Annotated in this window: 44 protein-coding genes (1 of these 44 running past the window's edge); 17 read left to right on the top strand and 27 right to left on the bottom strand. The window is 66.8% G+C overall.

Annotation, left to right across the window (positions count from 1 at the left end):
- Window positions 1-1,251, bottom strand: the 5' portion of a protein-coding gene (locus HAV18_RS38080) for a PLP-dependent aminotransferase family protein (RefSeq protein WP_166965956.1). Its footprint begins 243 nt before the window's first position; only the first 1,251 of its 1,494 coding nucleotides appear in the window; it begins with the start codon at window positions 1,249-1,251; its stop codon lies beyond the left edge, outside the window.
- A gap of 122 nt (window positions 1,252-1,373) precedes the next feature.
- On the opposite strand from HAV18_RS38080, the gene HAV18_RS38075 reads away from it, so the two are divergent.
- Window positions 1,374-2,012 (top strand): FMN-binding negative transcriptional regulator, encoded by a 639-nt coding sequence (locus tag HAV18_RS38075; protein ID WP_166965954.1) that lies wholly within the window; start codon window positions 1,374-1,376, stop codon window positions 2,010-2,012.
- Window positions 2,013-2,086: 74 nt separating this feature from the next.
- Here the strand turns inward: HAV18_RS38075 and HAV18_RS38070 are convergent, their stop codons facing one another.
- Window positions 2,087-2,668: a thioredoxin family protein gene (locus HAV18_RS38070; protein ID WP_166965953.1), complete on the bottom strand. Its 582-nt coding sequence runs from the start codon at window positions 2,666-2,668 to the stop codon at window positions 2,087-2,089.
- Between the two features lie 234 nt (window positions 2,669-2,902).
- Between HAV18_RS38070 and HAV18_RS38065 the strand changes: the two genes are divergently transcribed.
- Entirely contained in the window at window positions 2,903-3,643 is a 741-nt protein-coding gene (locus tag HAV18_RS38065; RefSeq protein ID WP_166965951.1) for a response regulator, read from the top strand.
- The gene (locus HAV18_RS38060) at window positions 3,640-4,962 is read left to right on the top strand and encodes an ATP-binding protein (protein ID WP_166965949.1); all 1,323 of its coding nucleotides are present in this window, start codon (window positions 3,640-3,642) and stop codon (window positions 4,960-4,962) included. Before HAV18_RS38065 ends, HAV18_RS38060 begins: the two co-directional genes overlap by 4 nt.
- 318 nt (window positions 4,963-5,280) lie before the next feature.
- Here HAV18_RS38060 and HAV18_RS38055 read toward each other — a convergent pair whose 3' ends face one another.
- The 4 genes from HAV18_RS38055 to HAV18_RS38040 form a co-directional block, all read right to left on the bottom strand.
- Window positions 5,281-5,892: an alpha/beta fold hydrolase gene (locus tag HAV18_RS38055; protein WP_166965948.1), complete on the bottom strand. Its 612-nt coding sequence runs from the start codon at window positions 5,890-5,892 to the stop codon at window positions 5,281-5,283.
- 55 nt (window positions 5,893-5,947) lie between these two features.
- Window positions 5,948-6,682: a metallophosphoesterase gene (locus tag HAV18_RS38050; RefSeq protein WP_166965946.1), complete on the bottom strand. Its 735-nt coding sequence runs from the start codon at window positions 6,680-6,682 to the stop codon at window positions 5,948-5,950.
- A 118-nt stretch (window positions 6,683-6,800) separates the two neighbouring features.
- Entirely contained in the window at window positions 6,801-7,337 is a 537-nt protein-coding gene (locus HAV18_RS38045) for a GNAT family N-acetyltransferase (RefSeq protein ID WP_166965944.1), read from the bottom strand.
- Between the two features lie 12 nt (window positions 7,338-7,349).
- Complete coding sequence (locus tag HAV18_RS38040; RefSeq protein ID WP_166965942.1) at window positions 7,350-7,982, bottom strand: LysE family translocator; 633 nt, start codon at window positions 7,980-7,982, stop codon at window positions 7,350-7,352.
- A 309-nt stretch (window positions 7,983-8,291) separates the two neighbouring features.
- Here HAV18_RS38040 and HAV18_RS38035 point away from each other — a divergent pair, with 309 nt between their 5' ends.
- The 3 genes from HAV18_RS38035 to HAV18_RS38025 all read left to right on the top strand — a co-directional run bounded on the left by HAV18_RS38035 (window position 8,292) and on the right by HAV18_RS38025 (window position 12,397).
- The gene (locus HAV18_RS38035) at window positions 8,292-9,485 is read left to right on the top strand and encodes a porin (RefSeq protein ID WP_166965940.1); all 1,194 of its coding nucleotides are present in this window, start codon (window positions 8,292-8,294) and stop codon (window positions 9,483-9,485) included.
- Between the two features lie 100 nt (window positions 9,486-9,585).
- Window positions 9,586-10,017 (top strand): GFA family protein, encoded by a 432-nt coding sequence (locus HAV18_RS38030; protein ID WP_166965938.1) that lies wholly within the window; start codon window positions 9,586-9,588, stop codon window positions 10,015-10,017.
- 457 nt (window positions 10,018-10,474) lie between these two features.
- The gene (locus tag HAV18_RS38025) at window positions 10,475-12,397 is read left to right on the top strand and encodes an SMP-30/gluconolactonase/LRE family protein (protein WP_166965936.1); all 1,923 of its coding nucleotides are present in this window, start codon (window positions 10,475-10,477) and stop codon (window positions 12,395-12,397) included.
- Between the two features lie 52 nt (window positions 12,398-12,449).
- Here HAV18_RS38025 and HAV18_RS38020 read toward each other — a convergent pair whose 3' ends face one another.
- Genes HAV18_RS38020 through HAV18_RS38005 form a run of 4 tightly spaced genes read right to left on the bottom strand, consistent with a single transcriptional unit; the run spans window position 12,450 to window position 15,993 of the window.
- Window positions 12,450-13,385: a c-type cytochrome gene (locus HAV18_RS38020; protein ID WP_166965935.1), complete on the bottom strand. Its 936-nt coding sequence runs from the start codon at window positions 13,383-13,385 to the stop codon at window positions 12,450-12,452.
- The gene (locus HAV18_RS38015; protein WP_166965933.1) at window positions 13,382-14,068 is read right to left on the bottom strand and encodes a c-type cytochrome; all 687 of its coding nucleotides are present in this window, start codon (window positions 14,066-14,068) and stop codon (window positions 13,382-13,384) included. The genes HAV18_RS38020 and HAV18_RS38015 overlap by 4 nt, the downstream gene beginning before the upstream one ends.
- Window positions 14,069-14,128: 60 nt before the next feature.
- Window positions 14,129-15,193 (bottom strand): substrate-binding domain-containing protein, encoded by a 1,065-nt coding sequence (locus HAV18_RS38010; RefSeq protein ID WP_166965931.1) that lies wholly within the window; start codon window positions 15,191-15,193, stop codon window positions 14,129-14,131.
- Window positions 15,194-15,201: 8 nt separating this feature from the next.
- Window positions 15,202-15,993 carry a transcriptional initiation protein Tat gene (locus tag HAV18_RS38005; RefSeq protein WP_166965929.1) on the bottom strand — a complete coding sequence of 264 codons (792 nt, stop codon included), beginning with the start codon at window positions 15,991-15,993 and terminating at the stop codon, window positions 15,202-15,204.
- Between the two features lie 443 nt (window positions 15,994-16,436).
- On the opposite strand from HAV18_RS38005, the gene HAV18_RS38000 reads away from it, so the two are divergent.
- Window positions 16,437-17,312 (top strand): LysR family transcriptional regulator, encoded by an 876-nt coding sequence (locus tag HAV18_RS38000; protein ID WP_166965927.1) that lies wholly within the window; start codon window positions 16,437-16,439, stop codon window positions 17,310-17,312.
- Window positions 17,313-17,356: 44 nt separating this feature from the next.
- Here HAV18_RS38000 and HAV18_RS37995 read toward each other — a convergent pair whose 3' ends face one another.
- On the bottom strand, window positions 17,357-18,559 hold the full coding sequence (locus tag HAV18_RS37995) for a multidrug effflux MFS transporter (RefSeq protein ID WP_166965925.1): 1,203 nt from the start codon (window positions 18,557-18,559) through the stop codon (window positions 17,357-17,359).
- 531 nt (window positions 18,560-19,090) lie between these two features.
- Window positions 19,091-21,259 carry a TonB-dependent siderophore receptor gene (locus HAV18_RS37990; protein ID WP_166965923.1) on the bottom strand — a complete coding sequence of 723 codons (2,169 nt, stop codon included), beginning with the start codon at window positions 21,257-21,259 and terminating at the stop codon, window positions 19,091-19,093.
- 399 nt (window positions 21,260-21,658) lie between these two features.
- Here HAV18_RS37990 and HAV18_RS37985 point away from each other — a divergent pair, with 399 nt between their 5' ends.
- On the top strand, window positions 21,659-22,105 hold the full coding sequence (locus HAV18_RS37985) for a hypothetical protein (RefSeq protein ID WP_166965921.1): 447 nt from the start codon (window positions 21,659-21,661) through the stop codon (window positions 22,103-22,105).
- Between the two features lie 22 nt (window positions 22,106-22,127).
- Here HAV18_RS37985 and HAV18_RS37980 read toward each other — a convergent pair whose 3' ends face one another.
- The 5 genes from HAV18_RS37980 to HAV18_RS37960 all read right to left on the bottom strand — a co-directional run bounded on the left by HAV18_RS37980 (window position 22,128) and on the right by HAV18_RS37960 (window position 27,977).
- Window positions 22,128-23,225, bottom strand: coding sequence for a porin (locus HAV18_RS37980; protein WP_166965919.1), 1,098 nt, complete (start codon window positions 23,223-23,225; stop codon window positions 22,128-22,130).
- A gap of 102 nt (window positions 23,226-23,327) precedes the next feature.
- Complete coding sequence (locus HAV18_RS37975; RefSeq protein ID WP_166965918.1) at window positions 23,328-24,671, bottom strand: MFS transporter; 1,344 nt, start codon at window positions 24,669-24,671, stop codon at window positions 23,328-23,330.
- A 152-nt stretch (window positions 24,672-24,823) separates the two neighbouring features.
- A complete protein-coding gene (locus HAV18_RS37970) occupies window positions 24,824-25,879 on the bottom strand; it encodes an aromatic ring-hydroxylating dioxygenase subunit alpha (protein ID WP_166965916.1) in 1,056 nt (351 codons plus the stop codon).
- A gap of 56 nt (window positions 25,880-25,935) precedes the next feature.
- Window positions 25,936-26,901, bottom strand: a complete 966-nt coding sequence (locus HAV18_RS37965; protein WP_166965914.1) for a PDR/VanB family oxidoreductase — start codon at window positions 26,899-26,901, stop codon at window positions 25,936-25,938.
- Window positions 26,898-27,977 carry an aromatic ring-hydroxylating dioxygenase subunit alpha gene (locus HAV18_RS37960; RefSeq protein WP_166966021.1) on the bottom strand — a complete coding sequence of 360 codons (1,080 nt, stop codon included), beginning with the start codon at window positions 27,975-27,977 and terminating at the stop codon, window positions 26,898-26,900. Before HAV18_RS37960 ends, HAV18_RS37965 begins: the two co-directional genes overlap by 4 nt.
- Window positions 27,978-28,176: 199 nt before the next feature.
- On the opposite strand from HAV18_RS37960, the gene HAV18_RS37955 reads away from it, so the two are divergent.
- The gene (locus HAV18_RS37955) at window positions 28,177-28,665 is read left to right on the top strand and encodes a MarR family winged helix-turn-helix transcriptional regulator (protein ID WP_166965912.1); all 489 of its coding nucleotides are present in this window, start codon (window positions 28,177-28,179) and stop codon (window positions 28,663-28,665) included.
- 179 nt (window positions 28,666-28,844) lie between these two features.
- Here HAV18_RS37955 and HAV18_RS37950 read toward each other — a convergent pair whose 3' ends face one another.
- The gene (locus HAV18_RS37950; protein WP_166965910.1) at window positions 28,845-29,591 is read right to left on the bottom strand and encodes a TetR/AcrR family transcriptional regulator; all 747 of its coding nucleotides are present in this window, start codon (window positions 29,589-29,591) and stop codon (window positions 28,845-28,847) included.
- Between the two features lie 170 nt (window positions 29,592-29,761).
- On the opposite strand from HAV18_RS37950, the gene HAV18_RS37945 reads away from it, so the two are divergent.
- The 5 genes from HAV18_RS37945 (at window position 29,762) to HAV18_RS37920 (ending at window position 38,108) form a co-directional block, all read left to right on the top strand.
- Window positions 29,762-30,943 (top strand): isovaleryl-CoA dehydrogenase, encoded by a 1,182-nt coding sequence (locus HAV18_RS37945; protein WP_041493178.1) that lies wholly within the window; start codon window positions 29,762-29,764, stop codon window positions 30,941-30,943.
- Between the two features lie 31 nt (window positions 30,944-30,974).
- Window positions 30,975-32,582, top strand: coding sequence for a carboxyl transferase domain-containing protein (locus HAV18_RS37940; protein ID WP_166965908.1), 1,608 nt, complete (start codon window positions 30,975-30,977; stop codon window positions 32,580-32,582).
- 19 nt (window positions 32,583-32,601) lie between these two features.
- Entirely contained in the window at window positions 32,602-33,387 is a 786-nt protein-coding gene (locus HAV18_RS37935; RefSeq protein WP_166965906.1) for an enoyl-CoA hydratase/isomerase family protein, read from the top strand.
- A gap of 45 nt (window positions 33,388-33,432) precedes the next feature.
- Entirely contained in the window at window positions 33,433-35,430 is a 1,998-nt protein-coding gene (locus HAV18_RS37930; RefSeq protein ID WP_166965904.1) for an acetyl/propionyl/methylcrotonyl-CoA carboxylase subunit alpha, read from the top strand.
- Between the two features lie 563 nt (window positions 35,431-35,993).
- Window positions 35,994-38,108, top strand: coding sequence for a phosphocholine-specific phospholipase C (locus tag HAV18_RS37920; RefSeq protein ID WP_166965900.1), 2,115 nt, complete (start codon window positions 35,994-35,996; stop codon window positions 38,106-38,108).
- A 100-nt stretch (window positions 38,109-38,208) separates the two neighbouring features.
- On the opposite strand, the gene HAV18_RS37915 is transcribed toward HAV18_RS37920, so the two are convergent.
- Both HAV18_RS37915 and HAV18_RS37910 read right to left on the bottom strand, forming a co-directional pair.
- The gene (locus HAV18_RS37915) at window positions 38,209-38,907 is read right to left on the bottom strand and encodes a class I SAM-dependent methyltransferase (protein ID WP_166965898.1); all 699 of its coding nucleotides are present in this window, start codon (window positions 38,905-38,907) and stop codon (window positions 38,209-38,211) included.
- A 203-nt stretch (window positions 38,908-39,110) separates the two neighbouring features.
- Window positions 39,111-40,433, bottom strand: a complete 1,323-nt coding sequence (locus HAV18_RS37910; RefSeq protein ID WP_166965896.1) for a galactosyl transferase GMA12/MNN10 domain protein — start codon at window positions 40,431-40,433, stop codon at window positions 39,111-39,113.
- A 432-nt stretch (window positions 40,434-40,865) separates the two neighbouring features.
- Between HAV18_RS37910 and HAV18_RS37905 the strand changes: the two genes are divergently transcribed.
- The 3 genes from HAV18_RS37905 to HAV18_RS37895 all read left to right on the top strand — a co-directional run bounded on the left by HAV18_RS37905 (window position 40,866) and on the right by HAV18_RS37895 (window position 44,119).
- Window positions 40,866-42,008, top strand: a complete 1,143-nt coding sequence (locus tag HAV18_RS37905; protein WP_166965894.1) for a DUF2827 domain-containing protein — start codon at window positions 40,866-40,868, stop codon at window positions 42,006-42,008.
- Between the two features lie 785 nt (window positions 42,009-42,793).
- Complete coding sequence (locus HAV18_RS37900; protein WP_166965892.1) at window positions 42,794-43,609, top strand: EAL domain-containing protein; 816 nt, start codon at window positions 42,794-42,796, stop codon at window positions 43,607-43,609.
- A gap of 87 nt (window positions 43,610-43,696) precedes the next feature.
- Window positions 43,697-44,119, top strand: coding sequence for a hypothetical protein (locus HAV18_RS37895; protein ID WP_407062455.1), 423 nt, complete (start codon window positions 43,697-43,699; stop codon window positions 44,117-44,119).
- 120 nt (window positions 44,120-44,239) lie between these two features.
- Here HAV18_RS37895 and HAV18_RS37890 read toward each other — a convergent pair whose 3' ends face one another.
- The 7 genes from HAV18_RS37890 to HAV18_RS37860 form a co-directional block, all read right to left on the bottom strand.
- Window positions 44,240-46,207, bottom strand: a complete 1,968-nt coding sequence (locus HAV18_RS37890) for an FkbM family methyltransferase (RefSeq protein WP_166965889.1) — start codon at window positions 46,205-46,207, stop codon at window positions 44,240-44,242.
- A gap of 24 nt (window positions 46,208-46,231) precedes the next feature.
- Window positions 46,232-47,368, bottom strand: coding sequence for a DUF2827 family protein (locus tag HAV18_RS37885; protein WP_166965887.1), 1,137 nt, complete (start codon window positions 47,366-47,368; stop codon window positions 46,232-46,234).
- A 30-nt stretch (window positions 47,369-47,398) separates the two neighbouring features.
- Window positions 47,399-47,866, bottom strand: coding sequence for a DUF4019 domain-containing protein (locus HAV18_RS37880; RefSeq protein WP_166965885.1), 468 nt, complete (start codon window positions 47,864-47,866; stop codon window positions 47,399-47,401).
- A 26-nt stretch (window positions 47,867-47,892) separates the two neighbouring features.
- Entirely contained in the window at window positions 47,893-49,047 is a 1,155-nt protein-coding gene (locus tag HAV18_RS37875; protein WP_166965883.1) for a DUF2827 domain-containing protein, read from the bottom strand.
- 14 nt (window positions 49,048-49,061) lie between these two features.
- Window positions 49,062-50,207, bottom strand: coding sequence for a DUF2827 domain-containing protein (locus HAV18_RS37870; RefSeq protein ID WP_166965881.1), 1,146 nt, complete (start codon window positions 50,205-50,207; stop codon window positions 49,062-49,064).
- A gap of 403 nt (window positions 50,208-50,610) precedes the next feature.
- On the bottom strand, window positions 50,611-51,273 hold the full coding sequence (locus tag HAV18_RS37865) for an OmpA family protein (RefSeq protein ID WP_166965879.1): 663 nt from the start codon (window positions 51,271-51,273) through the stop codon (window positions 50,611-50,613).
- A 124-nt stretch (window positions 51,274-51,397) separates the two neighbouring features.
- Window positions 51,398-57,671 (bottom strand): YadA-like family protein (locus tag HAV18_RS37860; protein WP_208102287.1); only part of this gene is annotated, 6,274 nt, incomplete at its 5' end.

Genomic DNA, 57,671 nt, shown 5'->3' with positions numbered 1-57,671 from the left:
GCGTTCGCGCGGCAGCCGCGCACCGAGCGTGTCGATCAGCAGCGCGCGCTGCTCCGCATACACGCCGCGCACGCGGCGGATGTGGCGGTCGAGATGGCCTTCCGCGATGAACGCGGCCAGCACGTGCTGGTCGGCGGTCGGCACGTGGCGATCCATCAGTACGCGCGCGCCGCAGAACGCGGGCACGAGATCGTCGGGTGCGATCACGTAGCCGAGCCGCAGCGACGGAAACAGGATCTTGCTGAACGTGCCGAGGTAGATCACACGATCGGGGGCAAGACCCTGCAGCGACGGGAACGGATAGCCTTCATAGCGCAGCTCGCTGTCGTAATCGTCCTCGACCACCCACGCGTGGCGAGCACGCGCCCAAGCGAGCAGCGCATTGCGCCGCGCCATGCTGAGCGGCATGCCGAGCGGATACTGGTGCGACGGCGTGACGAATGCGGCGCGCGCATCGGGCGCGAGGCGGATACCGGCGTCGACGTCGAGACCGTCGGCGTCGACCGGCACGCGCACCATTGCATCGTGTCGCCCGGTGCTCTCGAGCAGCGCGGTGATGCCGCGATAGGCCGGGTTCTCGACCCAGGCCCGGTCGCCCGTGCCGAGCAGCAGTTGGCTCGCGAGATGCAGCCCCTGCTGCGTGCCGCTCGTGATCACGACCTGGCCGGCATCGCAGCGCACCGAGCGCGAGCGACGCACGTAGTCGGCGATCGCTTCGCGCAGCGGCAGCGCACCTTGCGGATCGGCATAGCCGGACGGTGCGCCGGCGCCGCGCGCGCGCAGGCGGTTGCCGAGCCGGCGCCAGATGTCGTCGGGCGCGGTAAGGCCGATCGGCACCGAGATCGCGAACGGCATCGCCGGCAGCGGACGGAATTCGCGGGCGATTCGCGCGAAGGCGGCGGCCGGCTCGGGCAGGCCCGCGTGTGCCGGGCGCTGGCGTGGCGCCGGCGGGGCGGGTTCGTTGCCGGGCGGCGGTTCGGCGAGCGCGTTTGCGACCCGCGTGCCCGCGCCGCCGCGCGATTCGAGAAAGCCTTCGGCGATGAGCTGCGCATACGCATCGACGACGGTGCCGCGTGCAACCTGCAGCGATGTTGCGAGCAGCCGCGTGGACGGCAGCGTGTCGCCCGGCAGCACGTCGCCGCGGCGCACGGCTTCGCGCAGCGCCTGCGCGAGCTGGCGGCTCAGGTCGCCGGCCGCGCGGTCGAGCGCGCCGAGCGACGGGATTTCGACGATCCGGGCCGTTCTTGCCATGATTCTGGTCTGCTGAAATTGTTCCAAACCGGCTCTACAGCATAAACCAGTTTGGGATCACAATCGCCGCATGACGGGCTCGCGCCTGCGCCATTTCCAACCCGTACGACCGTGGAGCCGACATGTACGTCCCCGCCGATTTCAACGAACCCGATCCCGACGCGCTGCGTGAGCTGATCGTGCAGCATCCGTTCGGCAGCCTGATCACGCACGGCAGGAACGGGCTCGACGCAAACCACATTCCGTTCGAACTGCTGCCCGCCGACGGCGGGCTCGGCGAACTGCACGCGCACGTCTCGCGCGCGAATCCGGTCTGGCAGGAGGTCGCGAACGGCGACGAGGTGCTCGCGATCTTCCGCGCGGGCGACGCGTACATCTCGCCGACCTGGTATCCGAGCAAGCATGCGGCGCACCGGCAGGTGCCGACCTGGAACTACGTGGTCGTACATGCGCACGGCCGCATCACGGTGCGCGACGACGAGAAGTTCGTGCGCGGTGTGGTCGCGCGGTTGACGCGCACGCACGAGGCGTCGCAGCCGGTGCCGTGGAAGATGGGCGACGCGCCGAAGGACTACATCGACATGATGCTGGAGTCGATCGTCGGGCTGCAGATCGAGATCACGCGGTTCGTCGGCAAGCGCAAGCTCGGGCAGAACAAGGCCGAGGCCGATATCCGCGGCGCCGGCGAAGCGTTGGTCGCGGACGGCAACCTCGCGATCGGCGAAGCGATGCTCGCGGCGGCTGACGCGAAACGCGAGTGACGCGCAAGCGACGTGCATGACGTGCATGACGCGCGGGGCGAGCGCGGGTGGGTGCCACCCCCGCTCGCCGCCCGTTATTGCGCACGCGTCGCGCCCTTCATGCCTTCTCCCGCCTGCGCGAGCGCCCCGCGAATCGCGGCCTCGGTCTTGTCGTACCCGCCCTCGCCATAGCGCGTATAAACGACCTTCCCGTTCGCGTCGATCAGGTACAGCGCGGGCCAGTACTGGTTGCCGTACGCACGCCACGTGTCGTAGCGGTTGTCCTGCGCGACCGGGTACCGGATGCCGAAGCGCCGGATCGCATCGGCGACATTGCCCGCGTCGCGCTCGAACGGATACTCGGGCGTATGCACGCCGACCACCACGAGCCCCTGGTCGCGATACTTGCGGTCCCACTCCTTCACGTACGGAATCGTATGAATGCAGTTGATGCACGAATACGTCCAGAAATCGACGAGCACGACCTTGCCGCGCAACTGGCCGAGTGTCAGCGGCGCGCTGTTGTGCCAGCGGTCGATGCCCGTGAAATCGGGTGCCGCCGTTCCGGCCTGCGAGGCCGGCATGCTCGCGTCGTCGCGGGCGTCGGCGAACGCGGCGAGCCCGGCCGTGGCAGCGAGGGCGATGACGAGGGCGGCGGTCTTGAGTCGGGGCAGCATGGCGTTCTCCTGAGCGGGAGGCCGTCGCTCGGAGGCGGCGGCCGGACGGGTTTCGACAGGCCCCATTAGGCGGCGCCGACGTATCTGCGATGTGTCCGGCAAGCCGCGCGTGTGCAATGTTGTGTGTCGTCACGGCGGCGCGATACATTGGGATACAAACGCGTGCCCGCCGTGCGGTATAAAAGGGGACATCGCCTGCCTCGACACACCGACATCTCGATACCGAAACGACCCATGGACAAGATCGACCACGTGCTGATCGTCGACGACGATCGCGCGATCCGCGAACTGATCGCGGATTACCTGGAGAAGAACGGCATGCGCGTGTCGCTGGCCGCGAACGGCCGCGAGATGCGCAACGTGCTGGACGACGGCGCGCCCGACCTGATCGTGCTCGACCTGATGATGCCGGGCGAGGACGGCCTCACGCTGTGCCGCGACCTGCGGGCGGGCAAGTTCCGCACGGTGCCCGTGCTGATGCTGACCGCACGCGGCGAGGAAACCGACCGCATCATCGGCCTCGAGATGGGCGCCGACGACTACCTGGCCAAGCCGTTCGCGGTGCGCGAGTTGCTCGCACGGATCCGCTCGGTGCTGCGCCGCGCGCGCATGCTGCCGCCCGGCATGCAGGTGACGGAAACGGCCGCGATGCTCGCGTTCGGCGAATGGCGTCTCGACACGACCGGGCGCCACCTGCTCGATACCGAAGGCACGCTGGTCGCGCTGAGCGGCGCCGAATACCGGCTGCTGCGCGTGTTCCTCGACAACCCGCAGCGCGTGCTGACGCGCGACCAGTTGCTCAACCTCACGCAGGGGCGGCAGTCCGACCCGTTCGACCGGTCGATCGACCTGCTCGTGAGCCGGCTGCGCCAGCGCCTGCGCGACGGCGCGCGCGAACCGCGCTACATCAAGACGCTGCGCAACGAGGGTTATGTGTTCTCGTCGGCCGTGACCGCCGTCGACGGTACGCCATGAGCGCGCGCACGTCGTGGCACTGGCCGCGCTCGCTGTTCGCGCGGCTCGCACTGATCCTGTGCGTGGGCCTCGCGCTCGCGCAGACGCTGTCGTTCTGGCTCACCGTCACCGAGCGCGACCAGGCGACCACCAACCTGATGATGGGCTACATCGAGCGCGAGGTCGCGAGCTCGGTCGCGCTGCTCGACCACCTGCCGCCGGCTGAGCGGGCCGCGTGGCTGCCGCGCCTCGCGCGGCGCAGCTATGCGTTCATCCTCGGGCCCGGCGAGACCGGCACGCCGCCGGAAGCGCGGCTGTCGGCGCGCGTCGAGCGGTCGATTTCCGACGGCATCGGCGGCGACTACCCGCTGACCGCGAACGCGATCCCCGGCGACCGCGAACATCTGCAGGTGCATCTGCGCCTGACCGACGGGTCGCCGCTGACGATCGACATCCATCCGATGTCGACGGTGCCGCTGTCGGGCTGGCTGCCGGTCGTGCTCGTGCTGCAGCTCGCGGTGCTGGCCGCGTGCTGCTGGCTCGCGGTGCGGCTCGCGACGCGACCGCTCAAGCAGCTCGCGCAGGCCGCCGATGCGCTCGGCCCCGACCTGAAGGGCGAGCGGCTGAACGAGGGCGGGCCGTCGGAAGTCGCGCGCGCCGCCCGGGCGTTCAACGCGATGCAGGATCGCATCGCGCAGTACATGGCCGAGCGCATGCAGATCCTCGCGTCGATCTCGCACGACCTGCAGACGCCGATCACGCGGATGCGCTTGCGCGTTGACGTGATGGACGACGATACGCAGGGTGCGAAGCTGCGCCAGGACCTGATCGAGATGGAGCATCTGGTGAAGGAGGGCGTCGCGTACGCGCGTACGCTGCACGGCACCGAGGAGGCCGCGCGCCGCATCGATCTCGATGCGCTGCTCGACAGCATCGTGTGCGACTACACGGATGCGGGGCAGGACGTCGCGCTGCACGCCCGCGCGCCGCTCGCGCTCGTCACGCGGCCGAAGGCGCTGCGCCGCATCGTCGGCAACCTCGTCGACAACGCGCTGAAGTTCGCGGGCGCGGCCGAGATCGACGTGCACGTCGCGCCGGACGGCGGCGCGGTGATCGCCGTGCTCGACCGCGGGCCTGGCATTCCGGACGATCAGCTCGACGCGGTGTTCGAGCCGTTCCGGCGCGTGGAGACGTCGCGCAACCGGGAGACGGGCGGCACGGGGCTCGGCCTCGCGATAGCGCGGCAACTCGCGCTCGCAATGGGCGGCACGCTCACGCTGAACAACCGGACGGACGGTGGCGGGCTGGAGGCGCGGCTCACGCTGCGCAATGCGGGGTGACGGGGAGCGGTGCGCGAGCCGCGTAGTGTCAGGTTCGTGCCGGAGCCGGAGCCGGAGCCGAAGCCGGAGCCGGAGCCGGAGCCGGAGTCGAAGCCGAAGCCGAAGCCGAAGCCGAAGCCGAAGCCGAAGCCGAAGCCGAAGCCGAAGCCGAAGCCGAAGCCGAAGCCGAAGCCGAAGCCGAAGCCGGAGCCGGAGCCGGAGCCGGAGCCGGAGCCGGAGCCGGAGCCGGAGTCGAAGTCGAAGTCGGAGCCGAAGTCGAAGCCTAAGCCTAAGCCTAAGCCGACGTCGAAACCGAAGCTGACGTTGACGCGCGCGAGATCACACGCGCTGCAGATGCGCATCGACGAGCGGCGCGAGCGCCGGCGCATGCACGGCCGCGAGATCGTGCCGGCCGCCCGCCACGACATGCAGCTGAGCGTCGGGCAACCGTTCGAGCAGGCGCCGGCCGGCCGCGACGGGGCTGATCGGATCGTCGTCGCCCCACAGCAGCAGCGTCGGCTGCGCGATGCGGCCGATATCCCGCGACAGGTCGGCACGGAACGTCAGGAACCAGTCGGGAAGCTGCGGGTTGGCTTGCGCGAAACCGGTGCGCCAGTCCTGCGCGCCGAGCCCTTCCATGTCGAGTCCGCCGGACGTGACCGTCAGCACGAGGTGCGTGATCAGGCCGGGCTTGTCGAGCGCCGCGCGCATCGCGATCACGCCGCCCATCGATTGCGCGATCACGGCGGTCGGCCGGTCGATCGTTTCCAGGACATGACGCACGAGGCTGTCGAAATCGTCGACGGCCGGATCGCGCGGCGTGTCGCCGAAACCCGGATAGCCGATGATCCGGCGCTCGGCCGGATGTGTCAGGCGCCCGGCGAGCGGTTGCCAGAAGGCGGTGCTGCCCGATGCGCCGGGCAGGAACAGCAGTTGCGACGGAACGGGCATGGCGCTCGGTTTCCTTTCGAAAGAAGCGAAGCGGGGTGATCGGGCAGCGCGGGCATCAGCACCGGCCGGTGTGCAGTGCGACGGTCCAGTCGTCGCGTCCGCGCGTTGCCGCGGTGGCCGCGGCCGTGTGCCAGTCGTATTCGACCGCATGGAATTCGACGTTCCAGCCGGACGCCGTGCGCGACACCATCGCGTAGCGCGCATGCGGCGAACCCGTCTCGATGCGGTGCGGATGCGGCAGGTCGTCCGCGTATGCCTGCAGCCCGACGCTGCCCGGGTTGACGATCAGCCGGCCGTCGTCGAGCTTCGCCGTACGCGGGATGTGCGTGTGGCCGCACAGGATCAGCGACGCCGGTTCGTCGCCCGCGCGCTGCGCGATTTCGTCGGGCGTGGCCGCGCGGCAGCCGTCGGGCGTGACCGTTTCGAGGAAATAGACGAGGTCGCTGTCTGGCGTGCCGTGCACCATCAGCACGTCGTCGCCGAGCGTCATGCGTTCCGGCAGTGCGGTGATCCAGTCGAGATGATCGGCGCGCAGCGTGTCGTGCGCCCAGCGATCCGACAGCCGCATCGATTCGCGATCGCCGGTGAGTAGTTGCCGTTCGTGATTGCCCTTGATGGTCGGCAGGTCGAGCGCGATCAGGCGGTCGGCCGTTTCGGGCGGATGGAGCGCGCCCGACAGGATGTCGCCGAGATTGACGATTACGTCGGCACCGAGGCGGCGGATGTCGTCGAGCACCGCGTCGAGCGCGGCGAGGTTGCCGTGGATGTCGGACAGCGCGGCGATTTTCATGGCGGATCGTCGGGGAAGGGAACGGCGATTGTCGCCAATTCGGCGCAGGCCGTCCAATGGCGCGCGCATGCGACGCCGTGAGCCGTGAGCGGTTTGGCGTGAAGCCGCGGGTGGCGCGTCAGTCGGTGGCGAGGCGCGCGTACATCGCGAAATCGCCCGGCGTGCCGCGCACCATCTTGTATGCGCGCAACAGCCCTTCGTAGCGGTAGCCGCACTTCTGCAGCACGCGCGCGGAGCCCGCGTTGCCGGTCAGCACGACGCCCTGCATCCGCATGAAGCCGCCGTCGGCGAATGCCCACTCGGTGACGGCCGTGCACAGCGCGCTCGCGATTCCACGCCCCCAGTGCGACGGCGCGAGATCGTACGCGATCTCCGCCGAGCGGTTCACGGTGGATACGGTATGCAGGCCGATCGTCCCGGCGAGCGCGCCCGATGCGTCGTCGATCACGGCGAGTCGCCGGACCGAATCCGGGTCCGTCGATTCGATGGTGTCGAACAGCGGCAGCAGATCGTCGGGCGAGCGCAGGTTCCAGCTCGTGTGGCGGAACACGTCGGGGTTCGTCAGGTACGCGTACCACGCGTCAAGGTCGGCACGTTCGAGCTGGCGGAGCGACAGGCCAGGAAAGCCGGAGCGGGGCGGCGCAGCGATTTTCATCGGCATCCGCCCCTACGACGCATGACGTCGGTACAGCGCCAGCGATCCGGCGAGCGCAAGCAGCATCGCGCCGCACGTGCGTTCGAGCCACAGCGCGCCCGCGCGCTTCAGCAGCCGTACCGCGCGTGCGCCGAGCAGCGCGTAGCCGAACATCACCGCGCCGTCGAGCAGTGCGAACGTGACCGCGAGCGCGACGTATTGCGGCGCGAGCGGCGCGGACGGATCGAGGAACTGCGGCAGGAAGGCGGAGAAGAACAGATAGCCCTTCGGGTTCGTCACCGCTGTGAGGAAACTCTTCGCGAAGATCGACGCGTTGCGCCCGGATGCCGCGCCACCGTGCGCGGCGGAGACGTCGAGCGAGCCCTTCGACATCAGCAGCCGGATGCCGACGTACGCGAGGTACGCGGCGCCGAGCCACTTCACCACCGAGAACCAGAACGCCGACGCCATCAGCAGCGCGCCGAGGCCGAGCGCGACCGCGACGATCAGCACGAAGTCGGACAGCATCGCGCCCGCGAAGCCGTAGGCCGCGCGGCGCACGCCGTAGCGCGAGCCGTTGGTCAGCGCGAGCAGCACGGTCGGGCCGGGTGTCGCGATGCCGACGAAGGCGACGGCGGCGAAGATCAGCAGGGTCGTTTCATGCATGCAGGCACTCCCGATGGATGGACGGCGCGGGTTCGATTATCGGCTGCGCCCTCACGGGCTGTACAGGGACGGCGGGTTGCGCACACGGCCGCCCGTTCGACTATCTCGATTTTGGCAAGAAACTGTTTTCATTATTCCGCTATCGATTGAAACCGGTTCCATTTAGCATGGAGGCCGCAGCGGGCATGCCCGCCGCGTCGTCGCGCGCGGACGCCGCCGGCCTCGCACCGCCGGCGGATCTCGCCGCCCGCGCGCTACTCGCAACTGACAGCCAGAACAACGGGTTCACCGCCCGGAGACACGACAATCATGAACAAGCAACTGATCGCAGCCCCGCTGCTGCTCTCGTTCGCGGGCATCGCCGCCGCGCAAAGCTCCGTCACGCTGTACGGCATCGTCGATGCGGGCGTGACCTATCGCAGCAACGAACGGGTCGGCTCCGCGGGCGCGTACACCGGCCATTCGAGCGTCGGGCTCACGACCGGCAACCTGTCCGGCAGCCGCTGGGGCATCAAGGGTTCCGAGGATCTCGGCGGCGGGATGCGCGCGCTGTTCGTCCTCGAGAACGGCTTCGACATCACGAACGGCACGTCGGGCCAGGGCGGCCGCCAGTTTGGCCGCCAGGCGTTCGTCGGCGTCGGCAGCGACCGCTACGGCACGGTCACGCTCGGCCGCCAGTACACGTCGCTCGACGACTTCGTGAGCCCGGTCGGCCCGTCGTCGTACATCGGCGGCTTCGGCGCACACCCGGGCGACATCGACGACCTCGACCAGACGGCGCGCGTCGACAGCTCGATCAAGTACACGAGCGCCAACTACTCGGGCTTCACGTTCGGCGCGCTGTACGGCTTCGGCAGCCAGCCGGGCAGCATGAAGCAGCGCAACACGTGGAGCGTCGGCGCGGCGTACGCCGCGGGCCCGCTGCGCGTCGGTGTCGGCTACGAGCGTTCGGACAACAGCAAGACGGGCGCGACCGACCCGACGGCCGGCAAGTGGCAGAGCACCGACGACGGGCTGTTCAACTCGTCGATCAACGAAGGCTATGCGAGCGCACAGTCGCAGCAGATCATCGCGACCGGCGCGACCTACGACTTCGGCCCGGCCGTCGTCGGGGTGAACTACAGCAACGTGCAGTACCGCAGCGGCGGCCAGTCGCTGTTCACGGGCCACGCGACGTTCAACGTCGCGGGCGTGTTCACGCGCTGGAACGTGCGCCCGCAGACGCAACTGTTCGCGGGCTACAGCTACACGCGCGGCAGCGATGTCGATGGCGTGGACGACCGCGCGCAGTATCACAACGTCACGCTCGGCGCCGTCTACGACCTGTCGAAGCGCACCAGCGTGTACCTGCTCGGCGCGTACCAGCATGCGTCGGGCATGACGCTCGACGCGCTCGGCCGGCCGGTGGCCGCGACCGCGTCGGTATCCGACAAGGCGAACGGCCACTCGTCCGATTCGCGCTCGCAGGCCATCGTCAGCCTCGGCCTGCGCCAGAAGTTCTGACGCGCGTCAATCGTTGCGGCCGCAACGTTGCCCGTAGCTGATGCAGGCAACGTTGTACGCATGCTCCTATACTGTCGCCTCCCTTTTTCGAGGAGACGACATGACCCGAACGCATTCCGCGAGTTGCCTGTGCGGAACCGTCACCGTGACGCTGCGTGGCGAGCCGGCGGCGCGCGCGAACTGCCATTGCGCGACCTGCCGCGACTTCTACGGCACGCCGGTGCTGTCCGCGACCGCGTGGCCGCCGGAGCAGGTTGCCGTCGAAGGCGGCCATGCGACGTTCCCGCATCCGGCGAAGTCGATGTCGCGCACGTATTGCGCGTCCTGCGGCGAGATCGTGTTCGGCACCAACCGGCTCGGCATGCGCGTCGTACCGAACAGCCTGGCGGCGCGTGCGCACGGCGGGCAACTGCCCGGCGACCTGCAGCCGACGATGCACCTGTTCTACCGGCACCGCGTGATCGACGTCGTGGACGCGCTGCCGAAATTCCTCGACGGCTGGGACGGCCCGACGCTCGACGACGCGAACTGAACGATCGCGGCCGCGTGCCGGCACGGCTGGCGCGCGGTTCTCTCCGCCGTATCCCGCTTTCTCCTCCCTTCCTCCCGCCGCATGCCGCTGCACTGAATCGCATCGACGCGATCGCGCCGGATAATATTTTTTCTCTTTCATTTCAATTTCGATTTGTAATCATCGAGCCCATTTCCGGGGAATGAAAAAGGCAATGCGGGCATTTCAGAAAAAATGACGCATCCGTATTGAACAATCCGGAAGAAAATGCCGGGGAAAAAGCACCGAAATCGTGCGGCCGGCAAGCCGTTACGGCGCGGTGAGCGGGTTTGACCATCGTTGACGGAAATGCGCCGGACGGCAAAAAGAGCGGAGTGAATAATTCGGGATGACGGCGAATGCGATTTAGCCGTAATCACCAATATTTCATGTGCCGCGATTTACAGTGTCGACAATTGAACGTTCGGGAGCATTATTCATGTCAATGAAACAAATTCGGGCGGCATTGCTGGGAATGTGCATGGCGATGCTGGCGCCGGCAAGTCACGCGCAGGCGCAATACTCGACCGACTGGCTCGCGAACACGTACGGCACGCTGGCCCAGCACGTCGGCAACGCCGCGCGCTCGATGTGGGTTGCGCCCGAGGGCGTGATCTACACGGCGTCGCGTTGGGACGAGAACGCGGGCGGCGTCGCGCTCTACCAGAACGGCCAGCCGATGGGCACCATCGGCATCCACGACGAATTCCAGGGCGGCGCGATCACCGGCAACGCGACGTCGATCTTCGTTGCGCTCGGCTACAACCGCAACTTCGGCAGCGGCTCGGTGGGCCGCTACAACCGCGGCACGAACCAGCGTGACCTGCGCATCCCGGTCAGCACGTGGACGGGCCTCCCGAACCCGGACGTGATCACCGGCCTCGCAACGGCCGGCAACCTGCTGTATGCGAGCGATTTCTACGGCAACCGCGTGCGCGTCTATACGACCGACGGCGTCTGGCAGCGCGACATCGGCGTGACCGGGCCCGGCGCGCTGGCGCTCGATGCGGCGGGCAACCTGTGGGTTGCGCGCATGAGCGCGGGCGTGGTCGTGCAGTACAGCGCGACCGGCACGCTGATGAACACGCTCCAGATGGCGGCCGGCGCACGGCCGTCGGCCCTGTATTTCGATGCGTCGACGGGACAGTTGCTGGTGGGCGACCAGGGCCCGGACATGAACATCAAGCGCTACAGCCTCGCCGGGTTGCCGCAGCAGGTCGGCACGTTCGGCGTGCAGGGCGGCTATCTCGACACGACGTCGGGCATCAAGGGGCAGGTCGGCGACAAGCGCTTCACGCGCGTGGTCGGCATCGGCAAGGATTCCGGCGGCAACCTGTACGTGCTCAACAACGCGTGGGGCGGGGGCTGGGATCTCGGGCGCAACGGCAGCACCGACCTGCATTCATACGGCCCGACGGGCGCGTTGCAATGGAAGCTGCAGGCGCTGAACTTCGAGGCGATTGCCGCGCCCGATCCGGCGACGGACGGCGCGTTCTTCTACAGCGGCAACAACGTGTATACGGGCTCGGCGGGCGGCACGTTCGTCGCGAACACGGTCGATCCGTTCGCCTATCCGAAGGACCCGCGCCTCGACATGAACGACTACCAGCGCGGCCAGCACTTCGGCCAGCTCGTGACGGTCGGCGGCAACCGGATTCTCGTCGCGTCGGGCCAGAACCCCGGCAACTTCAACTTCTACTACTTCACGCCGGCGACCGGCTATATCGCGAATCCGGCCGGCTCGCTGCCGGGCAAGCCGTTCAACACGACGCTGCAGGTCACGGCCGGTTTCGACATCGACGGCAACGGCGACGTGTGGGCCGGACTGAACGGCTCCAACGTGATTACCCGCTACCCGATGACGGGCTTCGACGCGACCGGCAAGCCGTCGTGGGGCAAGCCGGTCACGACGGCCGTGCCGGGCACCGTGGCGCCGGTCACGCGCATCCTCTACCAGGCGGACAGCGACACGATGATCCTCGCGCAGGGCCTCGCGGGCAACTGGGACTGGACCGCGATGAACGGGCACATCGAGGTCTATCACGGCTGGAAGAACGGCAACACGAGCGCGCCGAACCCGGTGATCAACCTGACGAGCGCGAACCCGAAATCGATCGCGGCGGCCGGCCACTACCTGTTCGTCGGCTACGTGCACACCGTGCCGAACGTCGACGTGTTCGACCTCAACACGGGCGCCCTCGTCACGACGCTGACCAACTCGAACACGTCGGCGATGGACGTCGGCAACGACGTCGACTCGATGTACGGGATTCGCGCGTACCTGCGTTCGACCGGCGAATACGTGATCACGAAGGACAACTACAACGGCACCAGCATGATCGTGTATCGCTGGCATCCGTGAACGCGCAGGCCGTGCGGGCCGAGCAGGCCGTAGGGCCTGCTCGGCGCCCGCGTCACGGCGCGCCCAGCACGCGGCCGTTCACGCTCAGCCCGTACATCGAATCGGGCGAATCGTGGAACTTCGCGCGCGTGTCCTGCACCGAGCCGGTGAAGCGCGGGTCCTGCGGCCGTTCGTGGCTGTCCATGAAGGTCGCGACGTCCCACGCTTCCTGATCGGTCAGCGTGCCGCCGAGCCCGAGCGGCATGTTGGCCTTGATGAAGCCGGCCGCGTTGCGGATGTCGCCCATCCCCGCGCCCCAGTTGAACGAACGCGCGCCCCACAGCGCCGGGAAGACCGCCTTGCCGCCGCCCGACTGCCCCTGGCCGTCCGCGCCGTGGCACAGCGCGCAGTGCTGCGTGTAGACGGCGGCGCCGCGCGCATAGTCGGCCTTCTGCGCGGGCGGCGGCAGTTTCAGGAAACCCTGCCCCGGCAGCTTCGTGCCGACCGGCGCGCCCTTCGCGAGCCAGTACGAATAGGTTTCGAGCGCGACGAGGATCGGGTCGCCGGCGGGCGGCGCCTTGCCGTTCATGCTGTAGCGGAAGCATCCCTGCAGGCGCTCGGCGAACGTGTTCACGTGGCCGTTCTTGCTGCGGTACGCCGGATACAGCAGGTATGCGGCCCACATCGGGCTCGAGTCGGGCCGCCGGCCCGCGTCGAGGTGGCAGCTCGCGCAGGTCAGTTTGTTGCCGACGTACTTGCCCGCGAACTCGGGCGTGTGCAGGAAGATCTGCTCGCCGAGCTTCACGGTCTTGCCGAACTCGTCCGCGGGTATCGCGGATTCGGCGGGCGGCGCGAACGGTCTGGCTGCCGTCGCAACGGCGGCAGGCGCGGGTGCGGAAGCGGTGGCCGGTGCATCCTGCGGTGCGGCCGCGAACGCGAGCGCGGGCATCCAGGCCGCGCCGAGCAGTGCCGCGCGGGTGCGGCGGATCAGCGTCGTGCGGTCGATCATCGCTTGTCTCCTTGTGCGGCGCCGCCGCGCGCGTAGTAGGCGGCCACCGCGTCGATGTCGGCGTCGGACAGCTTGCCGGCGATCGCCGGCATCAGCGCCATCGGCCCGGGCGGGCGCGTGCCGTGTTTCCAGCTGTTCAACTGGCCGGCGATGTAGGCGGCGGGTTGGCCCGCGAGCGGCGGAAACGCGGTGCCCACGCCGAGGCCGCCGGGGCCGTGACACTGGGCGCACGCGGGTAGGCCCTGCGACCAGCGTCCGCGCGTCGCGAGCCATGCGCCGGCGTTCGCCGGATCGATCGACGTGTCGTCGGCGGCGACGATGCCGGCCGGCGCGGGCAGGCTCGCGAAGTACGCGGATACCGCATCGCGCTCGTGCGGCGTCAGCAGTTTCGAGAGCGGCTGCATGACGGGATTCTGGCGGCTGCCGTCGGCGAACGCGGCAAGCTGCGCGGACAGGTACGCGGCGTTCGTGCCCGCGAGGCGCGGGAAGCCGGCCGCCGCGTTGCCTTCGCCCTGGCTGCCGTGGCAGCCGATGCAGGCGGCGACGCCCGTCGTCGAGCCCTGTGTCGCGAGCGTCTTGCCGAGTGTCGCGTCGTCTGCGCGCGCGTGGCCGGCCAGCAGCGTCGCCGCAGCGAGCAGCAGCGGCGCGAACCGGCGCCGCGGTGTGTCCACCGTATCGTTCACGTGTCCCCTCCTTGTTGTAGGCCGCGGGTGCGCCGCCGGACTGCCGGTGCGGCCGCGCGGTCAGCCCGCGTCGGGCTGCTTCTCCTTCTGCTCCGGCGCGAGATGCTGCGCCGGTGTCGCCGCATCATATCGGCCGAAGCCGTAGCGCTGGAAAATCCTGAACGCTTCCGGCGACCGGATGAACGCGAGCCATGCGCGCGCGGCTTCCGGATGCGGCGCGTCCTTCACCATCGCCCCCGCATAGATTGCAGTCGTATTTTGCTCGGCCGGAATGTCGATGTGCATCAGCGGATGCCCGACCTGTTCCTGGAACGCCGCTTCGGATTGCCACAGCACACCCGCGTCCGCGCGCCCCTGCATCAGGAACAGCGCGGTTTCCCGATGGTGGATATGCGTGAGCTCGGTCGTGCCGGCGCGCACCTTGTCGTCGTAGACGGTACGCGCGAGCGCGTCGCCGCCGGCCTTCGCGAGCGACGCGCGGATCTGCCGCGCGACGCCTTCGAATTCCGGATTGGGCATCGCAAGCTGCACGTCGGGCCGCGCGAGGTCGTTCAGCGACGCGATGCGCTTCGGATTGCCGGCGCGCACCATGATCGTCAGCTGGTTCGTCACGTAGGGTACGGCGGGGCCGGTGAGCGTGCCGTCCGCGATCAACCCGTTGATCTTGCCGAGCCCCGCGAAATACGCGTCGGGCTTGACCGTCCACGTCATGTTGCCGACGGTGATCGTGCCGCCCGCCTGGATCTGTTTCACGAGCAGGCCGGGCGGGATCGTCTCCCAGTAGATGCGGCCGCGGTACTCGGGATGGTCTTCCTCGAACTTCGCGACGAGCGGCGCCATCGCGAAGAAATAGTTGCCGCCCACGAACAGCACGAGCTTCGGCGCAGTGAGGTCGCCGTGGAAATCGGCGAGCACGTCGACCTGCGGCACCGTGAATTCGAGGCCACGGTGCGTCGCGTCGTTGTTGCGACCGTCCTGCCAGGGCGGGAAGATGTTCGCGGCGGGGCCGGCCGGCGCGGCGAGCGACAGCGCCGATGCGCAGCAGAGCCAGGCAGCCAGCGCGGCGCGCAGCGTGCGCCGACGGCGGTGCAATGGCGATGGCGGTTGCATGGGGATCGATGTCATCGAGGGGTTCATTTTGCGTACGTGAAGCCGGCCTGTTGCAGTTCGGGCAGCGTGCCGACCGCGCCGGGCGTGACGATTGCCGACGGGATCACGTGGTTGGTCAGGTCGGCCGCGAGCGCATCGAGCGGCAGCTTGTCGGGGTTCGCGTTCGCGCCGTCGAGCCGTTCCGCGAGTTCCCAGATCGCGTTATGGCACGACAGGAACACGACGCCGCGCTGCTGCAGCGCGGCGATGCTGTTGTCGTGCGACGAGAATGCGCCGTCGGGCAACTCGTGGTCTTGTGCGCCCTTCGATTGCGCGGGCTTCGCGTCGAGCAGCGTGTTGGCCGGAAACGCGGCGCCGGCGAATGTCGCGAGGCCGTATTTGTCCCACGCGGCCTGGTCGAACAGCGCGAGGTGCGCGCTGCCGTGCGTGGCCGATACGACGAGGAAATCCGGATGGCGGTACGACCAGATCTGCGCGTTCAGCGAATTGCGCATCAGGTTCAGCCACGGGCCGCCGAGCTCGGTGTTGTCCCATACCTGCTTCGGGCCGCCGCGGTAGCCGGTCAGTTCGGCGAGCGCCGCGTGATCCCACTGGTCGGGGCGTTCGAGGATCATCGGCACCGTCTTGAAGTCGCGCCGTCGCGGCGCGGCCGCGAGGCGGCGCGTGAGGTCGGCGAGGTGCGTGGCGCCGCCGGGCAGCAGCGCGCCGGTTTCAGATGTGGCGGCGTGAGCGGGGCGGGCGGCGGCGAGCAGCGCAGTGCCGGCCGCGAGGCCGAGTGTCTTGAGCGCGCCTCGGCGCGCGTGCCGGTCGGACATGGGTATCTCCCGGAATCGTTTTTGTGGGGGCGTGTCGCGTTGCCGTGCAGCGACGCGGCGTCGCGAATGCGTAGCCAGTCTAGCGGCGCGCGCCCGGTACGGAAAATCGCGATATCGGATGGGAGATATTCGGGGGTCTGATGATTGGGCGGGAGGTTGGAGGTTGGAGGCTGGAGGCGGGGCGGTCGGTGCAACGGCCATCAGTTCGATCGTTGCAACCGGCCTCTGTCGGCGCGCGAGTCGTTAAGGGGCTTCCTGCGGACGGTTTCGGTTTCGGCGTCGATCGGAGAGAGTCAATCGGAGAGTCGATCGGAGAGTCGATCGGAGAGTCGATCATCCTGTTGATATGGACGACTGATTATGTGTGATGGGTAGCAGAGGACCGACTTGTATAATTTCCTCCCTGGAATTCACACATGCCTTGCTGAGAGAGAACGATACTCATGAATTGGGACGATGCCCGCGTTTTTCTGGCAGTTCATCGAACCGGGACGCTGCGCGAGGCCGCGGCCGTTCTCGATGTCGATCAGGCCACCGTGGGGCGACGGTTGACGGCACTGGAGAAGGCACTCGGGGCGAAGCTGTTTCTCAAGACGTCGTCCGGCTATGTCGTGACGCAGATCGGCGAGCATTCGCTGCAGGCCGCGCAAGCAATGGAGCAAGCGGCGTGCGAATTCGAGCGTCGTGTCCAGGGCTCGGACGATCGCCTCGAAGGCGAGGTTCGGGTGACGACGACCGATTCCCTCGCGATGGATTTCGTCGTTCCCGCGATACGGGAGTTGCGCCGGAAATGTCCGGCGATACACGTGGTCCTGACAACGTCCGTGCAGGTGCTCAACCTGACGCGACGCGATGCGGATCTCGCGATTCGCACCGTGATGCCGGAAAATCCCGATCTCGTGCGCCGGAAGCTCGCGGAATGGGACGTCGGGCTGTTCGCGAGTCGCGAGTATCTGGATGCGCATGGCGCGCCCGCGATCGGGTCCGCTTTCGAAGGGCATGACCTGGTCGTCTACCAGCCCGGCACGACGTCCAACCAGGGCCACGCGCTGTGCGGCGAGTCGATGGAACGCGGGCGCATCGTTGCGCAAGTGGGTTCGAGCCTGATGCTGGCGACCTCGATCCGGTCGGGTATCGGTATAGGCGAACTCCCCGTGTATATGGCGCAAGAGGACGATTCGCTCGTGCGACTCTGGCCCGACAGGACGCGAGCCGCGCCGTATCAGGTCTGGCTCGTATCGCATACCGACCTGAACCGGACGGCGCGCGTTCGGGCGGTTACCGCCGAGATCGCGGCCTCGTTCGACCGCTATCGATAGCGGCCGGGATCACGCCGGAATCATGCCGGTGCAGGCGCGGGTGCTCAACGGGTCAGGGTGTTGCGCGTCGAGAGCGTGCGCCGCGCGGCGTACCAGCGTGGCACGATCGCGATTGCCGCGACGATCGCGAAGAACGGGATGGCCACAGCCAGCACGTGGCTGCCGGTGCCGAGCAGGCCGCCGGACACGGTGGCAGCGAGCGAGGCACTGCCGATCTGGAAGAAGCCGACCAGCCCCGACGCCGTGGCCGCGCGCCCGTGTTCGCTCGCAATGGCGCCCGAGACCGCGAGCGACAGCGACGATCCATTCGACAGGCTGACGAGCAACATCGGCATCACGATCGCGAGGATGCCTTTGACGTGCCACGATTCGCACAGGGCGAACGCCATGCCGCCGGCAACGAAGCAGCCCACGCCGGCCACGACGATCGAGTCGTAGGACATCCGGTCGAGCATGCGGCGCGCAATCATGTTGGCGGAAATGATGCCGGCGGTCAGCGGCAGGTAAAGCCAGCCGCTTTGCTGTTTCGAAAGGCCAAGGCCGGAGAATATGAACGGCGACTGCGTCAGGTAGACGAACCACGCGCAATAGATCGCGCAGACGACGAGCGTGTAGCGGATGAATGCCCGGTCCCCGAGCACGTCGGTGAAGCCGGCCAGCGGCGCGGCGCGATGTTGCCCCGGCGCGACGGGCGGTCGGGTTTCCTTCAGCAGAACCTGAACGAGCGCGAGCGCGACGATGCCAAACGCGGCGACGAAAATGAAATCGCTCCGCCACCCGAACCACGCAGCCAGATTTCCGCCGATTGCGGGGGCGAGTGCCGGAGACAGCGACACGAGCGGATACACGATGCTGTAGACCTTCGCGGATGCGTGCTTGTCGCAGGTGTCGGCGATGATCGCGCGACCGATGACGAGGCCGGACGCCGCGCCGAGCGCTTCGAGCACGCGCCATCCGAGAAAGCTTGCGAAGCCGCCGGCGCTTGCGCAGCCGATCGAGCCAACGATGTACAGGAGGATGCCGGCCGTCAGCACGGGTTTGCGCCCCCATCGATCGGAGAGCGGGCCGTAGACCAGTTGCGCACAGGCGAGCGCGATCAGGTAGGCCGATACCGTCTGCGGCATCTGCCAGGCGCCGATCGAAAACTCATGGGCCATCGACGGCATCGCGGGCAGGTAGACGTCGGACGCGATCAGGCCGAAGGCGCTCAACATGGAGACGACGAGGATGAGTGAGAAGTTGGACATGTTCGCTGGGTGGTTGGGGCGGAGCGCGTGAGCGGATGCAGATGGCGGCGCGCATTGGGCCGCCTCGAGAAAAGGCCGGGGCGATCATACGGCGTGCGATGTGGTTCGGGAGCGGGCGGAATTGCATCGCCCGGATGCATTTTTGCGGGCGGGGAGGCGGGGGCCGGGGAGGCGTGTGGATGATGGCGCCAGGTGTCGCGCGAAGCGCCGGTCAAGAAGAATCGGGCGAGGGTGTTGGCGGCGAGCAACGGGGTGATTCGCTGTCGTTCGTGTTTCGCCGGATGATCGGGCGCAGTTTCGTCGCCGCGTTGTTGTCCGCGTTGTCCGGCACAACGCGGGCGGATTCGCAGTGACCGATCACGAAGCGGCCGGGATGCTGCGCCGGGGAGAAGGGGCGAGCCGCTACGCGTAGCGAGCGGCCGCGAATGCGGGCGTTGCGCGTGGGCCGCCGTATTCGGGCCGGCCCACGCACGCATCAGGCCATCAGGCCATCAGAGCGTCGGAGCATCAGAGCATCAGAGCATCAGAGCGTCAGAACGACACCGTCGTCGTCAGCGTGACGAGCCGTGGCTCGCCGACCGCGACGATCAGGTTGTTGTTGCTCGACGGGTAGTAGGTCTTGTCGAGCAGGTTCTTCACGTTGAGCTGGAAGCGCGTCGGGAACTTGCCGATCGTCGTTTCGTAGGCTGCGAAGGCGTCGACGGTCACATAGCCGGGCAGCGTGAAACTGTTCGCCGTGTCGCCGGAGCGTGCGCCGACCAGGCGTGCGCCGCCGCCGAAGCGCCAGCGGCCGGGCAGATTCGCGATGGCCGTGTCGTACACGGCGAACAGGCTGCCCGTGTGGCGCGCGACGTTGGCGAGCGGCGTGTTGCTGTCGCGATCGGTCGCATTCGTATAGGCATAGCTGCCGATCACGCTCAGATGACGCGTGATCTGCCCGGCGACGTCGAGCTCGATCCCGCGCGAGCGCGCGGTGCCGATCGTCGACGTGATGTCGCCGACCGTGACCGCGACGTTGCGCTTGTCGATCTGGTAGACCGCGAGCGTGCCGGTGATCGCGGGTTTCAGGCTGAACTTCAGCCCGGCCTCGAGCACACGGCCGTATTCCGGCGCAAGCGGTGCGGCGACATTCGTTGCGACGTTCGGCTTGAACGAGCGGCTCACGTTCGCGTAGGCGGTCAGCGCCGGCGTGAGCGCATACGCCAGCCCGAACTGCGGCAGCCAGACGGTGCCGCGCGAGCGGTCGGCGAACGCGAACGGCCGCCCCATCCCCGATTCCTGCTGCCAGTTTTCCCAGCGCAACCCGCCCACCGCGGTGAGGCGGTCGGTGATCTTCACCGAGTCCTGCACGATCGTCGAGTACGCATGCACGACCGAGCGCGAATCGCTTTGCTTCGCGTTGGGTATGCCGCCCGCTGCGAGCAGGCCGTACACGGGATCGTAGAGATTGAAGCCCGTCGTCGCCTTGCCGCGGATCGTGTCGCCGCGAAAGCTGCGCTGCCGTTCGTATTCGCCACCGATGTAGATCGCGTGGTTCATCCCCGCGAGCGTCACGTTGCCGAGCAGGCCGAGCGTCGCGATCTGGTCGGAGTCGTTGCGTCCGAGGTTCGCATCGGACGAGCGCGTCATCGCGCCGGTCCGGCTGTTGAACGCGGTCGCGCGGGTGATGTACTGGTCGTAGCGATCGCGGCCCCAGCCGTAGGTCGCGCGCACGCGCCATGCATCGGAGAAGCGGTGCTCGATGCGCGTACGCAGCGTTTCCTGGATGCCGCTGCTTTGCGACCACGCTTCCTCGTAGCGGCGATAGCGCAACGCGTCGTCGAGCTGGCCGTTCACGAGCACGGTGCCGCGATCGAACGGCATCGTGTAGTCGACGTACTGGTAGCTGACGTCGATCGACGTGTTCGCGTCGTGCCACGACAGCGCGGGCGCGATCAACGCGTTGCGTTCGCGGCCGAAGCTGCGCCAGTAGCGGCTGGTGTCGTATTCGCCGGTCAGCCGGAACGCGAGCGTGCCGCCCGCGACCTGGCCCGGCTTGCCGAGCGGGCCCGTGAGATCGAACTGTGCACTGCTGCCGCCGTGGTTCGTGCGCGACGCGGAGATCGAGCCGCCGAACGTGTCTTCCGGCTTGCGGGTGACGAGGTTGATCACGCCACCCGGATCCTGCATCCCGTACAGCAGCGAGGCCGGGCCCTTCAGCACCTCGACGCGGTCGATCGTCGCGAGGTAGCTGTGCAGCACCGGCGTGCGCACGCCGTCGACGAGCACCGAGCCGTCGTTGTTCGACCCGAAGCCGCGCTTGATGAACGCGTCACGCGTGCCGCCGAGCGTGTTCGTCTGCGTGACGCCGCTGATGTTGCCGAGCACGTCGTCGAGCGAGCGCGCCTGCTGGTCCTGCATCACGCTGCTGCTCACCACCGCGACCGATTGCGGAATCTCCTTCAGCGGACGGTCGCTGCCGCCCGCGATGCTCGTGGTGCGCGGCTGATAGCCGATTGTCGGGTCGACGGTTGACGATGCGTTGACGTTGATGGCCGGGAGTGCTTTCCCGGCGGGCGTCGCGGGCGCCGATGCGGGGGCAGCGGCTTCGGTGCTGGCCGCATGCGCGCCGCTCGCGACGCAAAGGGAAATCAGGGCAGGCAGGCTCGAGCGCCACGGACGCAGGGTCCGGACGCGGCAGGGCGTTCGACGGGATGGCATGAATCGATGCAGGACGGAGTGCTAAGGATCGTGTTGCGGGCCGCGGCGTTTCGTGGCGACCAAGGTCCGCATGATATATGTAATGAGAATCATTTGCAATTGTAATGGTGCGGCCCGGCGGCGCGCGGACGTTGGTTGCCGGGCCGTTGGCCGTCTGCTACCGTAGCGACCAAAATCAGACGCAGTGAAATTCAATGAGAGAGCCGGGGGCCGCACCATGTCATCTTCCTGTCACGTCGCGTTTCGCGCGGCGCCAAGCACCGCGCACGACCATGCGGGCGATGAAGTGATCGCAGCCGTATTCCGCCATTCGAACGATTAAAGCAACGGAAGCGAATTCATCCGGCGTTGCGCCGGGCTTCAATCACTTCAACCACCACGCTAGACGGGAGACCACCCATGAAGAAGATTTCCGCGCCGTTCGCGGCGGCCGCGTTTGCGGCCTGCACGCTGCTGGCGGGCGTTCAGCAGGCCGCTTGCGCGGCTTCGGACGCCGAACTCGCGATCGACGCGCATTACGGCGCCGTGATCGAGGCCTATACGCAGGACATGGCCGCCGCGAAGGCGAAGTACGACGGCAAGCGCCTCGCGTTCGTCGGCGCCGTGATCCGGATGGGCGGCGACCCGGGCGGCACGTACTTCGGCGCGCTGACGGCCGACGGCGAGCAGTTCGATACGCATTTCGACGTGGCCGACCAGGATGCGCTGAAGCCGAAATTCCCCGGCGGCGAGATCAAGCCGTTCGTCACGTCGACGGCTTTCCGCTTCAGCTGCGTGAACGAAGGCTATATCGATGCACCCGTGTTGCCGGGTCTGAAGCTGGCGCACTGCCGTCTCGCCAACTGACCGGCGCGCGAGCGTCCGGCGTTCAGAACTTCTGCTGGATGCCGGCCATCACGCCGAGCTGGTTCATCCCGGTACCGACCGTCCCGCCGGCGGCGACCGCGTTCGCGGCCAGTGTGCTGTTGAACATGTAGCCCACCGACGTATAGACGGTCGTCCGCTTCGACAGGAAATAGTTCGCGCGGCCGACGAGCAGCGTGGCATTCGTGCCGCCTTCGCTGTTCTCTCGGCGTTGCAGGTAGCGCACGCCCTGAAAGTCGAGTGCGAGGTAGGGCGTCGCGTAGTACGTGCCGCCGGCGAACACGATGTCGGCCTGCAGGTGTTCGGCCGCCGCGAGGTTGCGGCGAATCCACCCGGCGCCCAGTTTCGCGGGGCCGATTTTCACGTAGCCGGCGACGATGTCGCGCGTGTCGGTGTACGCCGGATTGTTCAGCGGCGCGAGCGCACCGCCGCCGCCGCGCATCACGTCGTGAGACGCGGCCAGCCCGAAGTTGCTTGCGTCATAGGCGAGCATCGCCGTGTATTGGCGGCAGGCGACGAAGTCGCCGGGCACCTGTCCGGCGCAGCCCGTCGCTGACGGACCTGCCGGCCCGGCCGCATCGCGGCCGAAGCTGTAGGTGGCGCCTAGCGTCACGCCGTGGAACGTGCCCTTGTAGCCGATCGCATTGTCGCTGCGCGCGTTGGGCAGGTAGGAATCGAAATCCGCCATCGAATGAATCGACGGGCCGATCACGTCGGCGTTGGTCAGCACGATCATCGACATGTTCATCTGGCGGCCGAGGGTCAGCGCGCCGAACGGACTGTTCACGCCTACGTTCGCCTGTCGTCCGAACAGGCGCCCGCCATAGTTCAGTGCGCCGGTGCCGGGCTGGAAGCCGTTTTCGAGCACGAAGAAAGCCTGGTAGCCGCCGCCGAGATCCTCCGTGCCACGCAGCCCCCAGCGTGACGGCACTTCGCCGGTCAGCGTCGGCATGCCGGTGAACGATCCGCCGTGCGCGGCGTTGTTGTAGTAGGACACGCCGGTATCGATGATCCCGTAAAGCGTCACGCTGCTTTGCGCGCAGGCCGGTCCGGTCAGCGCCAGCGCCGTCGTCGCGAGTGCGGCACCCAGTTTCGTTTTCATGGCTGTCTCCAAACAGTATGTAGATATGCTTATCGATTGTTTTAATGACCCGGACGTATCCGGGATGCCGACGGGTATCGGCAAGACTGCGGGCGTCGCGCGTTACGACATCGCAGGGTCGCGTTGCCGGCGTGGTGCCGCCGTACGCGTGGCCGCCACAGCGACGGCGATTGCCGCGCCGGCCATCGGCACGAGGAACGCGAGATAGAGGTGGGACACGGACCAGCCGTCGTCCAGCAGCGCACCGACCGTCATCGGCGAAAGAATCGCGCCGAGGCGGCCGATGCCGACCGCGAGACCGATGCCGGTCGTGCGGATCTCGGCCGGGTACGGCGTCGGCGACAATGCATACATGCCGGCCACGCACGCATTGATCACGGCGCCCAGGAACACCCCGACCGTCATCCCGATGCCGAGCGAGCCGGTGTTCGCGCCGAACACGACCATCAGTACGCCGCCGAGCAGCAGCGTCGCGCCCAGCAGGTTGCGCAGGCCGACCCGCGTCGACAGCAGGCTGAAGAGGGAAGCGCCCGCAATGCCGCCGAGGTTGAGCAGCACGCCGCCGGTCACGCCCTGCGATGCCGACAACCCGGCCTGGACCAGCAGCTTCGGCGTCCAGCTCACGACGAAATAGAAGCTGCCCATCACGAGAAAGAACGCGATCCACAACGCGATCGTGCGGCGCGCGAGCGGTGCGCGCAACACGGCCATCCAGCTCGACGCGGGGTTCGCCGTATCGATGGGCGAGGTCGCGGCCGGCAGCGTGTCGATCGGCGCGCGCTTCATTCTTGCGAGGATGCGATTGATTTTCCGCAGCGCGTTGTCTGGACGCCGCGCCAGCAGGAAGTCGAGCGATTCCGGCAGCAGTGCGAGCACCATCGGGATCGACAGCAAGGTCAGGATGCCGCCGAACGCGAACACGCTGCGCCATCCCCACGTCGACAGCAGGTAGCCGGCGATGACGCCGCCGGCGGTGGCGCCGATCGCGTAGCCGGTCGACTGCATGCCGATCGCGGCGCTGCGCCATTTGTTCGACGCGTACTCGCCGCTGATGACGGTCAGGCTTGCCAGCATGCCGCCGATGCCGAGCCCCGTGTACGCACGCGCGACGGCGAGTTGCAGCGTGCTGTGCGTGGCCGCGCAGGCGAGCATCCCGGTCGAGATCACGGCGAGGCAGAGCAGGATGATGCGGCGGCGGCCGACGCGGTCGGCCAGCGGCGCGATCAGCACCGAGCCGATGCCCATGCCGGCCAGCCCGGCGCTCAGCAGCAGGCCGATTTCCTTGCCGCTCAGCTTCCATTCGGCCGCCAGGTGCGGCGCGGCGAACGCGATGGCCAGTACATCGAAGCCGTCGAGCATGTTCAGCACGACGCAGGCCGTGACCGCCATCGTCTGGAACGCGCTCATCGGGGATTCGTCGATCGTATTGCGGATGTTTGCGCTCACGTCAAAGATCCTTGTGAATAGTATGACTAATTAAATGGGATGACATCGAAGCCGGACACGGCGAATGGGACGAAAGCGATTGCACGGGCTGACGGGCAACCCGTGGAACGCCCGTCGCGACCGTCGGCTGGCGGGCGTCGTCGGCGCGATGCTTACGCGGGTTCGAGCAGCAACCGCTCGATCACGCGCCGCGCGCGATTGGGGCCCGCGTCGACGTGTATGTCGATCTGGTGGCCGCCGGGAAACCGCAGCTGGTTCCTGTATTGCGCTTCGATCACGGTCTTGTCTTCATCGAACGTCGCCGCCGATTGCTCGATGACCGTTTGCGCGACGCGCTCGACGTCGTGCTGCGGATTGGTCGCGACGGTCCAGAAGTAGTGCGTCGTGGTGTCCGTCTCGGGCGTGATGCCGTGGAAGCCGCGCATGTGAAAGCCGCCGCGCGCCGGATCGTGCAGGTCGCCGGTGCCGGCGTCCATCGCGCCGGTCCAGATCCGGATGTGCGACACATGGAATTCGATTTCCTGCCAGCGATCGACGCGGCCTGCGAACGGCCACGCAGCGGTGTAGGTCGGCGGCGGGTCGGAATCCGGCATCCGGCGAACCAGCGTCACCGTGTCGCCGTCGCTGCCGACGCGGGTTTCCGCGCCCATGTGCAGCGGCGCGTTGCCGCCGATCGTTTTCAGATGGACATAGCCGAGGTGGCTCAGGTCCATCAGGTTGTCGTGAATCAGTTGATACGGCGCGTCGTAATGGTAGTGGCCGCCGCCGAACCGGTATTGCGGATCCGCGTGGAACGCGTAGCGCGGCGGCGCGCAGGTCGGTTGAGCGTGCGCGTCGGCGCCGATCCAGATCCATACGATCGCGTCCTGTTCCTGCACCGGATACGACGACACGCACGCCTTCGCCGGAATGCGCTCCTGGCCGGGAATTTCCACGCACGTGCCGCCGCGGTCGAACAGCAGGCCGTGATAGCCGCAGCGCAGGCCGCGTGCTTCGAGCGAGCCGCACGACAGTGGCAGCGACTTGTGGCAGCAGCGATCCTCCAGCGCACCGACTTCCCCGGACGGCAACCGGAACAGGACGACCGGACGGCCGAGCAGCGTGCGGGCGACGGGTTTGTCCGTCAGTTCGGATGACAGCGCGGCAACCCACCATCGGCCCATCGGGAACTTAGTAGTATTGATCGGTGGTCGGGCATGTTGCTCCATTGATCGTCTCCAGTATTGTGGTTGGCCGCCGCGTGTCGGGCGGTCCGTCTACAGATCTACAGATCGAGTACCAGCAGGTCGCTTCGCGATCGCGAACAGCAGGGCATGAACTGGTCGCCGGCCGCCTGTTCCGCTTCGGTGAGATACGAATCGCGATGATCAGGCTCGCCTTCGAGCACGCGCGTCGCGCAGGTGCCGCATACGCCTTGCTCGCACGACGTCAGCACGTCGACGCCGTTCGCGGCCAGCGCCGCGATGACTGTGCATTCGGCCGGCACATCGATCACCCTGCCGCTGCTCGCGATCCGGACCTGGAACGCACGGTCCGCACCGGACGACGCAACTGCGCCGCCGAAGAACTCGTAGTGCAGGCGCGCTTCGCCCCAGTTGCGCTCGCGCGCGGCGTTCAGCACTGCGTCCATGAAGCCGCGCGGGCCGCATACGTACAGGTGCGTGCCGTCGGGCGCCGCGGCGAGCGCGGCGGCCAGGTCGAAGCGTTGCTCGGGGGCACCGTCGTCGACGTGGAAGCGGGCGCGATCGCGGAACCCGGCTGCGTTGATTCGTTCGACGAAGGCCATGCGGTCGGTCGAACGCGCACAGTAGTGCATGTCGAACGGCATGCCCGACGAGAACAGCCGTTCGGCCATGCTGAGGATCGGCGTGACGCCGATTCCGCCCGCGAGCAACAGGTGGTGCGGTGCGTCGGGGGCGAGCGGAAATTGATTGCGCGGCACGCCGATCCGCACGGTATCGCCTTGTCGGACTTCGTCGTGAATGGCGCGCGACCCGCCGCGACCGTCGGCGTCGCGCAGCACGGCGATCTGATAGTGATCCCCTCGCTCCGGGTGGTTGCACAGCGAATACTGGCGCACGAAGCCACCGGGCAGATGTACGTCGATATGGGCGCCGGCGTCGAAGCGCGGCAACGGCGAACCGTCGTCGCCGACGAATTCGAAGCCGCAGATGTCGCGCGCTTCCTGCCACTTGCGCGCCACCCGGACGGTCAATGTCGAGGCGCTCATGACGCCTCCTTGATCTGCGCGACCGGAATCACGGGCCGCTGCGGGCCCGCCGCGTTTTCTTCGGCGAGCAGCCTTTCGATCACCTTGCGCGACAGCACGCCGCCGGCATCGATGTTGAGCTTGAGCAGCTTGCGGTCGGGCCACTTTTCCAGGTTGAGCTGCTGGCGCTCGAGCATCTCGAGATCCTCGGCGAAGATCTTGCCCTGGCCTTCGCGGATCTCGGCGGTCAGCACGTGATCGTCGGGCCGGAAGTTGCGCGCCATGCCCCAGAAATACCAGATCGAGGTGTCCGTTTCGGGCGTGATGAAATCGACCACGATCGACGATGCCTTCAACCCGGCCGGCGCATCGTAGCCGCCGTGACCCGCGTGCGCGACGCCCACTTCGATCATCACGTGGCTCGGCGGTGTGAAGCGGCAGATCTGCCAGCGGTCGACCGGCACGTCGTCGGCCAGACCGTTGCCGCGCAACCCCATCTGCCAGAACGGCGGCGGCATCACGTTCTCCATGAAGCGGCTCGTGACGACTTCGTCGCCGTGGCTGGTCGTCTTCGGCGGCGCTTCGTCGATTTCCTTCTGGCCGATGCTCGTCGCATGCACGTAGGTCTCATGCGTGAGGTCCATCAGGTTGTCGATCATCAGCCGGTAGTCGCAACGGATGTGATAAAGGCCGCCGCCGTGCGCCCAGGCCGGATTCTCGGCCCACGCCAGGGCGGGCAGTTTGGCGGGATCGGCGGCGGACGCCTCGCCCGGCCAGACCCACACGAATCCGTACCGCTCGACCACCGGGAAGCTGCGAATCGGGGGGAAGCCGCCGACGCGCTGGCCCGGCATGCCGGTCGCCTTGCCGTCGCAGCCCATTTCCAGTCCGTGATAGCCGCACACGAGCACGCCGTCGCGCACGAATCCCAGCGACAGCGGCGCGCCGCGGTGCGGGCAGAAATCCTCGAGCGCGGCGACCCGGCCGTCCGCCGCGCGGTAAAACACCATCGACTCGTTGCAGATCTTGCGGCCCAGCGGCTTGCCGTCGATTTCATCGGGCGTGCACGCCACATACCAAGCGTTCTTGAGAAACACGTTCCTCGTCTCCTTCAGGGCGGTGCCGCTGGTATGCGGCATTTCTTCATTCCGTGTACTGAATGAGATTCAGTGTACTCATCGAGATTGGCTGGGGCAAGGCGAGCGGTATACTGGTTTTCCCGGGAAATGGCGCGAGGCAGCGCCATGCCGTCGGCGCGCGCAACCGGCGCGCGTCGCCTCTGTCATCGACTCATTCATGGAAAAAACGAATCCCGCCGACGCGCCGGCTTTCCCGCTCGACCTGTACGACGAGCCCGGGCACCTGATCCGGCGCGCGCACCAGATTGCCGTCGCGATGTTCTACGAGAAGCTGGGCCGGGACGTGACGCCGGTGCAGTACGCCGTCCTGCGGATGCTCTATGAGTGCCCGGGGCTCGATCAGGTGACGCTGGCGCAGCGGGTGGCGCTCGACACGTCCACGACCGCGGATCTCGCGGTCCGGCTCGAAGCGAAAGGATTGATCGTGCGGGAAGTGTTGCCGCGACGTCAGCGCCGCTTGTTGCTGACGCCGACTGGCGTCGAGCTGCTCACGCACCTGATTCCGTCGGTGAAGGAACTGCGTGCCGGCCTGTTCGACGGGATGGGAGAGGACGATTCGCAGGAACTGGTGCGCCTGTTGCGCAAGTTTGTCCACTTGAACAACGAGCAGAGCCGCGCGCCGCTGCGCGTCGGCGACGAGTCGTAGCGGCCCCGAGCCCCGAGCCCTGCGCGACAGCGGAAAGCGGAAAGCCGAAAGCCGAAAGCCGAAAGCCGAAAGCCGAAAGCCGAAAGCCGAAAGCCGAAAGCCGAAAGCCGAAAGCCGAAAGCCGAAAGCCGAAAGCGGCGACGGGGCGACGGGGCGACGGGCGCGCTGCCTGCCGCGTATCACCCGCGCGTGCTTTCCCCTTCCAGCCGCCGCACGGCTTCCGCCACTTCATTCCTGAACCGCACGAGCGCCGCCTGCTCCGGCGCCGGCGGCTGCACGGCGGCCCACAGCATGTCGACGAGCTGCGTAGCCGTCGTTTCCGTATCGAGCTTGCGGTGCCCGAGGATCGCATCCCACAGCACGTGCTCGATCGGCCCGAACACCATCGAGCGCAACAGGCTCAGCGGCAGGTCGGTGCGCACCTGCCCGGCCGCCTGGCCGCGCGCAAGCACGTCCATCAGCGGCGCGGTGTAGCGGCGCTGCAGCGCGGTGAGTTCGTCGCTCAGCGCATGCTGCTTCGCGCGGCCCTCCGACAGCACCAGCGCGCACAGGCCCGTGCCGTTCACCAGCATCAGCCGCAGGTGGGTGCGCACGATGAACGCGAACTGCTGCTGGACCGACGCGTCCTGCGGCATCCCTTCCTCGAATGCGGCGATGTTTTCGTCGTACCAATCCGCGATGACCCGCGCGCACAGCTCGCGCTTGCCGCGGAAGTAGCTGAACACCGTCGCCTCCGATACGCCCACGCGCTGCGCGATCTCGGCGGCCGTCGCATGCTCGTAACCTTTTTCGGCGAACACTTCCCGGCCGGCGCGCAGAATGTCCTGCACGCGTTGCTGGGATTTGCGCCCGGCGGGCGCGCGCGACGTGTCGGCGCGGTCGGCTTTGACGGTGGCGGTCATGGTGTCGGCGGTAGCGGCTGTCATCTCGGCATGATATCTGAGTGTCACTCAAAAAACTATTGACGCCGAACCCGACGAGGCGCGAAACTGTGCAAAATTTACGCTGTATTGGTCAATGAATCGGTGCATTCATTCGATTTGAGCGAAACTCAGAAATCGGTGAGTGCCACACACTTTCTGGAGACGGAGGAGACATGATCAACCTGCCCGGTGTGCAATTCATGCTCGGTGAAGACATCGAGATGCTGCGCGACGCCGTCGCGACGTTCGCGGCGAAGGAAATCACCCCGCGCGCGGCGGAGGTCGACCGCACCGACCAGTTTCCGATGGATCTGTGGAAGAAGTTCGGCGATCTCGGCGTGCTCGGCATGACGGTGGCCGAGGAATACGGCGGCGCGAACATGGGCTACACCGCGCACATGGTCGCGATGGAAGAGATCTCGCGCGCATCGGCGTCGATCGGCCTGTCGTACGGCGCGCACTCGAACCTGTGCGTGAACCAGATCCACCGCAACGGCACCGACGCGCAGAAACAGAAATACCTGCCGAAGCTCGTGTCGGGCGAACACATCGGCGCGCTCGCGATGAGCGAGCCGAATGCCGGCTCCGATGTCGTCAGCATGAAGCTGCGCGCCGACAAGCGCGGCGACCGCTACGTGCTGAACGGCACGAAGATGTGGATCACCAACGGCCCCGATTGCGACACGCTCGTCGTCTACGCGAAGACGGACGTCGAAGCCAACTCGCGCGGCATCACCGCGTTCATCGTCGAGAAGGGGATGAAGGGTTTCTCGGTCGCGCAGAAGCTCGACAAGCTCGGCATGCGCGGATCGCACACGGGCGAGCTGGTGTTCCAGGACGTCGAAGTGCCGGAGGAGAACATCCTCGGCCAGCTCAACGGCGGCGTGAAGGTGCTGATGAGCGGCCTCGACTACGAGCGCGCGGTGCTGTCGGGCGGCCCGACCGGCATCATGGCCGCGTGCCTCGACGCGGTGGTGCCGTATATCCACGACCGCAAGCAGTTCGGCCAGTCGATCGGCGAATTCCAGCTGATCCAGGGCAAGGTCGCCGATATGTACACCACGTTCCAGGCATGCCGCGCGTACCTGTACGCGGTCGGCCGCCACCTCGATTCGGCTGGCAGCGACCACATCCGCCAGGTGCGCAAGGACTGCGCGGGCGTGATCCTCTATACGGCCGAGAAGGCGACGTGGATGGCTGGCGAGGCGATCCAGATCCTCGGCGGCAACGGCTACATCAACGAATACCCGGTCGGGCGCTTGTGGCGCGATGCGAAGCTGTACGAGATCGGCGCCGGCACGAGCGAGATCCGCCGGATGCTGATCGGCCGCGAGCTGTTCGCGGAAACGATGTAACGCCCCACGACACGCGAACGGAGCCCCGTCGATGCCGATCATCGAATCGAAACTGAACCCGCGCTCGGAAGACTTCCGCGCGAATACCGCGGCGCTCGAGGCGGTCGTCGCCGACCTGCGCGCGAAGATCGAACAGCTCGCGCAGGGCGGCGGCCAGGCCGCGCGCGACAAGCACCTGTCGCGCGGCAAGTTGCTGCCGCGCGACCGCATCGCGCAACTGCTCGATCCGGGTGCGCCGTTCCTCGAGTTCTCGCAGCTCGCGGCGAACGGCATGTACAACGACGACGCGCCGGGCGCGGGCGTCATCACCGGGATCGGCCGGATCGCCGGCCGCGAATGCGTGATCGTGTGCAACGACGCGACGGTCAAGGGCGGCACCTACTACCCGGTCACCGTGAAGAAGCACGTGCGCGCGCAGGAGATCGCCGCGGAAAACCGGCTGCCGTGCGTGTACCTCGTCGATTCGGGCGGCGCGAACCTGCCGAACCAGGACGACGTGTTTCCCGACCGCGACCACTTCGGCCGCATCTTCTTCAACCAGGCAACGATGTCGGCTGCAGGGATTGCGCAGATCGCCGTCGTGATGGGCTCGTGCACGGCGGGCGGCGCGTACGTGCCGGCGATGAGCGACGAGTCGATCATCGTGAAGGAGCAGGGCACGATTTTCCTGGGCGGGCCGCCGCTCGTGAAGGCCGCGACCGGCGAGGAAGTGAGCGCCGAGGATCTCGGCGGCGGCGACGTGCATACGCGCCTGTCGGGCGTGGCCGACCATCTCGCGCAGAACGACGCGCATGCGCTGTCGATCGCGCGCAACATCGTCGATCATCTCGCGCCGAAGATCGCATCGCCGGTGGCGCTGCGCGAGCCGAAGCCGCCGCGCTACGACGCGAAGAGCCTGTACGGCGTGATTCCGGTCGATACGCGCAAGCCGTTCGACGTGCGCGAGGTGATCGCGCGCATCGTCGACGATTCCGAGTTCGACGAATTCAAGGCGCGCTACGGCACGACGCTCGTCACGGGTTTCGCGCACATCTGGGGCCACCCGGTCGGGATCGTCGCGAACAACGGCATCCTGTTTTCCGAATCGGCGGTGAAGGGCGCGCATTTCATCGAGCTGTGCTGCCAGCGCAAGATCCCGCTCGTGTTCCTGCAGAACATCACGGGCTTCATGGTCGGGCGCAAGTACGAGAACGAAGGCATCGCGCGGCATGGCGCGAAGATGGTGACGGCCGTGTCGAACGCGAAGGTGCCGAAGTTCACGGTGATCATCGGCGGCTCGTTCGGCGCCGGCAACTACGGGATGTGCGGTCGCGCGTTCGGCCCGCGTTTCCTGTGGATGTGGCCAAATGCGCGCATCTCGGTGATGGGCGGCGAGCAGGCCGCGTCGGTGCTCGCGACGGTGCGTCGCGACGGTATCGAGGCGAAGGGCGGTTCGTGGTCCGCCGAGGAAGAGGACGCGTTCAAGCAGCCGATCCGCGACCAGTACGAGCGTCAGGGCCATCCGTATTACGCGAGTGCGCGGCTGTGGGACGACGGTGTGATCGACCCCGCGCAGACGCGCGATGTGCTGGGCCTTGGCCTTGCCGCGTCGATGAACGCACCGATCGACGAGACGCGCTTCGGCGTGTTCCGCATGTAACGGCCGGGAGGGCTGAACGATGCGATACGAAACGATCAAGGTAAGCGAAGCCGGCCGCGTGGCGACCGTCACGCTCGCACGTCCCGACGTGCGCAATGCGTTCAACGAGACGACGATCGCCGAGCTGACCACCGCGTTCGAATGGCTCGACGCGCATGAAGGCGTGCGCGCGATCGTGCTTGCCGCGGAAGGCGCGGCATTCTGCGCGGGCGCGGACCTGAACTGGATGAAGAAGATGGCCGGTTACTCGGACGACGAGAACCGTGCCGATGCGCGCAAGCTCGCGCGGATGCTCGAGGCGATCCATCGCTGCGGCAAGCCGGTGATCGCCCGCGTGCATGGCGATGCCTACGCGGGCGGGGTGGGCTTGGTGGCCGCGGCCGATATCGCGATTGCCGCCGACGGCGTGAAGTTCTGCCTGTCGGAAGCGCGGCTCGGGCTGATCCCCGCGACGATCGCGCCGTACGTGGTGCGCGCGATGGGCGAGCGCGCGGCGCGCCGCTACTTCACGACGGCCGAGGTGTTCGACAGCACGCGCGCGGCATCGCTCGGCTTCATTCACGAAGCGGTGCCGGCCGAAGCGCTCGATGAAACCGTCGCGAAGCTGGCCGCGACGCTCGTCGCGAACGGCCCCGACGCGGTGAAGGCGTGCAAGCGGCTCGTCGCCGACGTGGCCGGCCGCGCGCTCGACGCGACGCTGATCGAGCAGACCGCCGACTGGATCGCGCGAACCCGCGCCGGCGCGGAAGCGCGCGAAGGGATTGCGTCCTTCCTCGAAAAGCGCACGCCGTCGTGGCGTGAATGATCGCGCAGAACGCGTGACCCCCTCTTTCCGGACGACACCGAAGCCATGTTCGACAAGATTCTGATCGCCAACCGCGGCGAAATCGCGTGCCGCGTCGCCGCGACGTGCAAACGTCTCGGGATCGCGAGCGTCGCCGTCTATTCCGACGCGGACGCGAACGCGAAACACGTGGCCGCGTGCGACGAAGCCGTGCACATCGGCGGCTCGGCCGCCGCCGACAGCTACCTGCGCATCGAGCGCATCATCGAAGCCGCGCGTGCAACCGGCGCGCAGGCGATCCACCCCGGCTACGGATTTCTGTCGGAGAACGAAGATTTCGCGCATGCGTGCGAAGCGGCCGGCATCGTCTTCATCGGGCCGCCGGTCGACGCGATCGCGGCGATGGGCTCGAAGGCCGCCGCGAAGGCGCTGATGCACGCGGCCGCCGTGCCGCTCGTGCCCGGCTATCACGGCGACGACCAGGATGCCGGCAACCTGCATCGCGAAGCCGACGAGATCGGCTACCCGGTGCTGCTGAAGGCAAGCGCGGGCGGCGGCGGCAAGGGCATGCGCGTGGTCGAGCGCTCCGCCGATTTCCCGGCGGCGCTCGCGTCGTGCCAGCGCGAAGCCGCGAGCAGCTTCGGCAACGATCGCGTGCTGATCGAGAAATACCTGACGCGCCCGCGCCACGTCGAGGTGCAGGTGTTCGGCGACACGCACGGCAATACCGTGTACCTGTTCGACCGAGACTGCTCGGTGCAGCGCCGTCACCAGAAGGTGCTCGAGGAAGCGCCGGCGCCGGGCCTGCCCGACGACCTGCGCCGTGCGATGGGCGAGGCAGCCGTCGCGGCTGCGCGCGCAGTCGCCTATGTCGGCGCGGGCACCGTCGAATTCATCATGACGGGCGATGCGTTCTACTTCATGGAAATGAACACGCGCCTGCAGGTCGAGCATCCGGTCACCGAGATGGTCACGGGGCTCGATCTTGTCGAATGGCAGCTGCGTGTCGCATCCGGCGAGCCGCTGCCGCTGCAGCAGCACGAACTGCGCGTGCAGGGCCATGCGCTCGAGGCGCGCCTGTATGCGGAGAACCCGGCGCGCGGCTTCCTGCCGTCCACGGGCACGCTGAAGCACCTGCGGCTGCCGGCAGGCGTCGAATTCGCGATCGGTGCATCGGTGCGTGTCGACAGTGGCGTGCGCGAAGGCGATGCGATCACGCCGTTCTACGATCCGATGATCGCGAAGCTGATCGTCCATGGCGCGGACCGTGCGGAAGCGTTGAGCCTGATGCTGCGCGCACTGCGTGCATGTGAAGTGGTCGGCTTGCACACGAATGCCGCGTTCCTGCAGCGGATCGTTGCGTGCGCACCGTTCGCGACGGCCGATCTCGACACGGGCCTGATCGAGCGCAACCACGATGCGCTGTTCGCGCCGCAAGAGCCGCCGCGCGCCATGCTCGCGCTCGCGTGCGCGGCGCTGCTCGCGCGCGAACGCGGCGCGGCCGCGCAGGGTGCATCGCCGTGGGGCGCGCTGCCGGACTGGCGACTGAACGGCGGCTATCGCCGCACGCTCGAATGGCATGCGGCCGAGCGCGAAGCGGACCTGACGGTCACGTACGAGGACGACGGCGCTGTCGTGCGCCTCGCGGCCGGCGACGCAGCCGCGCAACCGTTCGTGTGGACGCGCGGCGCCACGCCGCTCGATTTCGACGTGACGCTCGGCGGCGTGCGCAGCAGCGGCCGCGTGGTTGCGGACGGCGACACCTTCCACGTGTTCACGCAGGGCGCGGCCGAGTCGTTCGAATGGCGCAACCTGCTCGCGCATGCGGGTGACACGGAGCAGGGCGGCGGCCGTCTGACCGCGCCGATGCCCGGCAAGGTGATCGCGGTGCTGGTCGAGCCGGGCCAGAAGGTCGAAGCGGGCACGCCGCTGATCGTGATGGAAGCGATGAAGATGGAGCACACGATCGGCGCGCCGAGCGCGGGCGTCGTCGCGGAAGTGCTGTACGGCGTCGGCGACCAGGTTTCGGACGGCGCGCAGTTGCTGATGATGGCGGAAGGCTGAGCAAGGCCTGTTTCGCTGTATGCGGGCCGGTTGCTGCGGCTGCCGGCCCGCAAGAAAGCGTCGCGATTCGTTGCGCGACCGATACTGCGACGGACTTGCTTCGATCGCATCGGCAAAAACGAAGCAATACGAATCTTTCGATTGCATTACGTTTTTCGCTATCCCTTCCGCTGCGACACGTGCCGCTCCCCGCATGCACGCAGCGCGCCTCTTGACGCGACACCGTCGTGTAACACGTCGTAATTAGCATCTCGCCGTCGATATGACCGGTGCGCACCCGCGCCTGTGTCACGTCATCACATCCACGGAGAGAAGTTATGCGAAAGTCGGCCCTACGGCCTTTCGCGGTCGTTGGTCTGATCGCGCTGACAGCACTCCTCGGTGCCTGCAACGACGACCTGGCTGCACCCGCCGCACCTGTAGCGCAGCAGAAGGCCGCATGCGGCGGCGGCGTGGTCGCCACCGCGCAGATGCACTGCCCGCCCGGTTTCACCGCGCCTGCCTCGTCGCCCGCTTCCTGATCCCGGCCGTTTCCACCAGAAATCCAATCAAGAGCAACCAGCATGGCCACCCATTCGCGACGCGATTTTCTGAAGTTCTCCGCCGGCCTCGCCGGCGCGACCGCCGCCACCGCACTCCTTCCCGAATCGATCCGCAAGGCGCTGGCGATCGAGCCGAATACCGTGACGGGCACGATCCAGGATGTCCAGCACATCGTCGTGTTCATGCAGGAAAACCGCTCGTTCGACCACTACCTCGGTCACCTGAGCGGCGTGCGCGGCTATAACGACCGCTTCCCGGTCACGCTGCCGAACGGCAAGCCGGTGTGGTTCCAGCCGCGGCAGGAAGACAAGACGAGCGTGATCGCGCCGTTCCGCTACGACACGACCAACCCGGGCGTGAACGCGCAGTGCATCGGCGGCCTGCCGCATACGTGGGCGACGACGCACGGCGCGATCGACAACGGCCGCGCGGATCAATGGGCGGTTCAGAAGTCCAACATGACGATGGGCTACCACGTCCGCGACGACATCCCGTTCCATTACGCGCTCGCGGATGCGTTCACCGTGTGCGACAACTACTTCTGCTCGATCCCGGGCAACACGCACCCGAACCGCATGTACCTGATGACGGGCATGGTCGACCCGCTCGGCACGGGCGGCGGCCCGCTGCTCGACAACACCGACTACATCGACAACCAGTTCGACAAGATCCAGTTGCCGCCCTTCAGCTGGACGACGTATCCGGAGCGCCTCGAGAAAGCTGGCATCTCGTGGCAGATCTATCAGCAGGGCACCGGGTTCGACAACTTCACCGGCAACTACGGCACGAACATGCTCGCGTGCTTCAACAACTTCGTGAATGCGCCGGCCGGTTCGTCGCTGCAGACGCGCGGGATGAGCACGCGCCCGATCACGCAGCTGAAGGCCGACGTGCAGGCGAACGCGCTGCCGCAGGTCTCGTGGCTGCTGCCGCCCGCCGCGTATTCGGAGCATCCGAAGTTCACGCCGCTCTACGGCGCGTACTACCTGTCGACCATTCTCGATGCGCTGACGTCGAATCCGGACGTGTGGAGCAAGACCGTCCTGCTCGTCATGTACGACGAGAACGACGGCTTCTTCGATCACGTCGTGCCGCCGTCGGCACCGACGCTGCCGGGCTCCGGCATGAGCACCGTGGACGTGTCGCTCGAGCGGCACAACGTCGTGACCTCGACGCAGACGGGCACCTACACGGCCGACAACCTGCCGTACGGCCTCGGCCCGCGCGTGCCGATGTTCGTGGTCTCGCCGTGGTCGAAGGGCGGCTTCGTCTGCTCGCAGGTCTTCGATCACACGTCGGTGCTGCAATTCATCGAGAAGCGCTTCGGCGTGATGGAAACGAACATCTCGCCGTGGCGCCGCGCGATCTGCGGCGACCTGACGTCGGCGCTCGACTTCTCGAAATCGGATGCCACGTTGCCGACCCTGCCGAGCACGCAGGCGTATGTCGCGCAGGCGGACCTGCAATGTTCGCGTGCGTCGTCGCAGACCGCACCGGCCAGCACCGCGCAGCAGGTCGTGACGGCGCAGGAGCCCGGCACGCGGCTGGCGCGCGCGCTGCCGTACGAATTGCACGTGACGGGCCAGCTGCAGGCCCAAGGCTACGCGGTGACGTTCGCGAACACCGGCACGCAGGGCGCGCATTTCTGGGCCTATACGGGCGACCCCACCGCGATGCCGCGCCGCTACACGGTCGAAGCGGGCAAGCAGCTGACCGATACGTGGGCGCTCGATGCGAGCGGGAACTACCTGGTGAGCGTGTGGGGGCCGAACGGCTATTTCCGGCGCTTCGCGGGTTCGGCCGCCGCGGATGCCGGCGCGAAGCCTGAAATCACCGCGTGCTACGACGTCGCCAACGGCGACGTGTACGTGACGCTCGCCAATGCGGGCGCCAGCGCGCTGACGGTCACGGCGACCGACGTCGCGTACGGCACGGCGGCACGCACGCTGACGATTCCGCCGGGCAAGAGCGTCGAGGCACACTGGGATCTGTCGTGCAGCAGCCACTGGTACGACCTGCAGTTCGCAGTGGCGGGGAATACGGGCTGGACGCGCCGCATCGCGGGGCACGTCGAAACCGGCAAGGCCAGCATCACCGACCCGGCCGCCGTGGCGCCGACGACCGCGCCGATCTGACGGTTATCCGTGCGTGCCGGCCCCGCGCCGGCACGCGATGAGGGCATGTCGGAAATGAGAAAGGCGCCGCATGGCGCCTTTCTCATTCAGGGTCACGCAATCACATGGGGCGAAAGACCGCATATTGGTCGCCATCGATTTTTTCCATGTACCGGGAGTCATGGAGCGTCAGGTTGACTGGCTGGAGCAATTTCTCGTTGGTGGCCTCGAGTTCGCTGCTGGCGCGCGTATTGAACAGGCTCGAAGCGTTTGCGGAGTTCACGAGAGCGTCGAGGCGCGTTGCGTTCCAGTCGAGGTGCCCCCTGAGCAAATAAAAATGCATGATTCCGCATTGCTGATGCGCCCAGAAGTCATGCCACGCGAATGAATCGGGCCGCCATACGGAGTTGTGGCTCTCGAAGTACGATGCGGTGCTCATCGGCATGCACTCGGGGGTCGAGATGAGGATGTATCGCGATCGGTAGTTGAGAAATTCCAGTAAATCGCGACCGTGGGAGTGGCGCATGTGTTCGATGACATCGCCCAGGATGACCGTGTCGTACGCGTCGCCGGATCGTTCATACAGCGTGTCGCTGACACCGGAAATGATGTCGTCGTACCCGTTCTCGATCAGGAACGGATGCGTCTCCTCATCGCACTCCAGCGCCGTGAAACGGCAATCCGGCACGACCTTCTTGAGCAGGCGCCCGTATTTCCCGCCTCCGGCCCCGATATCCAGGATATTGCTCGGATTGATCGACTTGACCAGGTGCTGGGTGAGTTGATCAAACGTGGGCCATGAATACCCGATCTGTTCCAATCTGACCTCCCATCAAGGCTGGTTCGAAAAAATGATCGTATCGATGTAACGGATCCACTCATTCGTGCGCAGTCGCAAACGCCGCGATCAACGGTTCGAGGATCCATCACACTGCGTTGCTCGTCTTTCTTCCCGACATGCGACAACCCATGCGGCGGGATAGAACAAACGTCCAGTCGTGCGAGCCGCTCCGGACGAAGGCGTCAGCGTAGCAGCCCGTCGTCCTGCGCCATCATCAGCGCCCGCATCGCGGACCACATCCCGTAGTAATGCACGATGTAACTGTCCGCACGGCGAAACAGCCAGGGCGTGTTGAAGCTGACGAGATCGGCCACGCCTTCGCCGTGCAATTGCCCGTCGCGCTCCATCGCGCGAATGAAATGCAGCTGGTCGCCGTCGCTCGCATAGACGCTCGACCGGTCGTGCAGCGCGGCGATCGTCGCCATCATGTCGCGCAGCATCGCGTCGTTGCGCCCGGTGCGGCGGAATGCCATCACGCCCGAGTTGAACGCCCACTGGCCGATGTCCTGCGCGAGCAGCCAGTCGCGGCCTTCGAGCAGCGGTTCCAGCGCTTGCTGCTGATCGGCGATCAGCACGTCGGCATCGAGCCACACGACCCATTCATGATGCTGCAGGTACGCATGCAGCAGCCACGGCTTGAACCAGTTGCCGGTCGCGTTCATGCCGATCTCGGCGGGAGTGTCGCGATGCACGTAGAGCGTGTAGCCGTGCGCGTCGCAGTAGCGCCGGAAGTTCCGTTCGGCGATGCGCGCATAGCTGCCGATGTTCGGCGTGTAGAGCGTCATCAGCGCAATCGAACGGCCGGGGTTGTAGGTGCTGCGCTCGGCGGCTTCGTCCGGCGTGCGCGCGGCGTCGTGATCGAACGAGAACATCGGCCGGCCGGCCGCACGGCATCGATTGACGTACGCCACGAGCGTGTCGCGGAAGCGGGGCGTCGCGCCTTTCCGTTCGGGATCGTGCGGGGTGTCGTCGATGCTGATCGCGAACGTCGGTTCGCGGCTCCACATCGGATCGAGGTCGGGGCTGGACGGCATGACCGGATACAGCCCGTCGATTTGCGTCATGTAGTGATGCGTGTCGAGCGCCGCGAACAGCGCGGCCTCCGAGGTCAGCCGCGGTTCGCTGCCGAGCTTGCAGCGCTGCACCAGTTGCATCACGATCGCCCGCACGGCCGCCGTATTGCGCCAGATCTGCACGTCGACCTGCGGCAGCGGGGGCGCGAACGCGTCGACGAACAGCATGTCGCGGCCGCGCATCAGGCGATCGAGCGCGACGGGCTCGATGATCGCCGCGTCTTCGCTGAGCAGCAGCACGAGTTCGTCGGGCTGCGCGCCGCGCAGCACGTGGAGCAGCGATTCGTAGCGATACAGCGGCCGCAGCGGCAGCGCCTGCGGCATCGCGCAGGCGTCGACGAATGCGTGGCGATATCCGTGCGCCTGTGCGTATTGCCGGTGATTCTCGAGGCTGGCGGGCGCGGCCTGACTGAAATGGCTGAGGACGATCATCGTGCGCTCCGAAGGTCGCGCAGCGGGGGACGGCGGGCGCCGGGCGCGGTGCGTGTCGGCGCGGCTTCGCGGCCGGGCATGCTTTGTCGCGCGTGCCGCCCCTGCTCGTGACGGATTGCCCGGAAGACTTGCGCGGCGTCGCGTTCCATTCTGTCAGCCATTTTTCAGCAGCGTTGCTGCGAGGTCGTTTTCTGCCGGCCCCGGTGCCGATACCGCCCGGCAACCCGGTGGCGCGGCGGGTCGCCCGAGTATCGCACAACCATCTCGCGGATTTGCTTGCGCCGGCCGGGCGCTGACCATCCCTGACAGTATGCGGCCGGTGCTCCGCTAAAATGCCGGGTTGCCGTCGGCGTGCGCCGCTTGACGCGGGCAGCGCTTCACGCGCTACACTGCATCCATTCCATCCCCATCCAACCTCTCATCCCGCCGACGATGACGTCTCCTGTCCTGAACGGCCTGCGCATCGGTATCACGATCGGACTGCGTGCCCCCGACGAAAGCCTGTGGATCAACGGTATCAAGCAGAACGCGCTGTTTCTCGCGAAGCTGCTGATGGCTTCGCCGCATGGCTACCGCGTGACGCTGGTCAACACCACCGACGTGCCGCTCACCGACGCGCTGCCGTGGGATCGCAACGTGTTCGACACGCGCGCGTTCGCCGACATGAAGGATTCGCTCGACGTGGTGATCGAGCTCGGCGGGCAGATCGACGCCGAGCAGACGGCCTACCTGAAAGCACGCGGCGCGAAGCTCGTCAGCTACTGCTGCGGCGTCGAGTACATCAACGCGATGGAATCGATGCTGTTCGGCCGCCGGCTGTGGGATTCGCTGTTCATCAACCGCGGCTACGACGAGGTGTGGGCGATTCCGCAGATCGCGCCGTCGTCGCTGCCGTTCCTGCAGTCGCTGCGCCGCTGCCCGGGGCGCGTCGTGCCGTTCGTGTGGGATCCGATGTGCCTGAACACGCGTGCGCAGTCGCTGCCGGAGCAGGGCGAATACCGGCCGCGCAGCGAGCCGGGCAAGCGGCTGACGGTGATGGAGCCGAACCACAACGTCGTGAAGTTCTGCGTGTATCCGATGCTGATCATCGACGAGGCGTATCGACGCGACCCCGACGCGATCTGCTTCACGCACGTGACGAACGCCGATCGCCTCGCGCACGACAGCCCCGAGTTCGTGATGCTGATGAATTACCTGGACATCGTGCGCGCGGGCAAGGCGAGCTTCGTCGGCCGCTTCGACACGCCGCTGTTCCTGGCCGACCTGACCGATATCGTCGTGTCGCACCAATGGTCGAACCCGCTCAACTATTTTTATTTCGACGTGTGCTGGCAGGGCTATCCGCTCGTGCACAACGCGAGCCTCGCGCCCGATCTCGGCTACTACTATCCGGACAACGAAGTGCAGCAGGGCGCCGATGCGCTGTTGCGTGCGCTACATACGCACGATGACGACTGGGAAGCGTACACGCGGCGCCAGCGCGAAATCCTTGGCCGCTATACGTCGGCGAATCCGGCGCTCGTCGCCGAATACGACGCACTGCTCGCGAACCTGGTCGGCGCATCGGCCGCATAAGGCCCGATTTTTCACGCGGCGCACACCGTTGCGCCGCGGTCCGCCATCGGGATTGTCCCGCCCTAATGTCTGACGAAATAATGCCGTTAAAAAAGAAACCGCCGAACCCGATCGGTTCGACGGTTTTTGAAGGCACGAAATTGACGGCTCCGAGGGAAGTCCGTCGGAAATCATTTTAGAGGTTAACAAGTCTTTAAGATTGTTAAAAATGGTTCAATTGATAATCATCATATGATTTAACTTGATATTATCGATTAAAGGCCGTTTTATTCGGTTTAGAAATTTAATAATTCGTTTGAAACGGGAAAATTGAACGCTGCGATGATCGAATGACGTGCGGCGGCCGGTTTTCAGCGAAGAGAAAACCGGGTGGCCAGCCTTCACGGCCGGCATGATAGCGAGCGGGGCGGTGCTTCACAGGCCGGTATTTATCAGATTAATTGAAGATTTCCCGATTTGCGAGGCCCGCAAATTACGTGGGAATTGATTCGGATAAGCTTGTTTAGGCGATTGGAATAAACAATATCCGGATCGGGGTTCCATGATTTGCGTTAGTGTGACCTGTCGCACATTCGGTATCGTGCATGCATGGTGTATTTCCAGTAACTGGATATCGTTGAAAATATCGAATTTGACGGCGCGCCGAAGCGAAAAGTACGCTCCCGGAAAAGATCGACATAACAGGATGGGCCGGGTAGGCGGCGGAGCGCGTCATGGTCGGCTTGCTCCGCATGTTTCTTGAGGTCGAGCCGCGATCGGCGGCTCGCCATTTGCCGGAGCGCCGGATGAATGCGGTCGAAGCTCGCCAGGGGGCGAATCAGGAAGCAAATCGGGAAGCGAATCGTGACGACATCGATCTCGTGTTCGGCTCCCCCGACGATCATCCCGACCTCGCGTCGGTACGCAGTTTCGTGGAAAGCCGGCTCGGGTTCGCGCAAGAGCCCGTGTGCCGGGCCGACCTGTCGGGCGGTGTGCTGTACCAGGAATGCCTGGCGAGATTGCGGTGGGGCGAGCGCGATGCGCTGCCGCCGCTAGCGTTCCTGCCGCGCCTCGAGGCGCTTGGGCTGATGCGGTGGTTCGACCGGCTCGTGGTCGGCCGGACGATCGACGCGCTGCGCGCCGATCCGGCTGCCGTCTACGGCTGCAATGTGGCGGCGACGAGCGCGGTCGTCGACGACGCGTGGCTGGCCATCTTCAGGCGGCTCGAGCGCGAGCCGTCGGTCGCGGCGCGGCTGGTGGTCGAGATCACGGAGACGGGGCCGTTGAATCCCGTCGCGGGTCGTTCGTTCGTGAACCGCTTCCGGCAGGCCGGGTGCCGCATCGCGATCGACGATTTCGGGGTCGGCTTCAGCGCATTGAACAATCTGGTGGTCGGCAATCCCGACATCGTGAAACTTGACCGGTCGATCCTGTCGATGATCAAGCGCAACGCGATCGGGCGCTACCAGTTCCGCAGGCTGATCGCGTTCGCGCATGAAGGCGCGCGGCACGTCGTCGTCGAAGGCGTGGAAAGCGAGATCGACCGGCAGATCATCGTGGATGCCGGTGTCGCCTGGGCGCAGGGCATCCGCTTTTCATGGCGGTCGCCGGCCGCCGCGTGACGGCGCGGTAACAGGCGGGGCGGCGTGCACGATGCACGCCGGTGTCGGGCGTGGCCGGCGCGTGGCCGGGACGAATCGCAAAGGGGCATGGGCATGGCGGGGACGAAGGCCGGAGGCGGAACGGGCACGCAGGTGGCCGGTGCACGCGAGCTCGTCGCGATCGCCGAGCTGGCCGACATGCTGTGGCAGCTGGGCGCCGAATCGACCGAAGTGCCGATCGACGTCGCGCCGTATCTCGACGGCCTGAAAGCCATTGCGCGTCGCATTCGGCGGATGAAGCCGCTCGATGCCGGCGGCCGCGAACTGGCCGCGCGGCACTATTACGCGGGTGTGATCGCGGGCGCGTGCGGCGACGATTCGGCGATCGCGCGTGGTGTATCCGACAGCCTCGTCAAGCAGTCCGGCGGCGCCAGCCGGCTGGTGGCGCGTTGCTTCGCCGTGCTCGCACGGACGGGCCGGCGGCACGGCCGTGTGTTCGCCGCGCAGAGCGGCGACCGGGTGCTGGTGTAGCGCCTTTTCACGCCTGTTCGTGCCGGTGGCGTGCCCCGGCACAGCGTGAAGCGCGCGTCCCGCGTCGGCATCATTCGCGCGTAGCGGCCCGGACTCGCGGCAAACCTCCCGGCAAACCGATCAATCCTTCCCGAATCCGCCGAGCACGAATGCCATCGCGCGGTCGACCGCGTCGTCCCATTGGCCGACGTGCGCGGCGCGCACGATCCGGACCCCCGGATACAGGGCGGTGCGCGAGCCGGTTTCCCAGCGCGCGTCGGCTTTCGGGCTGAGCAGCAGCACGGCCGGCACGCCGAGCGCGCCGGCGAGGTGGACGTGCGCGGTGCAGGTGGTCACCACGGCGTCCAGCGCGAGCATCAACGCCGCCAGGTCACTGAAATCGCCGATCGCCTGATGCGGGAAGGTCACCGGCAGGTCCGATTGCTCGGACTGCGCGGACAGGTCGCGGTTGATGCAGTACGCGGCGTGGCCGTGCATCCGCGTCAGCGGCGCGAAGTCGCGCAGGCTGGCCGCGCGATGGAAGCGCGCGTCGCTTTCGTCGCGTCCGCGCCAGTTGAGCCCGATGCGACGGATGCCGGCGGCGTGGCCGTCGCGTGACACGCGCTCGCGCCACGCGGCCGCGTGCTCGGGCGGGCAAGACAGGTACGCGGCCGCCGATCCTGCGGGCGCCGGCGCGTAGCCGAACTGCGCGGCGAGCACCAGGAACGAACACCAGTAGTCGTGGGCGATCTGCGACGCGTCGACCCACGCGCCGTGCGCGCCGATGAATTCGATGTGCGGGAACGAATGACGCATCAGGCCCGTCAGCGCGTCCGGAACGACGACGGTCACGCTCGCGCAGCCGAGCGAGTCGAGCGCATGCAGGTAGCGCGCGTACTGGAGCTGGTCGCCGACGCCGCCGTAGCTGAGCACCAGCAGCCGCTTGCCCTGCAGCGGCTGGCCCTGGTAGAGCCGCTCCGTCGGCAGTCCGAACTGCGCGGCCGTCAGGACGTTTTCGCTCGCAATGGTGGCGCGGGCCGCTTCGTCGCGCCGGCCGGCGCGCAGCAGCAGCAACGAACGCGACAGCTCGATGCGTCCGCGCGTTGCGTCGGGTAGCGCGGCCGGATCGCCGAAGTGTTCGAGCGCCGCGAGCCCGGCGTCGGGTGCCCCGGCGAAGCCGTAGCACGACGCGAGTTGCAGCGCGATCGCATCGTCGTCGAGCCCGCGGCCGCGCGCACGTTGCCAGCGGCCGATTGCATGTCCCCACTCGCAGCGCGACTCATGGTCGAGCGCGCGGTTCCAGTTCGTTTCAGGTGCGTCGGTGTCAGCGGCTGCCGCGGGGTTCGTATCGTTTTCGGCCGGCGATGCGACGGCGATCGGCTCGATCGAGATGACCAACCGCTGCCGGTCCCAGCGCGGGTTCGGCACGCAAAGCAGGTTCAGCCGGTCGATCCGGTAGAACGTATAGTCGAGGCCGGCAAAGGTGGCGATGATCGGCGCCTCGCCGACTTTCCAGTATTCGATCCAGCACCAGGGCAGATGCGTCTCGATCAGACCGCGTGCGCCGCGCAGCGCGTCGATCTCCATGCCTTCGATGTCGAGCTTCAGGAAATCCAGCCGCGGCAGGCCGAGCGAGTCGAGCCTGATGACGGGCGTCGGCGTGCCGCCTTCCGCGTGCGCGTCGACGAGCGAGACCTGGCCGAAGTCGGCGTCCTGTCCGTAGTCGACGTCGGGCACCTTCATCGTGCCGTTGGCGCCGGCCAGCCCCATGTTCAGCAGGTGGACGTTGTCGAGCTGATTGAGCGCGACGGTGCCGCCGAGCGCATGGAACAGCGTGCGCTGCGGCTCGAACGCGTACACGCGGCCGCCGCGCGCCCGCAACCGGTGGGCGATCGGCACGCATACGAGCCCCGCATTCGCACCGCCGTCCACAGCGATCGCATCGTCCGGCAACTGGTCGATCACCCTCAGGATCGTGTCGAGCTCGGCCTGGATGTGCGGTCGCCCGGTCTTGATCAGTGCCTCGGCCTGATACGCGCAGTGCCGGTTGATGACGAACGGACCGTGAATCGAATCGATCACGACGAAATTGCGGACGGTCTGATTCATGGGCGGTAGCGGGGACGAATGAGGTCAGCCGAGCACTCGATCGGCGAACAGGTGCTGGATTTGCGCGGAATACGCGCGGACGTTGTGTTCGGCGAGCGTGTCGACCTGGTGCAGGCAGCGGCGGGCCGCGGCCGCGTAGTCGTCGAGCCGCGCGTCGTGCGTCTGCGCGGCGGTTGCGATCGCGCGTGCGGCATCGAAGATCTCGAAATCCGGATAGTAGTAGCCGACGTCGCGCAGGAACGGCGAGTTGTGCACGAGCGGGTAGTTGCCGTACAGCGCGTCGTACAGCAGGTAGTTGAGGCCGTTTTCCCAGTGATGGGACACGACGATGTCGGTGTGATGCGCGGCCCACGCGACGAACGGCGCGCGCACGTCGGCGGTGGCCTTGCCGTCGCGCACCATCTCGAGGCCCAGCGCGAGATGCTTGAAGGCGACGTTTTCCTTCTTGTCGAACGTGTTGGTCATGTACACGTGCTCGACGAGCTCCGGATGTTCGACGTAGCACGCGTTTGCGGCGAGCATCGGCACGATCGAGCTCTTCACGACGTTCAGGTTCGGCTCGAAGAACGCGATGCGCTTCGCGGGGCCGTGGTTGCGATAGCCGAAGCGCGCCTTCAGTTCAGGATCGGCATCGAGGCTGCGCTCGATGAAATACGGCGACCAGATGTGCGGCAGCTCGATCACCGGCGCGCGGTACACGGCCTGGAAATACGCCGCGCACGTGTGCATGTGCTGCGGGTTGGTCCAGATCTCGTCGAACTGCACACGGTGCGGGTTCGGCCGCCACTGGTTCTTCTCGAAGTTGATCGTCTCGACGGCGATCACGTAGTCATTGCCGAAGCGGTACGACACGCACTTGCCGCCACGCCGGCGCACGGCTTCCGTGTGGGACGAGTCGATGAACGCGTTCATCTCGATCAGCAGGTCGGTCTGGTGGACGACGGCCGACAGCGGCCGCAGCGCGTCGCCGAACGCGTCCATCATCAGCGCCTGCGGATACTCGGTGACGCCTTCGTCGTGCGCGAGCCAGACCTCACCGATCAGCGGCGACTGCTTCAGCAGCATGTACAGGTACACGCAGTGCTGGTTCGCGCCGTTGTACCAGATCGACTGCGTCGCGTCGCGCTGCACGTTCATCGTTATCGCGACATTGAGTTTCATGACGGCTCCGTGGTGCGGGCGTTGCGCGGCTTACGGCGTGTAGTTCTGCGACTGGCGCGGCACATAGCCGGTCAGGTGCCAGCGGCCGTCGTCCTCGAGGCGGAAGCTCAGCTTCTCGAACATGGTCGCGCCGCTCGTCAGTGTCGTCGCGTAATCGACGTTCGCGTAGAGCCCGTCGGGCGTCGTCGACGCGTTGGTAAAGCGGATACGCGTGATCTGCGCCCAGCCGCGATGGCGGACCGTGCCGACCGACTGGCGCGCACGCTGCATGTCCGACGCGAACTGGTCCTGCTTGATGCGCGCCTTCACGAACCCGGCGGCATCGGTCCACACCGCGCTGTACTGGCTGGCGTCGAGCTGCTTGAACACGGCGTCCGAGTCGCGGAGCAGCGCGTCGGCCGATTCGCCTTCGGCTTGCGCATGCGCGCCGATCGCGATCGAAGCGACGGCGCAGCCGATCAGCCATTTGGCGCGGGTGAGGGTCGTGCGTGCGGTCATGTCGGAGTCCGGAAGAAGGCGGCGCGTCACGCGTCGCGATAGAGGGTGGCGATCGCGTCCGTATAGGCGGTGACGTTCGCGGGGTTGTAGATGCTCACGGAGCTGAGCACGTGCTTCGACTGCTCGCGGTACGCTTCCAGGTTCGCGTCGTGCTCGGCGAACGCCTTCAGCAGCGCGCGGCCGCCGGCCTGGCAGTCGAAGTCCGGATAGAAATACCCGGCCTTGCCGAGGAACGGCGAGTTGTGGATCAGCGGGTAGTCGCCGTACAGCAGCTCGTAGTACAGGTAGTTCTGCGCGTTTTCCCACGTGTGCGACACCACCGCGTCGCCGTACGCGGCCATGAACTCGTACACCGCGTAGCGGCTCTCGAACGTCGTGATCCCGTGGTTCACGATGTCGAGGCTCTTCGCGAAATGGACGAACGTCGCATGTTCCTTCAGGTGCAGCGTGTTGCACACGCGCACGAACTCGAGGAAATCGGGTTTCGCGCGATACGCTTCCTCGGCCACGAGCATCGGGATGACGCTCGTCTTCACCATGCAGATGTTCGGCTCGAACATCGTCACGCGCCAGCGCGGCTTGCCGGGCTCATAGCCGAACGACAGCCCGGCGCCGAGCGTTGCGCGCGCCTTGTCGAACAGCATCGGGTGCCAGATGTGCGGGACGATCGTCACGGGCGCGCGCAGGCCCGTCTGGTAATAGTGCAGGCACGAGCGCTCGAATTCGGGAATCGTCCACACGGCGTCGTACGGCGCGCCCGAGAACAGGAAACCCGACGGCTTGTCGAACATCGCGCGTTCGATGTCGATCACGTAGTCGTTGCCGACCCGCATCGTGACGACCTTGCCGCCGCGCTCGCGGAACGCGCGCAGGTAATCCGCGCCGAACTGCGCGCTCATTTCGATCAGCACGTCGCAGCGTTCCAGCGCTTCGTCCATCGACAGCAACGGCACGTCCCATTCGCCGAGCATCATCTGCGGATCGGCGACCTGTTCGCCGCCGTTCACCATCACGGCTTGAGCGACGAGCGGCGACTGGCGCAGCAGCAGGATCAGCAGCAGGCAGTTCTGGAAGATGCCGTTTTCCCACAGCGACTGGCCGGCGCCGCGCACGAACAGCGACACGCCGACGACGAGACGCTTGCCCTCGCCGGGCGCTTGACGGGCATTGGAGTCCGACATGCGTATTCTCCGGTTCAGGCGACCAGACGCGAGACGAACGCGTCGAGGTTCGCGGGGTTGTCGATCGAGACTGACTGCAGCAGCCGGCCGGCCTTCGCGCGGTAGTCGTCGAGGCGTTCGTCGTGATGCAGCCACGCGTCGAGCAGCGCACGGCCGCCCGCGGCGGAATCGAAGTCCGGGTAGTAATAGCCGGCGTCGCCGATCAGCGTCGAGTTGTGGATCAGCGGATAGCCGCCGTACAGCACGTCGTAATACAGATAGTTCTGCCCGTTTTCCCAGTGATGCGACACGACCGCATCCGCGTGGCGCGCCATGAAGCCCGGCAGGTCGAGGCGCGGCTCGAAGGTCGCCTTGTGCTGGCGCACGAGATCGAGGCTGTTCGCGAAGTGCACGAAGGTCGGATGCTCCTTCATGTGCATCGCGTTGACGACGAACATGTGCTGCACCGCGTCCGGTCGCGCGCGATAGAACTCGTCGCATGCCAGCATCGGGTAGTGGCAGGACTTGGCGACCGAGATGTTCGGCTCGAGCATCGCCAGGTACCACGGGCGGCGGCCGGGCCGATAGCCGAACGTCGCGCCTTCCGCGGCGAGCGCGGCGATGCGCCGCTCGAGGAAGTACGGCGACCAGATGTGCGGCATCAGGTGGACGGGCGCGCGCAGGATGGTCTGCAGCATCGGCGCCGCGGTCTTGTCGTATTGCGGCAGCAGCCATACTTCGTCGAACGGCGCGCCGTTGAAGACGTGCCCCGACGGCTTGCCGAAGATCGGGGTTTCGCACAGGCCCGCGTACACGTGCCCGCAGAAGAACGCGGCGATTTTCTTGCCGAGTGCCTTCATGTGTCGGAGCCACTCCACCGGCAGCTGCGCGCCCATTTCGATCACGACGTCGAGTTCGTGCGTGACGTCGGAGGGCTTCACGAGCGGGATGTCGAGGCCGTCGAGTTCGAGGCCGGCCGGCAGCGCGTTGGCGTCGCCGCCGTTCAGGAAGTAGACGGGGCCGACGCGATCCGAGCGCTTGAGCATCATCGCGAGGAACGCGATGTTCTGGTGTATCCCGTTTTCCCAGATCGCCTGGCCGTCCCGCGCAAACAGCGAGATGCCGACGGCCGGCCGTTGCTTGCGGGTGCCGCCCGAGGCGGCTTCATTGATGTCCGTCACCGGTTGGTTTCCTCTGCGGCGGCGTGCGTCCGGGCATCGCGTCGAGCGTCTGGCCTGGAAGCGGCGCGCCGTGGATTGTCATGGTTGCAGTTGCGCCGGTGCGCCGCGGCGGGCGAATCGGGCGACCTGGTTCGCGAAGGCGGCAGCCGGTTCCCGGCATGTCATCGGGCACGCCTGGCACGGCGCGCGATTCGGGCAGGTTGCCCCGGCGACTGTCTGCGGCGATTGTGGCACGGAAACCGCCGGTTTTGGCGGGGTGTGACGAACTTTGACATAGCCGCCGGTCAATGGGAGCCAGGTGCCGGCGAAGCGGCGCCCGGGTTGTCCGGCGGAGGTCGGATGCGGGTCCGGCGCGGCGCTGGCGGCCGGCCGGATCGGGGCGCCGCGCGCGGCGGCGGCCCGCTCAGTGCTGCAGTCGGATTTCGACGCGGCGGTTGCTGGCGCGGCCTTCCGGCGTCGCGTTGGACGCGACCGGGTCGGCCTTGCCGCGGCCCGAGACCGTCAGCGAGTCGGTCTTCAGGCCGTGTGCCTTCAGGTACGCCGCGACCGATTCGGCGCGGCGCTTCGACAGCGCGAGGTTGTAGTCGTCGCTGCCCACCGAATCCGTAAAGCCGGTGACGCTCACCTGCGAGTACGTGTGGTCCGCACGCTCGCTCAGCAAACGGTCGAGCGATTCGCGCGCGGTCGGGGCAAGCGTCGCGTGGTCCGTGGCGAACAGCGCGTCGCCCGACAGGTTGATCTGTTCGACGACGGCAGCCGCCGGCGTGGCGGCCGAGGCCGCTTCGGCCGGTGCCGCGCCGCACTGGAACACGAGCGTCGCGGGATCGGATTTGTCGCGCAGCGCGCGCGCCGAGTCGACGGCGCGCACCGGCTCTTCGCCGCAGATCTTGCGGGCAGCCTTCATGCACGTCTGCGGGCCGGACAACAGGCCATGGCAGTCCACCTGGAAGGTGCGCACGCCGTCGCGCGGCTGCAGTTCGGAAGCGCTGTAGGTCGGGCCGGATGCGGTCGAGCACGCGGCGAGGGCCGTTGCGGAAAGCGCGAGCGCAAGAGCGAGTTTGTTCACGGTTACATCCTCAATGCTTGGGTTGACTGAAACCCGCCACGGGTTGCGCGGCGGGCTCGTCTGGCCGTCGGGGCCGCCGCGGGCCGTCCGGCTGGCGAGCCGGGCGGCCTGGCGGCGCGACGCGTTACTTCCACTGGTACAGCATGCCGGCGCCGATCACCTTCTGACCGCCGCTGAAGCCGCCGTTGATCGACGCCTTCAGGTTCTCCGTGATGCGGGCCTGCATGTTGACCGCCATCGCCTTCTGGCCGAGGAAGGTCGACGTGCCCACACCCATCCCGAAGTTGGCGTCGCGATCGAGCTGCGGGATCGACGCCATCGCGCCGACGGCCGCGATACCCTGCTTCGCCATCTGGTCGGTCTGCTGCAGTTGCGAACCCAGCGAGTTGATCTGCGCCTGCTGGCCCGACAGTGCCGTCGACAGCGTCGTCTGCACCTGCGTCAGCTGGTTCACGTTCACCGCGTCGGTGCCTTGCGTACCCGGCGCGACGTTCGTGATCTGGCGCTGCTGCGTGTCGCTGCCGACCGACACCACGTTCGAACGACCGCCGTCATTCGAATTCGCGCCGATCGCCACCGAGTTCGAGCCGGCGGTGACCTTCGGTGCGTCGGAGCCCGTGCCGTTCATGTCGGCGGCGACGCCGTTGTTGTTGGCGGCGCGCGTCGTGTTGTTGTTGATCGTCGTCGACAGCGAGTTCAACGTGTTGTTGATGTTGGTCACGCCGGTCGACAGCGAGGCCACGTTGCTGTTCGTCGTGCTCAGGCCGGTGGACAGCGAACCGATGCCCGTCGAGGTCGACGTCGACAGCGAGTTGACGTTGCTGTTCGTCGTGCTCAGGCCCGTGGACAGCGAGTTGACCGCGGTCGAGGTCGACGTGGACAGCGACGACACCGAGCTGTTCGTCGCGCTCAGGCCCGTCGACAGCGAGTTGATGCCGGTCGACAGCGATGCGACGTTCGAGGCGGTGGACGTCGACAGCGCGTTGACCGCGTTGTTCGTCGCGTTGAGCTGGCTGCCGTTGATCGCGTCCGTGCTCGTGGCCGAGATCTGGCCGGCGGCGACGTTCGTGATCTGGCGTTCCTGGCCCGGTGCGCCGACGCTCACCACGCCGACCGGCGAGCTGCCCGCGAAGAAGTACGTGACACCGCCGATCGTGGCGCTCGACGTGCCGACTGCGTTGCCCGTGACCGAGTTCGCGCCGAGTGCGATCGAGTTGGCGACGTTCGCGGTGGCGTTCGAACCCAGTGCGAGCGCGTTGGCCGCGCTGGCCGTGGCGCTCGAGCCGTAGGCCTGTGCACCGACGGCGCTGGCCGTCGACTGGTTGCCCAGCGCGATCGTGTTGTCCGCGGTGGCCTGGTTCGAGCTGCCGAGGGCAAGTGCGCTCGCGCCGGTTGCGGTGTTCGCGTTGCCGAGCGCCACTGCGCCGTTGCCGGTCGCCGTGTCGTTCGCGCCCATCGCCACCGCGCCGGTGCCCGTCGCGATGCTCGGGTCGCCGATCGCGACTGCGCCGTCGCCGGTTGCCGTGTTGCCGGAGCCGATCGACACGGCCTTGCCGCCCGTGGCCGATGCGTTCTGGCCGATCGCGACCGCACCTGCCGACTGCGCGTTCGAACCGTCGCCGACTGCGACGCTGCTGGTGCCCGCCGCGCTGGCGTTGACGCCGGCCGCGAGGGCGTTGGTGCCGGTGGCGCCGTCGTTGGCGTAGTTGCTTTGCTGCACGCCGTTGTCGTTGACGCTGTAGTAGTGCGTCTTCGCAGCGTTGATCGCGGTCGAGGTCGAAGTCGACAGCGACGTTACCGAACTGTTCGTCGTGCTCAGGCCGGTGGACAGCGAGCCGATGCCGGTCGAGGTCGACGTGGACAGCGACAGGATCGTGCTGTTCGTGCTGCTCAGGCCGGTGGACAGCGAGCTGATGCCGGTCGAGGTCGACGTGGACAACGAGGTGATCGAGCTGTTCGCCGACGAGAGGCCGGTCGACGTGGAGGTCGACAGCGAGGTGATCGAGCTGTTGGCCGACGACAGGCCCGTCGACGTGGAAGTCGACAGCGACGTCACCGAGCTGTTGGTCGAGCTCAGGCCGGTCGACAGCGAGTTGATGCCGGTCGAGGTCGACGTGGACAGAGACGTGATCGAGCTGTTCGCCGACGACAGGCCCGTCGAGGTCGAGGTCGACAGCGACGACACCGAGCTGTTGGTCGAGCTCAGGCCGGTGGACAGCGAGCTGATGCCGGTCGAGGTCGACGTGGACAGCGACGTGATCGAGCTGTTGGCCGAGGACAGGCCGGTCGACGTGGAGGTCGACAGCGAGGTGATCGAGCTGTCGGCCGAGGACAGGCCGGTCGACGTCGAAGTCGACAGCGAATCGATCGAGCTGTTAGCCGAAGACAGGCCCGTCGAGGTCGACGTGGACAACGACGTGATCGAGCTGTTGGCCGACGAGAGGCCGGTCGAGGTCGAAGTCGACAGCGAGGTGATCGAGCTGTTGGCCGACGACAGGCCGGTCGACGTGGAGGTCGACAGCGACGTGATCGAGCTATTCGCCGACGACAGACCGGTCGACGTGGAAGTCGACAGCGAGGTGATCGAGCTGTTCGCCGACGACAGGCCGGTCGACGTGGAAGTCGACAGCGACGTGATCGAGCTGTTTGCGGACGACAGGCCGGTCGAGGTCGACGTGGACAGCGAAGTGATCGAGCTATTCGCCGACGACAGACCGGTCGACGTGGAAGTCGACAGCGACGTGATGGAGCTGTTCGCGGACGACAGGCCAGTCGAGGTCGAAGTCGACAGCGAGTCGATCGAGCTATTGGCCGACGACAGGCCGGTCGACGTGGAGGTCGACAGCGATGTGATCGAGCTGTTGGCCGAAGACAGGCCGGTCGACGTGGAAGTCGACAGCGATGTGATCGAGCTGTTGGCCGAAGACAGGCCCGTCGAGGTCGAAGTCGACAGCGAGTCGATCGAGCTATTGGCCGACGACAGACCGGTCGACGTCGAAGTCGACAGCGAGGTGATCGAGCTGTTGGCCGACGACAGACCCGTCGAGGTGGAAGTCGACAGCGAAGTGATCGAGCTGTTAGCCGACGACAGGCCGGTCGAGGTGGAAGTCGACAGCGACGTGATGGAGCTGTTAGCCGACGAGAGGCCCGTCGACGTGGAAGTCGACAGCGAATCGATCGAGCTGTTAGCCGACGACAGGCCAGTCGAGGTCGAGGTCGACAGCGAGGTGATCGAACTGTTCGCGGACGAGAGGCCGGTCGAGGTCGAGGTCGACAGCGACGTGACGGAGCTGTTCGTGGACGACAGGCCCGTCGAGGTCGAAGTCGACAGCGAGTCGATCGAGCTATTCGCCGACGAGAGGCCGGTCGAGGTCGAGGTCGACAGCGACGTGATCGAGCTGTTCGCGGACGAGAGGCCGGTCGAGGTCGACGTCGAGAGCGAGGTGATCGAGCTGTTCGCCGACGACAGGCCAGTCGAGGTCGAGGTCGACAACGAATCGATCGAGCTATTCGCCGACGAGAGGCCGGTCGAGGTCGAAGTAGAGAGCGACGTGATCGAGCTGTTAGCGGACGACAGGCCGGTCGAGGTGGAAGTCGACAGCGACGTGATCGAGCTATTCGCCGACGAGAGGCCGGTCGAGGTCGACGTGGACAACGACGTGATCGAGCTATTCGCCGACGAGAGGCCGGTCGACGTCGAAGTCGACAGCGACGTGATCGAGCTATTCGCCGACGAGAGGCCGGTCGAGGTCGACGTGGACAACGACGTGATCGAGCTATTCGCCGACGAGAGGCCGGTCGACGTCGAAGTTGACAGCGAAGTGATCGAGCTGTTCGCCGACGACAGGCCCGTCGAGGTCGACGTGGACAGCGAGTCGATCGAGCTATTAGCCGACGAGAGGCCGGTCGACGTCGAGGTGGACAGCGAAGTGATCGAGCTGTTAGCCGACGACAGGCCGGTCGAGGTCGAGGTGGACAGCGAGGTGATCGAGCTGTTGGCAGACGAGAGGCCGGTCGAGGTCGAGGTCGACAACGAAGTGATCGAGCTATTCGCCGACGACAGGCCCGTCGAGGTCGAGGTGGACAGCGAATCGATCGAGCTGTTAGCCGACGACAGGCCAGTCGAGGTGGAAGTCGACAGCGACGTGATGGAGCTGTTAGCCGACGAGAGGCCGGTCGACGTGGAGGTCGAGAGCGACGTGATGGAGCTGTTAGCCGACGACAGGCCGGTCGACGTGGAGGTCGAGAGCGACGTGATCGAGCTGTTCGCGGACGACAGGCCGGTCGAGGTCGACGTCGAGAGCGACGTGATCGAGCTGTTCGCGGACGAGAGGCCAGTCGAGGTCGAGGTCGACAGCGAATCGATCGAGCTGTTCGCCGACGAGAGGCCAGTCGAGGTCGAGGTCGACAACGAAGTGATCGAGCTATTCGCGGACGACAGACCGGTCGACGTGGAGGTCGACAGCGACGTGATGGAGCTGTTCGCGGACGACAGACCGGTCGAGGTCGACGTGGACAGTGAATCGATCGAGCTGTTAGCCGACGAGAGGCCGGTTGAGGTCGACGTGGACAGCGACGTGATCGAGCTGTTGGCAGACGACAGGCCGGTCGAGGTCGAGGTCGACAACGAAGTGATCGAGCTATTCGCCGACGACAGACCCGTCGAGGTCGAGGTGGACAGCGAGGTGATCGAGCTGTTGGCCGACGACAGACCGGTCGACGTCGAAGTCGACAACGAGTCGATCGAGCTGTTAGCCGACGACAGGCCGGTCGAGGTCGAGGTCGAAAGCGACGTGATCGAGCTATTCGCCGACGAGAGGCCGGTCGAGGTCGAGGTCGAAAGCGACGTGATCGAGCTATTCGCCGACGAGAGGCCGGTCGAGGTCGAAGTCGACAGCGACGTGATCGAGCTGTTGGCCGACGAGAGGCCAGTCGACGTCGAAGTCGACAGCGACGTGATCGAGCTGTTGGCCGACGAGAGGCCGGTCGACGTGGAAGTCGAAAGCGACGTGATCGAGCTGTTAGCCGACGAGAGGCCCGTCGACGTCGAGGTGGACAGCGACGTGATCGAGCTGTTGGCCGACGAGAGGCCGGTTGAGGTCGACGTGGACAGCGACGTGATCGAGCTATTTGCCGACGACAGACCGGTCGACGTGGAGGTCGAGAGCGAAGTGATCGAGCTATTCGCCGACGACAGGCCAGTCGACGTCGAAGTCGACAGCGACTCGATCGAGCTGTTAGCCGACGAGAGGCCCGTCGAGGTCGACGTCGACAACGACGTGATCGAGCTATTCGCCGACGACAGCCCAGTCGACGTCGAAGTCGACAGCGACGAAATGGCGCTGGTTGCGGTGCCAACCTGTTGGGCGACCGAATAGAGCTGGCTGCCGTTGATCGCGTCGGTACTGGTCGACGTCACCTGGCCGGCCGCGACGTTGGTGATTTGTCGTTCGTTGCCGGCGCTGCCGACGCTGACGGTGCCAACCGGCGAGGTGCCTGCGAATCCGCCGAACGTGACGCCGTCGACGGTCGCGCTGCTCGTGCCAACGGCCGGGGCCGTCTGCGAGCCGGCGCCGAGCGCGACGGAATTGTTCGTGCTGGCGACGGCGCCGCTGCCGATCGCGACGGCGTCGGTGCCGGTCGCGGTGCTGTCGGGGCCCGTCGAGTTCGCGTGGAAGTACTTGATGCCCTGGCTGTTGATGTTGTTGATCGCCGAGCCGACGCTGTTCGCGGTCGACGTCGTGCCGTTCGCGTTGTAAGTCGTGTATGCCGGTGCGGAGACCGTCCCGGTCGTCGGGTCGTACGTGGAGCCGCCGCCGAGTGCCGATGCCGTGCTGGTGCCGAGGTTGTCCGTCTTGACCGTGACCGTGCTCAGGCCGGTGGACAACGAACCGATCGAGCTCGTGGCCGACGAGAGACCCGTCGACGTCGAGGTCGACAGCGACAGGACCGAGCTGTTGGCCGAGCTGATGCCGGTGGACAGCGAGTTGATGCCGGTCGAGGTCGACGTGGACAGCGAACCGATCGAGCTCGTGGCCGACGAGAGACCCGTCGACGTCGAGGTCGACAGCGACAGGACCGAGCTGTTGGCCGAGCTGATGCCGGTGGACAGCGAGTTGATGCCGGTCGAGGTCGAGGTGGACAGCGAACCGATCGAGCTATTGGCCGACGACAAGCCCGTCGACGTGGAAGTCGACAGCGAAGTGACCGAGCTGTTGGCGGAGCTGATGCCGGTGGACAGCGAGTTGATGCCAGTCGAGGTCGACGTGGACAGCGAACCGATCGAGCTGTTGGCGGACGACAGGCCCGTCGACGTGGAGGTCGACAGTGAGGTAACCGAACTGTTGGCCGAGCTAATGCCGGTGGACAGCGAGTTGATACCGGTCGAGGTCGACGTG

The organism is Burkholderia sp. D-99, assembly GCF_011605345.1.
Taxonomy (GTDB): domain Bacteria; phylum Pseudomonadota; class Gammaproteobacteria; order Burkholderiales; family Burkholderiaceae; genus Burkholderia.
The sequence above is the reverse complement of the archived record's forward strand: the minus strand, read 5'-3'. Positions and strand labels throughout refer to the sequence as shown.

What these genes read in the sequence shown, in the direction of transcription:
- HAV18_RS38075 (WP_166965954.1), top strand. Translation starts at nt 1,374, where the DNA reads ATGTACGTCCCCGCCGATTTCAACGAACCCGATCCCGACGCGCTGCGT.
- HAV18_RS38070 (WP_166965953.1), bottom strand. Translation starts at nt 2,668, where the DNA reads ATGCTGCCCCGACTCAAGACCGCCGCCCTCGTCATCGCCCTCGCTGCC.
- HAV18_RS38065 (WP_166965951.1), top strand. Translation starts at nt 2,903, where the DNA reads ATGGACAAGATCGACCACGTGCTGATCGTCGACGACGATCGCGCGATC.
- HAV18_RS38060 (WP_166965949.1), top strand. Translation starts at nt 3,640, where the DNA reads ATGAGCGCGCGCACGTCGTGGCACTGGCCGCGCTCGCTGTTCGCGCGG.
- HAV18_RS38055 (WP_166965948.1), bottom strand. Translation starts at nt 5,892, where the DNA reads ATGCCCGTTCCGTCGCAACTGCTGTTCCTGCCCGGCGCATCGGGCAGC.
- HAV18_RS38050 (WP_166965946.1), bottom strand. Translation starts at nt 6,682, where the DNA reads ATGAAAATCGCCGCGCTGTCCGACATCCACGGCAACCTCGCCGCGCTC.
- HAV18_RS38045 (WP_166965944.1), bottom strand. Translation starts at nt 7,337, where the DNA reads ATGAAAATCGCTGCGCCGCCCCGCTCCGGCTTTCCTGGCCTGTCGCTC.
- HAV18_RS38040 (WP_166965942.1), bottom strand. Translation starts at nt 7,982, where the DNA reads ATGCATGAAACGACCCTGCTGATCTTCGCCGCCGTCGCCTTCGTCGGC.
- HAV18_RS38035 (WP_166965940.1), top strand. Translation starts at nt 8,292, where the DNA reads ATGAACAAGCAACTGATCGCAGCCCCGCTGCTGCTCTCGTTCGCGGGC.
- HAV18_RS38030 (WP_166965938.1), top strand. Translation starts at nt 9,586, where the DNA reads ATGACCCGAACGCATTCCGCGAGTTGCCTGTGCGGAACCGTCACCGTG.
- HAV18_RS38025 (WP_166965936.1), top strand. Translation starts at nt 10,475, where the DNA reads ATGTCAATGAAACAAATTCGGGCGGCATTGCTGGGAATGTGCATGGCG.
- HAV18_RS38020 (WP_166965935.1), bottom strand. Translation starts at nt 13,385, where the DNA reads ATGATCGACCGCACGACGCTGATCCGCCGCACCCGCGCGGCACTGCTC.
- HAV18_RS38010 (WP_166965931.1), bottom strand. Translation starts at nt 15,193, where the DNA reads ATGACATCGATCCCCATGCAACCGCCATCGCCATTGCACCGCCGTCGG.
- HAV18_RS38005 (WP_166965929.1), bottom strand. Translation starts at nt 15,993, where the DNA reads ATGTCCGACCGGCACGCGCGCCGAGGCGCGCTCAAGACACTCGGCCTC.
- HAV18_RS38000 (WP_166965927.1), top strand. Translation starts at nt 16,437, where the DNA reads ATGAATTGGGACGATGCCCGCGTTTTTCTGGCAGTTCATCGAACCGGG.
- HAV18_RS37995 (WP_166965925.1), bottom strand. Translation starts at nt 18,559, where the DNA reads ATGTCCAACTTCTCACTCATCCTCGTCGTCTCCATGTTGAGCGCCTTC.
- HAV18_RS37990 (WP_166965923.1), bottom strand. Translation starts at nt 21,259, where the DNA reads ATGCCATCCCGTCGAACGCCCTGCCGCGTCCGGACCCTGCGTCCGTGG.
- HAV18_RS37985 (WP_166965921.1), top strand. Translation starts at nt 21,659, where the DNA reads ATGAAGAAGATTTCCGCGCCGTTCGCGGCGGCCGCGTTTGCGGCCTGC.
- HAV18_RS37980 (WP_166965919.1), bottom strand. Translation starts at nt 23,225, where the DNA reads ATGAAAACGAAACTGGGTGCCGCACTCGCGACGACGGCGCTGGCGCTG.
- HAV18_RS37970 (WP_166965916.1), bottom strand. Translation starts at nt 25,879, where the DNA reads ATGGAGCAACATGCCCGACCACCGATCAATACTACTAAGTTCCCGATG.
- HAV18_RS37965 (WP_166965914.1), bottom strand. Translation starts at nt 26,901, where the DNA reads ATGAGCGCCTCGACATTGACCGTCCGGGTGGCGCGCAAGTGGCAGGAA.
- HAV18_RS37955 (WP_166965912.1), top strand. Translation starts at nt 28,177, where the DNA reads ATGGAAAAAACGAATCCCGCCGACGCGCCGGCTTTCCCGCTCGACCTG.
- HAV18_RS37950 (WP_166965910.1), bottom strand. Translation starts at nt 29,591, where the DNA reads ATGACAGCCGCTACCGCCGACACCATGACCGCCACCGTCAAAGCCGAC.
- HAV18_RS37945 (WP_041493178.1), top strand. Translation starts at nt 29,762, where the DNA reads ATGATCAACCTGCCCGGTGTGCAATTCATGCTCGGTGAAGACATCGAG.
- HAV18_RS37940 (WP_166965908.1), top strand. Translation starts at nt 30,975, where the DNA reads ATGCCGATCATCGAATCGAAACTGAACCCGCGCTCGGAAGACTTCCGC.
- HAV18_RS37935 (WP_166965906.1), top strand. Translation starts at nt 32,602, where the DNA reads ATGCGATACGAAACGATCAAGGTAAGCGAAGCCGGCCGCGTGGCGACC.
- HAV18_RS37930 (WP_166965904.1), top strand. Translation starts at nt 33,433, where the DNA reads ATGTTCGACAAGATTCTGATCGCCAACCGCGGCGAAATCGCGTGCCGC.
- HAV18_RS37920 (WP_166965900.1), top strand. Translation starts at nt 35,994, where the DNA reads ATGGCCACCCATTCGCGACGCGATTTTCTGAAGTTCTCCGCCGGCCTC.
- HAV18_RS37910 (WP_166965896.1), bottom strand. Translation starts at nt 40,433, where the DNA reads ATGATCGTCCTCAGCCATTTCAGTCAGGCCGCGCCCGCCAGCCTCGAG.
- HAV18_RS37905 (WP_166965894.1), top strand. Translation starts at nt 40,866, where the DNA reads ATGACGTCTCCTGTCCTGAACGGCCTGCGCATCGGTATCACGATCGGA.
- HAV18_RS37900 (WP_166965892.1), top strand. Translation starts at nt 42,794, where the DNA reads ATGAATGCGGTCGAAGCTCGCCAGGGGGCGAATCAGGAAGCAAATCGG.
- HAV18_RS37895 (WP_407062455.1), top strand. Translation starts at nt 43,697, where the DNA reads ATGGGCATGGCGGGGACGAAGGCCGGAGGCGGAACGGGCACGCAGGTG.
- HAV18_RS37890 (WP_166965889.1), bottom strand. Translation starts at nt 46,207, where the DNA reads ATGAATCAGACCGTCCGCAATTTCGTCGTGATCGATTCGATTCACGGT.
- HAV18_RS37885 (WP_166965887.1), bottom strand. Translation starts at nt 47,368, where the DNA reads ATGAAACTCAATGTCGCGATAACGATGAACGTGCAGCGCGACGCGACG.
- HAV18_RS37880 (WP_166965885.1), bottom strand. Translation starts at nt 47,866, where the DNA reads ATGACCGCACGCACGACCCTCACCCGCGCCAAATGGCTGATCGGCTGC.
- HAV18_RS37875 (WP_166965883.1), bottom strand. Translation starts at nt 49,047, where the DNA reads ATGTCGGACTCCAATGCCCGTCAAGCGCCCGGCGAGGGCAAGCGTCTC.